The organism is Pseudoalteromonas sp. SG41-2 (assembly GCF_014164535.1).
Lineage (GTDB): Bacteria > Pseudomonadota > Gammaproteobacteria > Enterobacterales > Alteromonadaceae > Pseudoalteromonas > Pseudoalteromonas rhizosphaerae.
This window is the reverse complement of sequence record NZ_JACJFK010000011.1, coordinates 57,672-115,342: the sequence shown is the minus strand read 5'-3', so window position 1 is coordinate 115,342 and position 57,671 is coordinate 57,672. Positions and strand designations below refer to the sequence as shown.

Annotated in this window: 48 protein-coding genes and 2 tRNA genes (1 of these 50 only partly in view); 16 read left to right on the top strand and 34 right to left on the bottom strand. The window is 39.4% G+C overall.

Annotated elements, in window-relative coordinates:
* Positions 1–269: 269 nt before the first annotated feature.
* From H5186_RS10840 to H5186_RS10830, 3 genes are all read left to right on the top strand, one after another.
* The gene (locus tag H5186_RS10840) at positions 270–1,556 is read left to right on the top strand and encodes a citrate synthase (protein WP_149981074.1); all 1,287 of its coding nucleotides are present in this window, start codon (positions 270–272) and stop codon (positions 1,554–1,556) included.
* A gap of 130 nt (positions 1,557–1,686) precedes the next feature.
* Positions 1,687–2,901 (top strand): aminotransferase class V-fold PLP-dependent enzyme, encoded by a 1,215-nt coding sequence (locus H5186_RS10835; RefSeq protein WP_182761322.1) that lies wholly within the window; start codon positions 1,687–1,689, stop codon positions 2,899–2,901.
* Between the two features lie 13 nt (positions 2,902–2,914).
* On the top strand, positions 2,915–3,328 hold the full coding sequence (locus tag H5186_RS10830) for a SufE family protein (RefSeq protein ID WP_182761321.1): 414 nt from the start codon (positions 2,915–2,917) through the stop codon (positions 3,326–3,328).
* Here H5186_RS10830 and tcdA read toward each other — a convergent pair.
* The 7 genes from tcdA to H5186_RS10795 are packed head-to-tail and all read right to left on the bottom strand — an operon-like array spanning position 3,325 to position 10,797.
* Positions 3,325–4,125, bottom strand: a complete 801-nt coding sequence (tcdA, locus tag H5186_RS10825) for a tRNA cyclic N6-threonylcarbamoyladenosine(37) synthase TcdA (RefSeq protein ID WP_182761320.1) — start codon at positions 4,123–4,125, stop codon at positions 3,325–3,327. The two genes, H5186_RS10830 and tcdA, sit on opposite strands and share 4 nt — an antisense overlap.
* Positions 4,126–4,800, bottom strand: coding sequence for a TIGR01621 family pseudouridine synthase (locus tag H5186_RS10820; RefSeq protein ID WP_257325926.1), 675 nt, complete (start codon positions 4,798–4,800; stop codon positions 4,126–4,128).
* Between the two features lie 3 nt (positions 4,801–4,803).
* Positions 4,804–5,562, bottom strand: a complete 759-nt coding sequence (gene kdsB / locus H5186_RS10815; protein WP_149981069.1) for a 3-deoxy-manno-octulosonate cytidylyltransferase — start codon at positions 5,560–5,562, stop codon at positions 4,804–4,806.
* On the bottom strand, positions 5,550–5,747 hold the full coding sequence (locus H5186_RS10810; RefSeq protein WP_145233843.1) for a Trm112 family protein: 198 nt from the start codon (positions 5,745–5,747) through the stop codon (positions 5,550–5,552). Before H5186_RS10810 ends, kdsB begins: the two co-directional genes overlap by 13 nt.
* Positions 5,737–6,717 carry a tetraacyldisaccharide 4'-kinase gene (lpxK, locus tag H5186_RS10805; RefSeq protein WP_182794449.1) on the bottom strand — a complete coding sequence of 327 codons (981 nt, stop codon included), beginning with the start codon at positions 6,715–6,717 and terminating at the stop codon, positions 5,737–5,739. The genes H5186_RS10810 and lpxK overlap by 11 nt, the downstream gene beginning before the upstream one ends.
* A complete protein-coding gene (gene msbA, locus H5186_RS10800) occupies positions 6,714–8,459 on the bottom strand; it encodes a lipid A export permease/ATP-binding protein MsbA (protein WP_182761315.1) in 1,746 nt (581 codons plus the stop codon). The genes lpxK and msbA overlap by 4 nt, the downstream gene beginning before the upstream one ends.
* Positions 8,460–8,517: 58 nt before the next feature.
* Entirely contained in the window at positions 8,518–10,797 is a 2,280-nt protein-coding gene (locus tag H5186_RS10795) for a DNA internalization-related competence protein ComEC/Rec2 (RefSeq protein WP_182794448.1), read from the bottom strand.
* On the opposite strand from H5186_RS10795, the gene H5186_RS10790 reads away from it, so the two are divergent.
* Positions 10,777–11,286: a DUF2062 domain-containing protein gene (locus tag H5186_RS10790; protein WP_149981065.1), complete on the top strand. Its 510-nt coding sequence runs from the start codon at positions 10,777–10,779 to the stop codon at positions 11,284–11,286. The genes H5186_RS10795 and H5186_RS10790 overlap by 21 nt on opposite strands.
* A 111-nt stretch (positions 11,287–11,397) precedes the next feature.
* Here the strand turns inward: H5186_RS10790 and H5186_RS10785 are convergent, their stop codons facing one another.
* The 21 genes from H5186_RS10785 to H5186_RS10685 form a co-directional block, all read right to left on the bottom strand.
* Positions 11,398–13,131 carry a DUF3466 family protein gene (locus tag H5186_RS10785; protein ID WP_182794447.1) on the bottom strand — a complete coding sequence of 578 codons (1,734 nt, stop codon included), beginning with the start codon at positions 13,129–13,131 and terminating at the stop codon, positions 11,398–11,400.
* 11 nt (positions 13,132–13,142) lie between these two features.
* Positions 13,143–15,062, bottom strand: coding sequence for an ABC transporter ATP-binding protein (locus H5186_RS10780; protein WP_182717873.1), 1,920 nt, complete (start codon positions 15,060–15,062; stop codon positions 13,143–13,145).
* Between the two features lie 15 nt (positions 15,063–15,077).
* Positions 15,078–15,314 (bottom strand): glutaredoxin family protein, encoded by a 237-nt coding sequence (locus tag H5186_RS10775; RefSeq protein ID WP_149981062.1) that lies wholly within the window; start codon positions 15,312–15,314, stop codon positions 15,078–15,080.
* Positions 15,307–17,424 (bottom strand): bifunctional 23S rRNA (guanine(2069)-N(7))-methyltransferase RlmK/23S rRNA (guanine(2445)-N(2))-methyltransferase RlmL, encoded by a 2,118-nt coding sequence (gene rlmKL, locus H5186_RS10770; protein WP_145233826.1) that lies wholly within the window; start codon positions 17,422–17,424, stop codon positions 15,307–15,309. Before rlmKL ends, H5186_RS10775 begins: the two co-directional genes overlap by 8 nt.
* A 90-nt stretch (positions 17,425–17,514) precedes the next feature.
* A complete protein-coding gene (locus H5186_RS10765) occupies positions 17,515–18,045 on the bottom strand; it encodes a cell division protein ZapC domain-containing protein (RefSeq protein ID WP_145233823.1) in 531 nt (176 codons plus the stop codon).
* Positions 18,046–18,165: 120 nt separating this feature from the next.
* Positions 18,166–19,176: a quinone-dependent dihydroorotate dehydrogenase gene (gene pyrD, locus H5186_RS10760; RefSeq protein ID WP_182794446.1), complete on the bottom strand. Its 1,011-nt coding sequence runs from the start codon at positions 19,174–19,176 to the stop codon at positions 18,166–18,168.
* Between the two features lie 114 nt (positions 19,177–19,290).
* Entirely contained in the window at positions 19,291–24,132 is a 4,842-nt protein-coding gene (locus tag H5186_RS10755) for an NAD-glutamate dehydrogenase (RefSeq protein ID WP_182794445.1), read from the bottom strand.
* 210 nt (positions 24,133–24,342) lie between these two features.
* On the bottom strand, positions 24,343–26,667 hold the full coding sequence (locus H5186_RS10750) for an RND family transporter (RefSeq protein WP_182717876.1): 2,325 nt from the start codon (positions 26,665–26,667) through the stop codon (positions 24,343–24,345).
* Positions 26,667–27,668 (bottom strand): YCF48-related protein, encoded by a 1,002-nt coding sequence (locus H5186_RS10745; protein WP_149981058.1) that lies wholly within the window; start codon positions 27,666–27,668, stop codon positions 26,667–26,669. Before H5186_RS10745 ends, H5186_RS10750 begins: the two co-directional genes overlap by 1 nt.
* Before the next feature lie 153 nt (positions 27,669–27,821).
* Positions 27,822–29,186: a DUF1329 domain-containing protein gene (locus H5186_RS10740; protein WP_182739277.1), complete on the bottom strand. Its 1,365-nt coding sequence runs from the start codon at positions 29,184–29,186 to the stop codon at positions 27,822–27,824.
* A 10-nt stretch (positions 29,187–29,196) separates the two neighbouring features.
* On the bottom strand, positions 29,197–31,293 hold the full coding sequence (locus H5186_RS10735; RefSeq protein WP_149981057.1) for a DUF1302 domain-containing protein: 2,097 nt from the start codon (positions 31,291–31,293) through the stop codon (positions 29,197–29,199).
* 245 nt (positions 31,294–31,538) lie between these two features.
* Complete coding sequence (locus tag H5186_RS10730; RefSeq protein WP_149981056.1) at positions 31,539–31,760, bottom strand: DUF2835 domain-containing protein; 222 nt, start codon at positions 31,758–31,760, stop codon at positions 31,539–31,541.
* A gap of 3 nt (positions 31,761–31,763) precedes the next feature.
* Complete coding sequence (gene pepN / locus H5186_RS10725; protein ID WP_182783643.1) at positions 31,764–34,358, bottom strand: aminopeptidase N; 2,595 nt, start codon at positions 34,356–34,358, stop codon at positions 31,764–31,766.
* Between the two features lie 49 nt (positions 34,359–34,407).
* Entirely contained in the window at positions 34,408–35,886 is a 1,479-nt protein-coding gene (gene nhaC / locus H5186_RS10720; protein WP_182717879.1) for a Na+/H+ antiporter NhaC, read from the bottom strand.
* 162 nt (positions 35,887–36,048) lie between these two features.
* Positions 36,049–38,088 (bottom strand): carboxy terminal-processing peptidase, encoded by a 2,040-nt coding sequence (prc, locus tag H5186_RS10715; protein ID WP_149981053.1) that lies wholly within the window; start codon positions 38,086–38,088, stop codon positions 36,049–36,051.
* A 26-nt stretch (positions 38,089–38,114) separates the two neighbouring features.
* Positions 38,115–38,765, bottom strand: coding sequence for an RNA chaperone ProQ (gene proQ, locus H5186_RS10710; RefSeq protein WP_149981052.1), 651 nt, complete (start codon positions 38,763–38,765; stop codon positions 38,115–38,117).
* Positions 38,766–38,780: 15 nt separating this feature from the next.
* Complete coding sequence (locus tag H5186_RS10705; RefSeq protein ID WP_064666123.1) at positions 38,781–39,059, bottom strand: hypothetical protein; 279 nt, start codon at positions 39,057–39,059, stop codon at positions 38,781–38,783.
* The gene (locus H5186_RS10700; protein ID WP_149981051.1) at positions 39,056–39,517 is read right to left on the bottom strand and encodes a GAF domain-containing protein; all 462 of its coding nucleotides are present in this window, start codon (positions 39,515–39,517) and stop codon (positions 39,056–39,058) included. Before H5186_RS10700 ends, H5186_RS10705 begins: the two co-directional genes overlap by 4 nt.
* A 125-nt stretch (positions 39,518–39,642) precedes the next feature.
* Positions 39,643–40,038 carry a hypothetical protein gene (locus tag H5186_RS10695; protein ID WP_145233799.1) on the bottom strand — a complete coding sequence of 132 codons (396 nt, stop codon included), beginning with the start codon at positions 40,036–40,038 and terminating at the stop codon, positions 39,643–39,645.
* Positions 40,039–40,181: 143 nt separating this feature from the next.
* Positions 40,182–40,272, bottom strand: a tRNA-Ser gene (locus tag H5186_RS10690).
* A gap of 52 nt (positions 40,273–40,324) precedes the next feature.
* A tRNA-Ser gene (locus H5186_RS10685) sits at positions 40,325–40,415 on the bottom strand.
* 252 nt (positions 40,416–40,667) lie between these two features.
* Between H5186_RS10685 and H5186_RS10680 the strand changes: the two genes are divergently transcribed.
* The 6 genes from H5186_RS10680 to H5186_RS10655 are packed head-to-tail and all read left to right on the top strand — an operon-like array spanning position 40,668 to position 43,371.
* Positions 40,668–41,333 (top strand): Bax inhibitor-1/YccA family protein, encoded by a 666-nt coding sequence (locus H5186_RS10680; RefSeq protein WP_145233793.1) that lies wholly within the window; start codon positions 40,668–40,670, stop codon positions 41,331–41,333.
* Between the two features lie 55 nt (positions 41,334–41,388).
* A complete protein-coding gene (gene tusD / locus H5186_RS10675; RefSeq protein WP_149981050.1) occupies positions 41,389–41,742 on the top strand; it encodes a sulfurtransferase complex subunit TusD in 354 nt (117 codons plus the stop codon).
* Positions 41,739–42,095, top strand: a complete 357-nt coding sequence (gene tusC / locus H5186_RS10670) for a sulfurtransferase complex subunit TusC (protein ID WP_145233789.1) — start codon at positions 41,739–41,741, stop codon at positions 42,093–42,095. Before tusD ends, tusC begins: the two co-directional genes overlap by 4 nt.
* Positions 42,092–42,358 (top strand): DsrH/TusB family sulfur metabolism protein, encoded by a 267-nt coding sequence (locus tag H5186_RS10665; RefSeq protein WP_149981049.1) that lies wholly within the window; start codon positions 42,092–42,094, stop codon positions 42,356–42,358. The genes tusC and H5186_RS10665 overlap by 4 nt, the downstream gene beginning before the upstream one ends.
* Before the next feature lie 3 nt (positions 42,359–42,361).
* On the top strand, positions 42,362–42,691 hold the full coding sequence (locus H5186_RS10660) for a TusE/DsrC/DsvC family sulfur relay protein (RefSeq protein ID WP_145233784.1): 330 nt from the start codon (positions 42,362–42,364) through the stop codon (positions 42,689–42,691).
* A 2-nt stretch (positions 42,692–42,693) separates the two neighbouring features.
* Positions 42,694–43,371: a pseudouridine synthase gene (locus tag H5186_RS10655; RefSeq protein ID WP_182717880.1), complete on the top strand. Its 678-nt coding sequence runs from the start codon at positions 42,694–42,696 to the stop codon at positions 43,369–43,371.
* 58 nt (positions 43,372–43,429) lie between these two features.
* Here H5186_RS10655 and H5186_RS10650 read toward each other — a convergent pair whose 3' ends face one another.
* Entirely contained in the window at positions 43,430–44,713 is a 1,284-nt protein-coding gene (locus H5186_RS10650; protein WP_182717881.1) for a sensor domain-containing diguanylate cyclase, read from the bottom strand.
* A gap of 477 nt (positions 44,714–45,190) precedes the next feature.
* On the opposite strand from H5186_RS10650, the gene H5186_RS10645 reads away from it, so the two are divergent.
* The 3 genes from H5186_RS10645 (at position 45,191) to H5186_RS10635 (ending at position 47,374) form a co-directional block, all read left to right on the top strand.
* Complete coding sequence (locus tag H5186_RS10645) at positions 45,191–45,766, top strand: hypothetical protein (protein ID WP_182717882.1); 576 nt, start codon at positions 45,191–45,193, stop codon at positions 45,764–45,766.
* Positions 45,767–45,858: 92 nt separating this feature from the next.
* Entirely contained in the window at positions 45,859–46,773 is a 915-nt protein-coding gene (locus H5186_RS10640) for a M14 family metallocarboxypeptidase (RefSeq protein ID WP_182739247.1), read from the top strand.
* 175 nt (positions 46,774–46,948) lie between these two features.
* Positions 46,949–47,374, top strand: coding sequence for a hypothetical protein (locus H5186_RS10635; protein ID WP_182739246.1), 426 nt, complete (start codon positions 46,949–46,951; stop codon positions 47,372–47,374).
* Between the two features lies 1 nt (position 47,375).
* Here the strand turns inward: H5186_RS10635 and ccoG are convergent, their stop codons facing one another.
* Both ccoG and H5186_RS10625 read right to left on the bottom strand, forming a co-directional pair.
* Positions 47,376–48,758, bottom strand: a complete 1,383-nt coding sequence (gene ccoG / locus H5186_RS10630) for a cytochrome c oxidase accessory protein CcoG (protein WP_182794444.1) — start codon at positions 48,756–48,758, stop codon at positions 47,376–47,378.
* Positions 48,759–48,899: 141 nt separating this feature from the next.
* A complete protein-coding gene (locus H5186_RS10625) occupies positions 48,900–50,318 on the bottom strand; it encodes a sigma-54-dependent Fis family transcriptional regulator (RefSeq protein ID WP_149981042.1) in 1,419 nt (472 codons plus the stop codon).
* Between the two features lie 389 nt (positions 50,319–50,707).
* On the opposite strand from H5186_RS10625, the gene H5186_RS10620 reads away from it, so the two are divergent.
* Positions 50,708–51,646, top strand: coding sequence for an ABC transporter ATP-binding protein (locus H5186_RS10620; protein WP_182761308.1), 939 nt, complete (start codon positions 50,708–50,710; stop codon positions 51,644–51,646).
* The gene (locus tag H5186_RS10615; protein ID WP_182794443.1) at positions 51,643–52,842 is read left to right on the top strand and encodes an ABC transporter permease; all 1,200 of its coding nucleotides are present in this window, start codon (positions 51,643–51,645) and stop codon (positions 52,840–52,842) included. Before H5186_RS10620 ends, H5186_RS10615 begins: the two co-directional genes overlap by 4 nt.
* A 38-nt stretch (positions 52,843–52,880) precedes the next feature.
* On the opposite strand, the gene H5186_RS10610 is transcribed toward H5186_RS10615, so the two are convergent.
* Positions 52,881–53,429, bottom strand: a complete 549-nt coding sequence (locus H5186_RS10610) for a TIGR00645 family protein (RefSeq protein WP_145233766.1) — start codon at positions 53,427–53,429, stop codon at positions 52,881–52,883.
* Between the two features lie 227 nt (positions 53,430–53,656).
* On the opposite strand from H5186_RS10610, the gene H5186_RS10605 reads away from it, so the two are divergent.
* The gene (locus H5186_RS10605; protein WP_149981038.1) at positions 53,657–53,899 is read left to right on the top strand and encodes a hypothetical protein; all 243 of its coding nucleotides are present in this window, start codon (positions 53,657–53,659) and stop codon (positions 53,897–53,899) included.
* 99 nt (positions 53,900–53,998) lie between these two features.
* Here the strand turns inward: H5186_RS10605 and topA are convergent, their stop codons facing one another.
* Together topA and H5186_RS10595 are read right to left on the bottom strand one after the other, a co-directional pair.
* Positions 53,999–56,719 (bottom strand): type I DNA topoisomerase, encoded by a 2,721-nt coding sequence (gene topA / locus H5186_RS10600; protein WP_182739243.1) that lies wholly within the window; start codon positions 56,717–56,719, stop codon positions 53,999–54,001.
* 250 nt (positions 56,720–56,969) lie between these two features.
* A protein-coding gene (locus H5186_RS10595) for an Ig-like domain-containing protein (protein WP_182794442.1) crosses the window boundary here: on the bottom strand, positions 56,970–57,671 show its final stretch. Its footprint extends 2,973 nt past the window's final position; 702 of the gene's 3,675 nt are visible here — the last part of the coding sequence; its start codon lies off the right edge, out of view; its stop codon occupies positions 56,970–56,972.

The window sequence follows — 57,671 nt, the reverse complement described above, 5'->3', positions numbered from 1 at the left end:
AATAACGTTTACCTACAGACAATACGGTATAAAACCTTCGATAGTATATATAGCCAGAGGTCTTTTTACAATTCTTGTTTAGTTATAGCTATTTGCGAATTAGCCAATGGTATAATATTTAATCCCGTGAGAATATTTATTATACATTTGTGCATAATGTTTATAAAAATTGACTTTAACCCCCTCTTTCACGTTAAAATGAAAAGAATGTGCTTAAACAGATTCAGAACATAACAATCAGAGTTGTTATCTTAATAGGAGATAAATAGATGGCGGATAAGAAAGCCACAGTCCATATTGATGGTCTAGATCCAATCGAACTTCCAATTTACCAAGGTACTGCTGGTCAGGATGTAATCGATGTACGTACGTTAGGTGCTCATGGTCATTTCACATATGATCCAGGTTTCATGTCGACTGGTTCTTGCGAATCTTCAATTACATATATCGACGGTGGCAAAGGGATATTACTTCACCGTGGTTACCCAATTGAACAACTAGCCGAAGACTCAGATTATGTTGAGTTGTGTTATTTACTGCTAAATGGTGAGTTACCAACTAAAGAGCAATATGCTGATTTTGCATCACAAATTACACATAGCACGATGCTTGATGAGAAAATTGCAAACTTCTTCCAAGGTTTCCGTTTTGATGCCCATCCAATGGCTATGCTATGTGGTGTAGTTGGTGCATTATCATCTTTTTATCATGAAGATCTTGATATTACTGATGCAACACAACGTAAAACAAGTGCAGTAAAATTAATTGCTAAGCTACCAACTATCGCAGCGATGGCTTACAAATATAACGTAGGTCAACCATTCGTTTATCCACGTAATGATTTAAGCTATGCAGAAAACTTCTTACATATGATGTTTTCTGTACCAGCTGAAGAATATAAAGTTAATCCAGTGACTGCTAAAGCAATGGATAAAATCTTTATGCTTCACGCTGATCACGAGCAAAATGCATCAACGTCTACAGTACGCTTAGCTGGCTCTTCTGGTGCTAACCCATATGCATGTATTGCAGCGGGTATCGCATCACTATGGGGCCCTGCACATGGCGGTGCTAACGAAGCATGTTTAAACATGTTAGAAGAAATTGGCTCTGTTGATCGCATCGACGAATACGTTGCTAAAGCAAAAGATAAGTCGGACCCATTCCGTCTTATGGGCTTTGGACACCGTGTTTACAAAAACTTCGACCCGCGTGCAACTGTAATGCGTCAAACCTGTCACGAAGTACTTGCTGAGCTTAATATTCAAGATCCATTGCTGGATATTGCAATGAAACTTGAGCAAATTGCCTTAGAAGACCCATACTTTGTTGAGAAGAAACTTTACCCTAACGTAGACTTCTACTCAGGTATTATCTTAAAAGCAATTGGTATCCCAACAAGCATGTTCACTGTGATCTTCGCAATGGCACGTACTGTTGGTTGGATCACACACTGGGACGAGATGTTATCGCAACCTGGTCATAAGATCAGCCGTCCACGTCAGCTATATACTGGTCACACACACCGTGATTACGTAGCGACAGACAAGCGTTAATTTTAGTTAATGCTAAAAAGGGCCGCATTTGCGGCCTTTTTTGTATCTAGTCCTTGAGAAATATCACAAAGCCATTACAATTCCGATTCAGTTTTTAATTCGGCTTTGCTGTGCTTGGTGTTGAAAAGTTATGTTTAATATAGAAAAAATTCGCGCAGACTTTCCTGCCCTAAAACAACTCATCAACGGGCAACCGCTGGTCTATCTTGATTCGGCTGCAACCACACAAAAACCACTGTCAGTTATCAGCGCGACTGAGCAATTTTACGCACGCAATAATGCTAATGTTCATCGTGGCCGCCATACCTTAAGCGAACAAGCAACCCATGCCTATGAACAAGCAAGACAGACCGTTGCCAATTATTTTAATATCGATGCAAATGAATTAGTTTGGACCAAAGGAGCTACTGAGGCAATAAACTTAGTGGCGAATGGCTTAACTGAGCAGCTTGATAATGATTCAACCATCATCATTTCAGCCTTAGAGCATCACGCTAATATTGTGCCATGGCAACAGTTAGCAAAGCGCACGGGAGCAAAGCTACTGGCACTTCCGTTACAAAAAAATGGCTGCTTTGATGTTCAAGCATGTGTTGAATTCATCAGTCAGCATAAGCCATCTGTACTTGCTATCACTCACGCGTCTAATGCGCTTGGTAATATCACAGATCTTGACCCAATATTACATGCCGCAAAACGCCATGATGCAATTACCTTAGTGGATGGTGCGCAAGCTGCGCTGCATTTACAGCCAAATTTACCTCAACTTGGTTGTGATTTTTATGTTTTTTCGGCTCATAAAATGCTCGGGCCGACCGGATTAGGAGGATTATATGGTCGTTATGATCGGTTAAATAGTTTAGCTGTGTATCAAACTGGTGGCGAAATGATTGAAACTGTTACATTAGCAAAAACAATATTTCGTCAGGCACCAGCAAAGTTTGAAGCAGGTACACCAAACATTGCTGCAGTGATCGCTTTTGCAGCTGCAATCGATTATCTAACCAGTTTAAATAAGACTAATGTATATACTCATGAACAAGTAATTTTTAATTATGCGGCAGAAAAACTGCAATCCATCGCAGGAATTACCGTTTATAGCAACCTTGAGAACAATATTGGCACCCTTTGTTTCAATTATAAAGACGAACACCCTTTCGATATAGCAACACTTTTAGATGGTTATGGTATAGCAGTTCGCAGCGGTCATCATTGTGCGCAGCCATTAATGCAACATTTAGGTATTAATGGCAGTGTTCGAGCCAGCTTTGCATTTTATAATAACCATAGCGATGTTGATTTATTTATCGCTGCTTTGCAAAATTGCTTAGAGTTATTAGACTAATTATGGATAAGACATGATTAAAACGTTTAAAGAAATTGCTTTATCGCTTGAAAGATCGCCATCATGGCAACAAAAATACCGTGAAATAATGCTACTAGGTAAACAATTACCAGCTATGCCGGCTGTTTTAAAAACCAGTGATGCCCTTGTGCCTGGCTGTGAGAGTAAAGTTTGGCTGTATTTGGATTTTGATCTTGAAGAAAATTGCCTAGTTATTATTGGTGACTCAGATACCCGCATAGTAAAAGGATTATTAGCGATCATTCTGTCGCTTTATAATGGCTTAACCCCTGAACAAGCTATTAACACTGACGCATTTGCACAGTTTAATCATCTAGGGCTTATCCAGCACCTTAGTCCTTCCAGAGGCAACGGTATTAAAGCCATGGTTGAGCGTATTCAAACCATGGCAGAACAGAAAAACTAACTTTTCACGGTACGTGCGCAGCGATCTAAATATTTACGTATTGATTTTGCTGCGACAAAAAAACCAAAACTTCCGGTTACCATAGTCGCTGAACCAAAACCGTTGTTACAATCCATATTCATGGAGCCATCAGCCCCCTGTTTAGCATGACAAACGCTGCCATCAGTACTTGGATATACCAATTGCTCAGTTGAATAAACACAATCGATGTTGAATTTTCGCTTTGGATTGCTACTAAAGTTGTACTGTTTACGCAAAATATATCGCACTTTTGCCAGTAATGGATCATGGGTGGTCTTTGCTACATCACCAAAAGTGATTTGACTCGGATCAGTTTGACCGCCAGCACCACCGGTGGTGATCACCGGTATTTTGTTACGTTTACAATGTGCTATTAATGCCGCTTTTTCTTTTACTGCATCAATGCAATCTATGACATAGTCAAAACCACTTATATGCTCACGAATATTATCTAAAGTAATAAAATCATCGACAACACTGACCTCACACAGTGGATTGATCAATTCACAGCGGGCCTTCATTGCGACAACCTTTGCTTCACCCACAGTGCCTGTTAATGCATGTATTTGCCGATTTACGTTGGTTGCACAAATATCATCAAGATCAATTAAGGTTATTTTACCAACCCCAGTACGTGCTAGAGCCTCTGCCGCCCACGAGCCCACGCCACCAATACCAATAACACAAAAGTGGGCTTGTTGTAGCCATTCAAATTCAGTGTTGCCATATAATCTTTTGATACCACCAAAACGGATATCGGTTGCTTTTTCACTCATTTACCAATCCAGTTGCCATGGTGTTTGCCAAGGCTGAAAATTTTCATGTTCAATTAATGTTGTAAACTCATCATCGTAATGCGGTAACAAACTAAATTGCTGTAGTTTACCTTGCCACACAAAACTTAGTGCAAAAGCATGTAAATAGGTGCGCTCAGCAGCAGTACCACCGTATATTACATCACCTAAAATCGGCGCAGAAAGGCTTTTTAGCGCGACCCGTAATTGGTGCGTTTTACCCGAGTAAGGCTTTAAGATAAATGCCCTTCTATTGGCTTTAAAATTAATAGAATAAAAGCGAGTTATAGCTGGGTTTTCTTTACTTGTTAGTAGCTTATAGGTACTACGGCGTGATTTAGCCATATCCCCTTTGATCCAACCTTGCTTTTTCTTCGGTTTGCAATCACTTATCGCCAAATAAAACTTATTAACTTGATGAGCAGTAAATAAAACTGTCAGCTTTGCAGCCGCTTCACTACTGCGTGCTAAAATTATTAGCCCCGATGTCACTTTATCAAGGCGGTGCACAGCATATAACTTTTCTGCGAGTTGTTGCTCAGCGAGTACTACAAAACCTGGGCCTTCTTCACTATGGAAATTAAGCCCGGCAGGTTTTTCTATAATATAAAAATCAAGGTGCTTTGCTATAACCTTGAGTAATGTGAACGTGTTCACCACTTAATGACTTTGCAGTATAGCGACTACACGCGCTAAATCATCAGGCGTATCAACCCCTGCTTGCGGTGTTATTTTTGCCTGTTCTATTTTTATTTTATAGCCATGATATAAAACACGTAATTGCTCAAGAGATTCAAGTTGCTCTAATGGGGATGGCGTCAGTGAGATGTATTGTTTAATAAAACCAGCGCGGTATGCATAAATACCCACATGACGTTGAAAATCTTGTATGTCTAATCCGTTATTTTCACCTGTGTACATATGACTTCGATCATAGGGAATGCTGGCACGAGAAAAGTACAGTGCGTTTTTATTTACATCGCTGACGACTTTAACTGCGTTGGGATTAAAGATCTCATCGACACTATCAATGGCAGCACTCAAGGTCGCCATTGGCGCACTTGAATTAGCAAGTAAAGCTGCAACTTGCGAGACATTTTCAGCGGCTAATAAAGGCTCATCACCTTGTACATTCACTACAATAATATCGTTATTGAGAGATAATAAATCAACAACTTCTGCTAGCCGTTCAGTGCCTGACTGATGATCATCTCGAGTCATTAATACATCATTAGTAAAACCTTTGACAACATCAAAAACCTGTTGGTGATCGGTGGCTATCACGACCTTACTTGCCCCTGACGCCATCGCCTTTTCATAAACATGTTGGATCATCGGTTTGCCACAAATATCAGCAAGTGGTTTACCTGGTAGACGACTCGATGCAAAGCGTGCAGGAATAACGACTACGAATTCCACTTTTCAATCTCTTCTAAGCTCAATTCACGCGCTTCATTTTCTAGTAATACAGGAATATCATCTCGAATAGGGTAAGCAAGTTTTGCAGCTGTGCTGATCAATTCACTGTTTTCTTTGTCTAAACGTAATTTGCCTTTACACACTGGGCAAGCAATTATTTCAAGTAATTTTGTATCAAAGGCCATCTAGGATCCCTTTTTCTCTCAGTAATAAGTTAAGTTTAGATACCACCGCAGGGGATGGCTCTGCGTCAACAGGTAAAAAATACCACGTTGGTTTTGCAAATGAGTGACATTTTACCGCATCTTTCTCCGTCATAAACACTATTTCATCATTAAATTTTATGAAATCTTGTGCTGTATAACCATAATGATCTCGAAAATGATGGCAACTTAGCAATGTAATGCCTTGTTGACGTAAGCTATTTTCAAAACGTTGTGGATTACCAATGGCGCTCACTGCGTGACCGGTCAAAAGCGGGACTTTAGTGGCTATATTAGTGGCAACATTTACTAAATCAGCACTTTTTAGCTGATAATTAAACGTGGCATTCCCCCCATTTTCAATAACTAAGTCAACTGATTTTAAACGTTTTTGTGTTTCTCTCAGTGGCCCCGCAGGCATTAACAAGCCATTGCCAAAACGCCGTTCACTATCAACAATACAGCACTCTATTGTTCTGGCCATTTTATAATGTTGCATACCATCATCGGAAATAATCACATCAAGCTGATATTGCGCAATTAATTGTTTTATATTCGCTTGTCGATCTGGGCCTACAACTACAGGGCAGTCAAGCCTGCGTTGAATAAGTACCGGCTCATCACCTGCCTGAGTCGTGTCGGTATGCTCAGTCACAGTAAGTGGATAGCTATCACTATTACCGCCATAGCCTCGACTAATAATGCCAACCCTTAAGCCACGCTGCTGTAAGTAATTCGCAAGCCAGATCACAAAGGGGGTTTTCCCATTACCACCAACGCTAATATTACCTACCACGATAACTGGCACAGGGCTTTGGTATGCCTTCATTAAACCTAGCTTATACGCTAATTTACGCAGATCACTTATAAACCAAAATAACACACTCAGTGGTAAAAGTAATATGGTAATAAAGCTTAGTTCTCGATACCAACTTTGTTCTATTTTACTCACCCGTGATCACCAAATTGCATCTTGCAAAGCGCTGCATACGTGCCATCATTAGCCAGTAAGCTAGTGTGATCACCACTTTCTATCACTTGACCATTATCAATAACATAGATGCGGTCGCTTTGTTCGATTGTTGATAATCGGTGGGCAATCACAATAGAGGTTTTATTTTTCATTAATGCTTCTAAAGCTTGCTGGATCAGTTTTTCAGACTCAGTATCCAATGCAGAGGTTGCTTCATCTAAAATCAAGATTGGTGCATCTTTTAATATCGCCCGCGCAATTGCAATTCGTTGGCGCTGCCCGCCTGATAACATTACACCATTCTCACCGACCATGGTATTTAGACCATCGGGTAAATCTTTAACAAATTCCCACACATGTGCTTGTTTTGCTACATTCAATACCTCGTCATCGCTAAGTGAACGTGCAATCCCATAACTGATGTTATTAGCAATAGTGTCATTAAATAACACCACTTGCTGGGATACTAAAGCAAATTGGCGACGTAAATCAGTTAACTTATAATCCGCCAATGGCACACCATCGAGTAAAATCTCACTGGGCGGTTGTAAGTCATAATAACGCGGTAATAAGTTTGAAATGGTTGATTTACCAGAACCAGAACGCCCAACTAACGCAATACTCTCGCCTGCTTTTATAGTGAGCGATAAGTTTTTTAATACAGCTTCTGCTTTCGTTGGGTAATTGAAGGTGACATTTTTAACTTCAATCATACCTTTTACTTTATCTACACTAACTGTACCGACGTCTTTTTCGACCTCTTCATCAAGCACTAAAAAAATACTTTGCGCTGCAGATATGCCACGCTGTAAATCACTATTTACATTAGCTAATTGCTTTAAAGGGCGTAATAACATCATCATCGATGAAATAAGCACCACAAAATCCCCCGAGCTCACTGTATCAATCATTGATGGCATGGAAACCACCCAGAGAATAACGGCCATTGCACTGGCAGCCAAAATTTGAATCACAGATACACTAAGCGCTTTAGTGGCATCCATTTTGATACGCTGCTGACGGTTATGGTTATTAATTTTTGCAAACTGAGTTATTTCTTGCGCTTGACCGCCAAAGCCATGAATAACTTTATGACCACTGAGCATTTGCTCTGAGCTACGGGTAACTTGTCCCATTGCTGATTGAATGTTTTTAGAGATATGGCGAAAACGTTTTGATACAACAGAGACAATAACGGCCACTAAGGGAATTATAACCAAAAAGATTAACGACAGCTTCCAACTGGTATAAAACATCACAGCTAGCAAAAACACCACAAACGCGCCTTCTCTGACCACAATGAGCATCGCTTTGGTGATCGCTTGCTGTACTTGCTCTGTATCGAACGTTATTTTTGAAATCAAATCACCCGTTGAATTTTGATCATGAAATGCAACCGGTAAATGTAAAATATGCTCAAATAATTGCTGACGTAACGAACGGACAACTTGTGAACCCACATAACTTAAACAATAAGACGAGATATAATTAAAAACGCCTCGGCCAAATACTAACGCGATGACAACAAATGGCGCGTATTTTAATACTTCAGCGTTGCGTTGATTTAAGCCCTGATCTATAAATGGCTTCATTAGTTGGATAAATAAAGCATCCATCGCTGAGTAACCAATCATGCCAATAACAGCAAAAATGGCAACGCTTTTATAATCCCCCACATACGTCAATAAACGCTTATAAATTTGTGATGTAGTCTGGTCCATAATACTCTCTTATTCATAATCTGTGGCTATTGTAGCCTCCAGTTGCACAAAACTAAACTCAATCTTTTAGAAACCAATAACTTTCATCTTCACGAGCTAGGTTTACTGTGTAGTGATGTGGATAAAATTCAATTTTAACCTGCCCTTTATTCGCTGTTGTATATTGTAAAGCATGCTGTGTAGCATAACGTGCTATAACTTCTGTACGTGGAAATTGCCACTGTCCTTTATATGCCGTTGAATGAATAACAATCTCAGGAGCAACCGCAGCAATAAATGCATCACTCGATGAGGTATTACTGCCATGGTGAGGACTCAGTAATACCGTACTTTTAAGCACCCCTTGCTGCTGGATTAGTTGCGCTTCTCTTGTTGCTGAAATATCACCTGGAAGCAAAACACTGAACCTGCCATCGCTAATGCGCACGACACAAGAGTTATCATTATCAGTTATTAAATGCTGTGCTGGCTCGCTCACGGTAATGGTTAAGTCATAAAAACTATATTCGCCCGCTCTGCAAACTTGCTCTGGCCCATTTGGTTGTAGCAATTTAAAAGTATGCTGATAACCTTGCTCTAACCAATGGATAAGCCCTCCAGCATGGTCTTTATCCATGTGGCTGATGAGCGCAACTTCCGCCTCAATGCCGTTTCTTTTTAAATAAGGTATTAAGGTGCTGTTGACCCGCGTAAATGTATTAAAATAAATTGGGCCAAGATCATAGATAAAACCTTTACCTCGATTACTGACTAACACCATGGTGCCATGACCGACATCGAATACATTTAGCTGCCAGCGCGGTTTGGTCAGTAAATAATGATCGAGTACAACCAGTAATAATGGTATGCATGCCAATAAACGCCAGGGCAAAAAACACACAATTATTGCTGTAATGTAGCTACTAATAAGCCATTGCTGGCTAAAATTTGTGGTATCAAACCAACGAAAATCAACCGGGATCAACAATAAGAGTTGATAAATATGTTGTAATAATGAATCAAACACACTAATCAACCCACTAATATCAAAAAACACACTAATTGCAGAAAACATTACTAAGCAAGGCATGATAATTAAACCAAGTAATGGGATAGCCACTAAATTAACAACTAAGCCAATTACACTGACCCCATTAAAATAATAAAGTGATAATGGTAGTAAACCAATAAACAATGCAAGCTGTAGAATAATAAGTGTTTTTATGATGGCTAAAAAGCCGGAGCTGGTTACGGTTATAACACTAAAAACCCAAAAGATAATTGCCACCGCAGTGAATGAAAAATAAAGTCCCGGATTAAGTAAACTAAATGGATCAATAAGTAATACACATACCAATGCAAACAAGATAAATCGCCAGCGTAGTGCCTGCTTAGCAAAGTAATAAATAACTAAATAACACCCTAGCATGATCAGCGCACGCGTTGCAGAGACGATAAAACCACTTAAGTACACATAACTAAAAGCAAGCACAAATCCACCTAAACTATAAATAAGTGACAAATTGATCTGCTGTGTAGTTGGTTTAACCACAAAAATAAAAAGGCTTGTTAAATAGCGAGTTATAAAAAAACCGATACTAAACATCAAGCCAATGTGTAATCCCGAAATAGCCAATAAATGGCTAATACCAAATTGCTGTAATTCTTGCTTTTGTGAAAAACTCATAGCACTGCGGTCGCCAGTCATTAGCGGATAAAACAGCCAATTTAGCGAGTTATGCTGGTAGGTGAGTTTGATAAAATTACGGTATTTTTCAATTAGCTCAAATTCATGGTTGTTCGATATTTCGATAATACTACCAACTTGCTTGCCTTTAAAAAATAGTCGCTCACTAAATGCGTAACGCTCTTTATCAAACACATCATAATTTTTTTGGCTGCGATATTTTTCTAATTCAAGCCACGTTGTAACGTGATCACCTACTTTGAGTCTCTGGTCGTTTTTTAAAGTGAGCAATGCAAAAGGAGGCTTAATATTTGATAGAGGCTGATTATCTATCTCATTGAGCTGAACTTTTAAATAATAGTTATCACGCTGAGAAATAACTTCAACAATCGTAATATTACTTAGATGTGGTTTATTTTCATCCAAAGCCAAGCTGGAAATTGCATAAAAGCTGGAAAAATGTCCCCATACACACAAAATTCCACAAATAAAACCTAACAATACACGGTAAAACGGCTTAAAATAGGCACTCGCAATTAACAGAGATAACGCGAAAACTGTAAATACAAGGGTCTGATAATAATAAACGGTTATAATACAACCAACGACAAACCCAACGCTTAACCAAACAGATGTAAATGGTTGCTTTAAATGGCTAAAAAAACGATCCAACGGTTTTTACCCGATCACAATAAAGTTAAACATCATAAATATTTAAAAATTTTTGGTCGTTTACTCCACGATGCTAATCTATGGCATTTAAATCGTCGCTCAGCTCGTGGGGCATTTTCAGTCGGTTTATTCTTCGCTTTCATCCCTGTTCCTTTTCAGATGGTGCTTGCTGCTGCGTTGGCTATTCCATTACGAGTAAATCTACCTATTTCTGTCGCCGTAGTATGGATCACTAACCCGCTAACCATGCCACCTATTTTTTATTGTTCGTATTTAATTGGTACGTTAGTGTTAGGGCAGCCGGAGCAACATTTTGCATTTGAACCAAGTTGGCAGTGGTTTATGGAAAGCTTAACCACCATTGGTCCTGCTTTTTTAGTTGGCTCGCTTATTTCTGCCTGTGTTGCCTCAATAATAGGCTATTTCGGTGTTGATTTACTATGGCGACGCTCAGTGCGAAAAGCATGGTTAAATCGTCATAAAAAATAACTGTTTCAATTTAAAGTATAGACAAAAAAAACCCTGCTTAGCAAAGCAGGATTTTTTATTTTAATACTAAGTGACCGTTAATGCTGGATCACCTAGCAATAATTTCAATACTTATCGCAATATACGACGCAGACCAACTAACGGTAGTAACAATAACGTATACCAAGGGGAACTAGACGATTGACGTTCATAAGTTTCCGTTTCAGGAGCTGAACAACTATCAATAGTCCCGTTAATAGGAGATAACTTCACTGGCACTACAATACTTTCGTATTCTATTTCACCATTGATATCTCGTACAACACCGCCTAATGAATCAGTTTTCTCGACCGTTTTAGTAGCAACACCAAAAATTTCGTTTTTATTGTTAATTACTTTAGCTCCTGAAACGACATAACCATAACGTGTTTCACCATCTGCTTCGTAGCAAGGCAGTAGATCATTTATATTTGTAATCGCATCTTCACCAATCTTGTACAGGAAACCTTCGCGGCGACGCGCACCAACATTAAATAGGTCAGTTTCACCTTCACCAACAATATAACCATTAACATTAATATCATTGGCAACTGAGCTGGAGCTATTAAAGAAATCCGTTGGGAATACAGTACTATTACTGGCAACATCATGATAAAAGAATTTTTGACGATCTGAGCCATCAATTCTCTTTATTCCATAACCAACAATCGTATTATTATTATTAATTGCTACTGCCTTACCACCTGTCCAATCATCTTCTTGATTGAGCATTTCAACAACGTTTCCGTCTTTGTAATAAACAGGCAACGATCTAATTGTTGACGATCTGTTATTATCACGAATGTCAGAGTAACCGGCAACAATACCATTACTATTAACAGCAAGTGCATTACTTATAAATGCAAACCCATCATCATCTTCTGGTGTAAGACCCAAACCAAGCGGTTCAGTTTTAGTAATGTTTAAATTTGTATCAAGTGTCCACTTAACTGCACGGGTATCGAACAATCGTGATGATGTGCTTCTATACAAATTCTCAATACAAACACTGACAGGTTCATCTTCACCATCACAATTATCATCAATATTTTCTTGTCTATCAACTGGGATCCCTGTTGATACTTGCCCAACGACAATATAACCGGTGTTTGTTTTAACGATATCGTTGGCTGAACTTAAGCCACCAAATTCCGCATACTCTGGCACTAATGGCACATTTAAACCCGATGGCGATACAACAATGCCCCGAGAGATAAAATCACGCACGAATCGTGTTTCTTCTTCACTTTCACCCTCAGGAAGAAAGCTAGTTTTCTCATAAGGTGCACTGCCCCAACCCACAGTAACACCGTCTTCAGCCACTGCATTATAGTTATTGCTAACTGATCGTGTAAGGCCATCATAATCGACTGATGCAACATCAAACAGTACTTGCTCTTGAGCTTCACCATTCAAAACATGGTAACCAACAATATTTGCCAGTTTTTGATATTCTGAGTTATTAGCTTGTGCTGATAAAAATGAAAGCATAAAACTGTGTGCATCTGGGTTAGTTGCCGCCGCATTATTTTTTTCAATATCATCAAGCGTAAAAGTAATTTCTTTATCAATGTTCTTAAAATACTTTTCTCGCTCACGGTAAGCACTTTCAATTACATTATCACCAAAATCGATATAACTAACATCAATAGGTAAATTGTAAATACCGTTAGCAACGCCGATTATATTGCCACTTTCGCTGACATCTTTTACGTAATTATGCTTGGCTTCGTCTAAAGAACTCAGCTCTGTCAACTGATATGTTGCACTGATTGCTGATGTACTCATCGTAGCTAAAATACTAGCCGCGAGTAATTTATATTTCATTTTAGTCCTTACTACTGATTCTTTAAATCTTCAAGTTCTTCCCAGCGCTCCAGAGCGGCTTCAAGGTCAGACTCAAGTTGTGCTAAATGGTTCAATTCTTTGGTTGTCGCACTGGCATCTTGTTTAAAGAAATCAGCGTCATTAACCACAACTTGCTGTGCTTCTAATGCTTGTTCAAGTTGTTCCAGCTTACTGGGTAATTGTTCTAATTCAAGTTTTAATTTGTAAGAGAGTTTATTACTTTTGTTATCTGCTTTAGCCACAGGAGCTGGTGCAACGACTGCTTCTTTTTTAGCAGGTGTAGTTAGCTGTTTTTTTTGTTCCTGTGCTAAATAATTAGCATAGGCTTCATAATCACTGTAACCACCGACAATATCTGTAATTACCCCATTACCTTCAAATGCCCAAACACTGGTACAGGTATTATCAATAAACTCACGGTCATGGCTTACAATTAACACAGTTCCCTGATACTGATTAATAATATCCTCTAACAGCTCAAGGGTTTCTATATCTAAATCATTGGTTGGCTCATCAAGCACAAGAATATTTGATGGTTTTAAAAATAGTTTAGCTAATAATAAGCGATTTTTTTCACCGCCAGAGAGTGCTTTAACTGGTGTACGAGCACGCGCAGGTGGGAATAAAAAGTCTTGTAAATAACCGAGTACATGACGTGAGCGTCCGCCCATCATTACTTCTTGCTTACCTTCGGCAACGTTATCTTGTACGGTGGCTTCTTCATCAAGCTTTTGGCGGTATTGATCAAAGTAAGCAAACTCTAAGTTCACCCCTTGCTTAACAATCCCTGCATCAGCTTCAATATCACCAAATAGCAGTTTTAATAAAGTCGTCTTACCAATACCGTTAGGGCCAACTAAGCCAATACGATCGCCACGCATTACTAATGTAGAGAAGTCATTGGCGATAACTTTATCTTTATTAAATGCATGATTTAGATGTTTAGCTTCAAATACTAATTTACCTGAACGGTCTGCAGTTTCAATATTGAAGTCAGTTTTACCCACTTGATCAACACGCTGTTTGCGTTCATTACGTAGCTGTTTGAGCTCGCGGACACGCCCTTCATTACGCGTTCGACGTGCTTTTACACCTTGGCGGATCCACGTTTCTTCTTCTGCTAAGCGTTTGTCAAATAATGCGTTTTGCGTTTCTTCTACTTTTAAATCATGGGCTTTTTGCTCTAAATAAGTAGCATAATCGCCAGGGTATGAAATTAACTTACCACGATCTAAATCAAGAATACGCGTAGCAACTGCACGAATAAAAGCACGGTCATGAGAAATAAAGACAATACCGCCTTTAAACTCTTTTAAGAATTGTTCAAGCCACATCACACTTTCCATATCTAAATGGTTAGTAGGCTCATCAAGTAATAATAAATCCGGCTCACTGACAAGTGCCCGTGCAAGAGCAACTTTGCGTAACCAGCCACCAGAAAGTGATTCAAGTTTGGCTTCTGGTGCTAATTCTAACTGTGTTAATACAAGTTGAATTCTACTATCAAAACGCCAACCATCTGCGGCTTCGAGTTGATTTGATAAACGTTCAAGTTTATTAAGTAGTTTATCTGTGCAGTCAGTTTGTAACTCAGTGCTGACGTGATGAAAGTCAATTAATAAATTTGCAATCTCAGGCATACCTTGAGCAACATAATCAAACACCGAGCCACTAGCCCCTTTTGGTGGATCTTGCTCTAGACGCGATATTTTAATACTACCTAACTGATTTATTTCACCATCATCTAAAATAACTTGGCCATCAAGGACTTTTAGTAACGTTGATTTACCCGCACCATTACGACCAACCACACACACACGCTCACCAGTTTCGATGACGGCATCAGCGTTGTCTAACAGTGGATGCGTACCATACGCGAGTTGAGCTTTAGAAATTCTAATTAAATCCATACTATCTGTTTACTCTTATTCTGTTTGCGTAAAAAACTGACGCACATCTTGCGCAGTGAAAGGCCAAAATAATTGCGGGCCTTGATCGCTTTTTAAAACGGGTATACTGGTCTGATATTCTGTAATTAATTCTTCATCACTCATAATATCAACAAGCTGTAACAGATCATCACCTAACAACGGCGTGATCAAGCTCTGCGCTTGCTCACATAAATGACAGCCATCGGTATGATACAAAATCCACTTAGCCATGGGTTATCAACCAGCTATTATGTATTTTTTTATTGCGTTTGAAGTCAGGAGAAATCGTCTGCTCTGAAATATTAACAGCTTTTAAGCCTAAGCCAATCAAGCCAACTTCATCCATGGTGAAGCCACGCATATTATTCGAGAAAATCAACGTGCCAGATGGACTGAGGATTTTTTTAACCCATGTCAGTAATTTAATATGATCATTTTGTACATCAAAAGCATCTTTCATGCGTTTTGAATTTGAAAACGTTGGCGGATCTAAAAAGATCAAATCGTATTGGCTTGTGGCATGCTCAAGCCACTTCAAACAATCAGCCTGTTCAAAACGATAACGGGTATTACTGATATTGTTCAGGTCAAAGTTATCTTGGCCCCATTTTAAATAGGTTTTCGATAGATCAACCGTGGTTATCGCTTTAGCGCCACCCAGAGCTGCATGTACAGAGGCTGTCCCTGTGTAGGCAAATAAATTCAAGAAGCGTTTATCTTTGGCATTTTCTTGGATATAACGACGAGCAAGACGGTGGTCTAAAAACAAGCCAGTATCTAAGTAATCAAATAAATTGACTTTAAACTTCGCGCCAAACTCCTCAACTACTTGAGTACGATTTTGCTTAGCCATTGGTGTGTATTGCTCTTCACCTTTTTGCTTTTTACGTACTTTTACAGCAATATTTCCAGGTGCGATATTGAGCTGCTGTGAGGTTAACGAAATCACGTCTTGTAAACGTTTGTGCGCTGTTACATCGTCAATTTCTTTCGGCGCAGCGTACTCAAATATTACCGCTGAATCACCATAAATATCAACGGCTACATTGTATTCAGGAATGTCAGCATCGTAGACACGATAGGCCTGCACATCATTTTGTTTGAGCCAATTTTTCAGGCCTTGCTTATTCTTTTTAACCCGATTAGCAAACGACATTGAACCTTCAAAGTTCAATGCAGGCTTATCTTCAGTTGTTTGGCTGACTTGTTTGTCATCAAGTTGATATAAATTAAGTACCACATCAAGTGGACCATTTTTAAATTTATAACGCTTGAGTTTCACCAGCTTTAATAATTTAAATAAACTCTCATCCATGCCTAGTAGGGCAAGTTTCCAGTTATTAAAATGTTTTTTAAAGCCTGTACCTAAAGCACTGTGTAAACTTACCAACTCAGCCATCGAACCAATACGTTCACCATACGGTAAATTTGAAATAACCACACCTGGTAATTTTGCCACTGAGGTAAGCTTAGTTGCATCGCTTTGTTTAAACTTGATCACATCACCTAGATCAGCTCTACGAGCATTATCTACTGCTTTGCTTAGTACATTAGCGTCATTGTCATGGCCAATAAGCCATAGTTTAGGATCTGTAATTTGTGCTGTAAGCTGCTCTTTTAACTCTTTGTATTTAGCAATACGGAAACTTGGTAAGCGCTCAAATGCAAATCCCTCACGGAATAAACCCGGCGCTTCATTACGCGCCATGCCAGCAGCTTCAATCAAAATAGTACCTGCACCACAGCAGGGATCAAATAGCGGCTGTTGAACATTGTCAAGCCAACCACTGCGTTTGATCAGTGCTGCCGCTAAATGCTCTTTAATAGGTGCCTTACCTTGACCTTCTCGATAACCACGTTCAGATAAACGCGGTCCTGAATAATCGATATACATGGCCACACCTTGACGCGATAAACGCGCAACAACGCGTACATTGGCATCTTGTTTATCAACGTTTGGCCGCTGTTCAAATAAATCATTAAAATAATCAACAATCGCATCTTTGATCACTAAACCTGAGAACTGGGTATTTTTAAGTGAGTCGTTGGTACCATTAAAGTCGACTGCAAAAGTTTGCGTTGGACCAAACCATTCCTGCCAAGGCTGTGAGCGAGCAAAATTGTAAAGGCTTTCTTTATTATTTACGCCCTCTTTCTCTTCGATCAACATCAGCACTCGTGTCGCGAAGCGGCTCATTAAACAGACCTTTTGTGCTAATGTAGTGTCGGCGTCAAAACGCACAGAACCGACTGTTTGTTTGGTCACCGTAGCGCCAATGTCAGTAAGTTCATCAACCAATAAATTTTCGATTCCGATAGAAGTAAGTGCGATAAAATGCAAAGTAATAACCCTTAATAGCTAATTGCGCGGGATTATAACATAGGTTGGGCGACAAACACGCGATAAACAAAGGAACTACAAAAAATATGCTTAGGCTGTTTTACTGTTTTGTGCGTGGTTATAAATTGGATGGACACGATTGTTAAGTATACGAATAGCTTCAAATTGATTAAGGCTTAAGTTTTCATCAAGCTTAAAATGCTCAGATAGACAAATGCATAAAGAGGCTTCTTTACAGTGGTCAACAATCAAAAACTCACCACTTTGTTCGCTAGTTTGCAATTTTATAACGGCTTCTATACTGGGCTCATTGCCTTTGTAGGGTTCGAAAAACCAACTTTTTGCCAGCATTGGCTTTAAATAAAATTTAGCTGCTGTCGCATTGAGCGCAATTTGACATAGCTGCGCGCCATTCCAAAGATTAAATCCAGCAAGATATTGGTAAACCTGCTGATAAAAGGCGGCATCTTCTAAACTAAAGTTAGGTTGGGTTAAAATAGCATCGGTGAGTTGACGTAGTTTATAAGGCGTGCACAGCTGCATATCTTGATCTAAATCGATCAATAAACGATTTCTTACTGGACAAGCAATCCATTTCCACTGCTTTGATGCTTGTAACATGCGTTCCCTACGCCCCTACTAATTAATCTTATGAATATTGTAGTATAGCGGCTTTTGACCAATTAATATATATTTCTTTAGAACATTTATTGAACGATCAAAAGCTTAAATAACGGATCCTTATAAGCCTTGCAGGATCGTTTTTACCAATTGCGGTCCTTTATATATAAATCCAGTGTATACCTGTACAAGATCCGCTCCTGCTGATAATTTTTCTTTCGCACTGGCTGCATCATCAATTCCGCCCACTCCAATGATTGGCAGTTTTCCTGCGGTTAAACGTTTTAATTCTTGCACTACATGAGTGGAGCGCTCACGTACTGGCTGACCTGACAGGCCTCCGGCTTCATCAGCATATTGTTGTCCATGCACCGCAGCACGCTCTAAGGTAGTATTCGTCGCTATTACACCATCGATGTTGTTATTTAATAATGATTCACTAACTTGAGCTATTTGCACAGCATCAAGATCTGGGGCAATTTTTACTAGCATTGGCACTTGTTTATTATGTTTGGCGATCAAATCAAGCTGCTCATTTTTAAGGCTTTGCAATAGATCATCCAGTGCAGCACCATATTGCAGATCGCGAAGTCCAGGCGTATTTGGTGATGAGATATTGACAGTAATATATGAGGCATGTTCAAACACTTTGCGCATACAGTGGATGTAATCGTCTTTACCTTGTTCATTTGGGGTATCTTTATTCTTACCAATATTGATACCTAGAATGCCGTCGTATTTAGCAGCCTTAACGTTATTAATTAGGTTATCAACACCTTTATTATTAAAGCCCATACGATTGATAATTGCATTTGACTCCGGCAGACGGAAAATACGCGGCTTGTCATTACCGACTTGTGGACGAGGTGTCACAGTACCTACCTCAATAAAGCCAAAACCCATCTTTGCAAACGCATCAATGCATTCTGCATTTTTATCAAGGCCAGCTGCTAATCCTACTGGGTTTTTAAACTGTAAACCTAAAAATTCGACTGGACGATCTGCCACTGATTGCGACCATGCAGCACTGAACGGGGTATAGTTAAAACGGCGCAAGTTATGAAGTGCAAATTCATGGGCCCATTCCGCATCACGGGTGAACATAAAACGGCGAGCAAGATCGTAAAACATGAAATAATCCTCTTAATAAAAAAATACCCCAGACTAGGCTGGGGTATTGTATAACAATTTTAACGATTAACTCATTATTTTCATGTGGGAAAATAATCAGTCAGTATCAATTGCTTATTTTGCAGATGTATCACAGTTATGACTAAGTAGCATAAGTTCACGTAATGCAACTGAGAACTTAGCAAAATCATGACTTTGTGAAGTCTTAAATTCAGCTAACATTTGCTTCCAGCGTTGTAGTAACAAATCTTGGCTGTCCATCCACTGATCAATTTGACCGTCAACATCTTTGTTATCACCAGCAAAGTTATTTAAAACAACTTCAGATAGTGTACGTTGTTGCCAATCAAGCTCTTCACGGTATGAAGCGCGGGCCAATGCTTGCCAATGATTCGCCACCGGCTGATGAGTAATTTGGTCAAGGAACCAATGCAGTCCCATCCGTGCACCTAGTTTGAAGTAGGTATTAGATACCATATCAATACTACGCCCTGAATTTGCAGCAACTTCTGCTAAGTCCATTACTGAGAACAAGCTAGAGAGCGATACAATACGTGTTGCAAGCTCAGCTGGCACTGCACTTTCAATAAGCTTGTCTGCGGCAGCAGATAAACGTTCACTTTCTTTTTCAACCATGTAGTTAGTTAAGTTTGCACTTAAATCAGCGAAGGTCGGTGCAAAGAAGGCAATTGTTTGCTCAATATTTTGCGCTTTATTGCGATGACGTAAGAACCAACGCGTTGCACGGCGTACTGTACGACGTAATTGATACAACATTTCAGTTTGCACTGCGGCTGGGATCTTGTTATCAAGATCAACAATTGCAGACCACGTATCACGCATTTGGAATACTTCACTGGCAACAGAGTAACATAACGCAATTTCAGCTTCGTTTGCGCCAGTTTCTTCATGCATACGTACCATGAAGTTCAGACCCATATCGTTAACGATATTATTAGCTAATTTAGTAGCAATAATCTCTTTACGCAGTGGGTGATTATCCATCGCAGTATTGAACTTTTCACGTAGTGGTAAAGGGAAAGACTTCACTAATAGCTGACGATAATATGGATTTTCTGTGATGTCGTCAGTCACGAGTGACTCTTTAAGTACCATTTTAGCGTAAGACACAAGCACCGATAACTCTGGACGAGTTAAATCTTTACCCGCTGCAGCGCGTTCTGCCAACTCTTCATCGCTTGGAATAAATTCAATTGCACGATTTAACTTGCCATCTTTTTCAAGGGCATGAATAAAGCGTACTTTTTCTTTAAGCGTTGATGAGCCTTTTGATTGCGTAATTGACAGTGTATGCGTTTGGCGATAACAGTCTTTCAGTACCAGTTGTGCAACTTCATCGGTCATTGAATACAGTAGTTCATCACGTTGTTTACGCGTTAAATCACCGGCTGTAACTAAACCATTAAGTAAAATTTTGATATTTACTTCGTTATCAGAACACGCAACACCACCTACGTTATCGATGAAGTCAGTATTAACGCGACCGCCTTTAGCAGCAAATTCAATACGTCCTAATTGGGTTGCACCTAAGTTGCCACCCTCACCGAGTACTTTTGCACCAAGCTCACTACCATTGATACGTAGGGCGTCATTTGCACGGTCGCCTACATCTGCATCGCTTTCTTTACTGCTCTTAATGTAAGTACCAATGCCGCCATTCCATAATAGATCGAATTCCATCATTAAGAATGCTTTGATCAGCTCGTTTGGTGTCATGCTGGCTTTTTTAGTGCCCAACATTTTTTTCATTTCTGGCGTTAAAGTGATTGATTTAGCCGCACGTGAGAACACCCCGCCGCCCGCTGAAATCAAGTCTTTGTTGTAGTCTTCCCACGATGAACGAGGTAAGTTAAATAGGCGCTCGCGCTCTGGGTAAGACGTCGCTGAATCTGGGTTTGGATCAACAAAGATATGCATGTGGTTAAATGCCACTTGTAAACGGATATGCTTGGATAACAACATACCATTACCAAATACATCCCCAGCCATATCACCAATTGCAACTACCGTAAAATCTGTTGTTTGTGTATCAATGTCCATTTCGCGGAAATGACGTTTAACCGATTCCCATGCACCTTTGGCTGTAATACCCATTTTCTTATGGTCATAACCTACTGAACCACCTGATGCGAATGCATCACCTAGCCAGAAGTTATATTCATTGGCAATGCCATTGGCAATATCAGAGAAAGTGGCTGTACCTTTATCAGCTGCTACAACCAAATATGCATCATCTTCATCATGACGAGTTACATCAACCGGCGGCACAATTTCACCTTGGATAATGTTATCTGTGATATCTAATAAACCACGAATGAAGATTTTGTAACACTCTTGGCCTTCTTTGAAGAATGCGTCACGATCCGTTGGCAGTTGTTTACAAACAAAGCCGCCTTTTGAGCCTACAGGTACAATAACTGTATTCTTTACTTGTTGTGCTTTAACTAGACCAAGTACTTCCGTACGGAAATCTTCACGACGATCTGACCAACGCAGGCCACCACGCGCAACTTTACCACCACGTAAATGCACACCTTCTACACGTGGAGAATAAACAAATATTTCAAATGCCGGTAATGGCAATGGCATATCTGGAATTAAGCTTGGATTTACTTTGAACGACACATAAGACTTAAACTGACCTATGCCATCTTTTTGGAAGTAGTTAGTACGCAGCGTAGCAATGATCATATCGACGTATAAACGAATAATACGGTCATCATCTAAGTTAGCAACGTTTTCAAGTTCTACATAAATTTGTGCAATTAGCTTATCAAGCGTTTTAACACTGGCAGGGCTTTTAACAGAGAACTTTTTAGCAAATAAATTAACAATTTGCGAACCAATGTGCGGGTAATTAGCTAATGTGCTCTCGATGTAGGTTTGCGAAAAAGTAACCCCAACTTGGCGCATGTATTTTGCATAAGCGCGTAATATTGACGCTTCGCGACCAGTTAAGCCACCCATTAGCACTAAACGGTTAAAGCCGTCATTTTCTAAACGGTTACTCCACACACTAGTAAGTGCGGCACGAAAACGTGCTGATACTTTATCGAAATCTGCAATACCTTTGCTATCAAGTAGCATTGAGAAATCCATGATCCAGTTGATACGGCCATCGCTGGTTTTAACCGAATAAGGCGTTTCACCAATGACGCGCAAGCCAAAGTTTTCAAGCATTGGCATAACGTCTGATAAATGGATTGGCTCATCTTTGTGGAATAAGCTCAAACGTACAATGTTGCTGTTCGCTTCTTCTTGCGGACGGTAAAACAACATTTCAAGCTTGTTATCGTCATTCAATAGTTCAAGCTTTTCAATATCAACAACAGCGGCACTTGGCAGTACTTCATCTTTGTAAGAACGAGCAAACGCATTACAATATTTGCGGTTTAATTCGTTACCACGTGCTTCACCAGCAGACTCTAACAGTGCTGATTGTAATTTATCTTCCCAAGTACGAGCGGCTTCTACTAAATTATTTTCGATGTCTTTCACGTTATATTCTATATTGTTGTCAGTCACACGCACGGTATAATGAGTACGCGCCAGTGTAGACTCAGAGAAGAAGGTAGTAAATTCGACTTTATCGTCTGAATTAAATGCATTGCCTAAAATATCTTGTGTTTCACGGCGCAGCGCTGTGTTATAACGCTCACGCGGTACATAGACCATGCAAGAGAAAAAACGACCATAGGCATCTTTACGCACAAATAAGCGACACATATCGCGCTCTTGTACTTGTAAAACACCCATTGCAACTTCAAGTAACTCGCTTTCACGGGCCTGAACAAGTTCATCACGCGGATAGGTTTCAAGAATATTTAATACCGCTTTATAAGCATGAGTGCCTTTGGCAAAATCACACATTTCCATGATGCGATTTATTTTACTTTTTAAAACTGGCACATCAGCGGCGCTGTTGTTATAAAAACTTGATGAAAACAACCCGATGAAACGGTCTTCGCCAATCACATTCCCCTCATCATCAAAACGTTTAATCCCTACATAATCTATGTATGCTGGGCGGTGTACGCGTGATAACGAATTGGTTTTTGTAAGGATCAACAGGTTATTGCTACGGGCTTCTTGACGGGCAACTTCTGGTAATTCAGATAACAGGCGAGAATGCTCTTCGGTTGAATTCTTCATTAAACCTAAGCTGCTCTCGATTTTACCTTTGAGCTGGTAATCGCCTTGTACTGGCGACAAATCGTATTGGCGATAGCCCATTAATGTGAAATTATCTTTTACTAACCAATCTAAGAATTCAACAGTCTCTGCGACTTCACTTGCATTGTTGTTATGGTTACGTTTTGGTAATTCTTTACTGACCGCAATTAACTTTTTGCGGATCGGTTGCCAATCTTCTACCGCAGTAGACACATCGTTCAACACTGACTCAAGCTCTTTTTTGAACGAGTCAATCACTGAAGAATCTGTTTGGCGATCAATTTCGATAAAAAACACTGTTTTTGTAGAGCTAGACTCTTGTTCGGCTTTTAAATTTGATAAAGCCGAAATTTTAGCGTTTTTATCGCGTTGAATCTTAAGTGGGCTGTGTAATAGCAAATGAGATGCGATATTTTCGCGGGTCATCGCCATACGAACAGAATCAACTAAAAATGGCATATCTTTAGCGATAATTTCGACGATTGTGTGTGATGACTGCCAGCCATCTTTTGCTACTTCAGGATTGAAAACGCGGATCACCGCATCATCAGAGGTATTTTTTTCTAGCGAGTTCCATAGGCTAAGTGCAGCGCCATATAAGTCACTATCATTGCGATGTGCCAAATCTTCTTTAGACATATTGCTGTACAAGGATTTGGCGAATTTCTCAACGAGTAACACATTATCAGCGTGAACTTTTTTCTGGATCAGCTTACAGACATTATCTAAGATAACCGAGGCTTGCCCTTCATTTCGTGTCATTACATGTTCCTTAAATCTATACCACCTACTTAGATGGAAAATTTGTACAGCAATTTATTGTGTGGAGTCAGGCAAATTCTAACCCTTTTAAAATTAATAAACAGCCCTTTCGATGAAAACATTTTAAGCATTTCAGTTATTTGGTCATCTATTCACAAATTATAGATATAAATGGCCTTTACAGGCCATTTAGGAGCAAAATTATTCACATTATTTTTTCTGGTCAGTCCAGATCAAACTACCAATTGCTGGTAAAAGTAATACTGCGCCAAGCATATTGACTAAAAACATGAAGGTTAACAATATTCCCATGTCCACTTGGAACTTAAGATCAGAGAAAATCCAGGTACTCACACCAATAGCTAACGTGATACCGGTAAATAACACCGCACTACCACGCTCAACGAGTGCATTACGATACGCCACTGGTAAGGCAACACCTTGCTTTAATTGCCCCATCATCGATGACAAAATATAAATCCCATAATCCACCCCAATACCTACACCTAGTGCAATCACTGGCAACGTTGAAACCGTCAGACCGATTTCAAGTTGTACCATTAAAGCTTGCGCAAGAGTCGATACAATATACAAGGGTAACACTACCGCTATGGTCGCTTTTACACTCTTAAAGCTAATCAAGCATAAAATAATAACTGCACCATAAACGTATAACATCATAGGTAATTGTGCAGCAGCAACTGATTCATTCGTCGCAGCCATGACGCCGACAGGCCCTGAGGCCAACTTAAACTGCAGCATATCGGTTTGTTCTTCAATGGCAAATTGCTTAACACTGGCAATGATATGTTCAATGGTCTGCGCTTTATGATCATCTAAAAAGATGATCACAGGCATAACTGAACAATCACCATTGAGTAAACCGGTACTGGTTTCGACTCGTGAGGTAGATTGCACCAAACTTGCCGTATTACGAGGCAAACTTTGCCATTTTAAATTACCTTCGTTATACCCGGCATTAACCGACTGCGCTACTGAGCTTAGGGATACTGCTGATTGAACACCTGCTAAGTTTTCAACTTTATATTGAAAACGACTAATGCGATCCATTACGTCGTGCTCTGTACATGCTGCAGGGTAAGCTTCGACAATCACTTTTAGAATATCGGATGAAATTGTATATTTGTCCGATATTAAAAAGGTATCTTGGTTATAACGGGCATCTTGATGCAATGACGGTGCACCTGCATGTAAATCGCCGATATGCATTTTCCCTGCTTGCCAATAACCTACAGCAAACAATACTAAGGTGCAGCCAATAATGATTTTCGCGCATTTTGGATCCGTGGCTTTGACTAACAGATCACGAATTGAATCAAGTAAGTTTGGTTTTTCGCTGTTGCCTGATTGAATATGAACTGTGTTTTCAAAGCGCATATACGATGCCCATACTGGCAATAAAATCAAATTAGTAAAAATAATAACAGCCACACCTAAACTTGCTGTGATAGCCAGTTCACGAATTATACCTATATCTATGGTTAGTAACGTCAAAAAGCCGACCGTGTCTGACAGCAATGCAATACCACCGGGTATTAACAGCGATCTAAAACTAGCCTGACAGCAAAGACGCGTATTACTGCTTCCTTCGGCGACTTTTTTACCTATTGCATTGATCATCTGTACGCCATGACTTACGCCGATTGCGAACACTAAGAATGGTACTAGAATCGACATTGGATCTAGACCAAAGCCTAAGCTCGACAATATCCCTAACTGCCAAACCACGGCAATAATTGAACAGGCTATAGGTAAAATAGTGAGCTTGATGCTGCCGCAAAATAACCACACCATGATGAAAGTAAACGCGATAGCAATAGCAAAAAATAACACAACCCCTTTCGCACCTTCGGCAATATCACCGGCCATTTTGGCAAAACCAATAATGTGGATACTTACTTTATCAGTGCTCAATGGCTCTCGAATTTCGCTTTCTAGCTTTTGTGCAAACGCTAACGTATCTAATTTTTCTTGCGTTTGCGGATCAGTTTCCATCAACTGCGCGGTCACCATCGCACACGAATAGTCAGAGGCAATCATCCTACCTACGACTTTCGCTTTTTCGATATTCTCTTTAACAACCGCTAAACCTCGTTGATCAGCAGTAAAATTGGCGGGAATAATTGGCCCACCCGCAAAGCCGTCTTCAACAACTTCAACAAAACGTGCACTGGGTGAAAAAATTGAATTCACTAACGGACGATTCACCCCAGGAATAAAATATAACTGATCATGAACGGCTTTTAATTGGGTGAAAAACTCAGGATTAAAAATATCACCGCTATCATCACACACTGAGATCAAAATACTATTTGCGCCACCAAATTGCTTTTCATGCTTTAAATACACTTTCATATAATCATGATTAAGTGGAATATTTTTATTAAATGAAGCATCAAGTTGGATTTGTGTGGCTTTAAAACCTAAAAAACATGTTATTAAAATAAAACTTATCACCATCATTAATCGATGACGAAAAACTGCTTTCTCTAAAAAATTGACGATTGTGTGCATTATGGAGCCATCCCCTTCACTTTAATGCCATTTTCTGATGCCATAACCAATTGATTTTCAAAAATAACGGCATCAAGAATTGCTTTACCATCCGCTAACTGCTCAATAGTAAGTTGATTATTTTTATAGTGGAAAATCACACCGCTGTTGGCAAGTAACAACCATTGATTATCACCGCTAGCGATAATACTATTGATTGTGGCGGTTTTATTATTACTTATTGGTTGCCATTGCTCACCTACCTGACGGCTAAAAATATTGCCTCTTAAACCCGCGACTATTTCTTGCCCTTGTTCATCGCTGGCATAAGCAAAAAAAGAACCCCGGTAGATTTCTTCATCGCGTTGCCATGTTTTTCCGTTGTCTGTACTGTGCGCTAACAAACCCATTTCGCCCACTAACATAAGTTTATCTTTTGTTGTGACAATACGATTAAAGTGCGGCAATATTGATGCAGTTTCGGCTTCATAGCCTTGAGGATCGGATTCTTTTAAATCATTTAAGTAATCTCTATCATCTGCAAATAATAAAGAATCCAGAAAACGCTTTTGCCAATGTTTGCCACCATCACTGGTTTCATAAAACATACCATAGGCACCCACAGCAAAGCCGTGAAGTTCACTGGTAAATAAAATATCTAAGCAAGGTTTATCTAATTGCGTATTCACTTGTTGCAACTGCCAGTTTGCACCACCATCATTGGTATGAACAATAGTCGCATCATGCCCGCAAGCCCAACCGAGTTCACTGCCACTGAAGGCAACCGCCGTTAATAACACTTGCGTTGGAACGCTCGCTTGTTGCCAATTTTTTGCATTACTGCTTGTAATAATAGTGCCATGTTTTCCGACAGCGACCAGTTGCTTTCCTGTGTATTCAATATCAGTCAACAGGGTTTTATCTGCTTTAGTTGCGACAATTGCAGCAAGTGGTTCAGCTGCAATAGAAAGAGTTGAAAGGCTCGCCACAGCGGCAAGACCTGCATAAAGCATGTACTTCATAAATTAAAATCGCCTTGAAAAGAATGTGTTTGTCGGTATATAACGTGCAGTCGGGGGACTCGGTTAGTGTCATGACCCAGTGCGTGTCAGAGTGACAAACGCGATTTGAAATAATAAAAAAGCACCTAGATATTTCCAGGTGCTTAGAGTGTATTAACGACCTTCGCGGCGCAGTGCACTTGAGGTAAATTCATTATCATTAAACGATTGTGAGAAATCATACATTTTCTCTTGGTTATCTAAACCAATCGCTAGATAACGGCGCGAATTCAAATCGTAGTAAACGTCTAACGTACTCCAGTTAGTGAGCGCATCGTAATAGTTAATTGTATGAGCCATCGCTACACGGTACATTTGGTCACGGTTATCATAGATATCCGTCACTTGAACTTGCCAGCTATCTTCATCAATATAAAATACCCGCTTCTTATAAATATGACGAGTGTCGCCTTTCAAATCTGCCTCTACAACCCAAACACGGTGTTTTTCATAACGCACATGTTCCGGATTGATGTGACCGGCCATCAGAATATCGTCATACTGTAACTTATCACTGTGTAACTTATAACTATTGTATGGTACATAAAGCTCTTGCTTACCTTTGAGCGTCCATGTATAGCGGTTTGGCGAACCGTTAAACATATCGAAATCATCGGTTGTACGCAAGCTATCAGCTGCTGTCCCTGGTGCATCATAAGCAACATTAGGCGCGCGACGAACACGACGCTGGCCAGAATTGTAAGTCCACGCTTGTCGCGGAGTTAAAATTTGGTCCATGGTTTCATGAACTAATAGGGCCGTGCCAGCTAAACGCGCAGGCTCGGTGACTTTTTGTTTAAATTTAAACAAAATATTAGATTCTTGTAACTCTGCTGGTGTTGCTTTTGGATCTGAGTACTTAACTAACAGTTGCTCATCAAAGCCAACTAAATTATACGAACCTGAGGCTATAGGAGCTGCTTGACCGCCAAAACGCTCAATTGACAGACCACGGTAGCGTAATAAATGGTTCCAAATTGCCTCTAAGCCAGTTTTTGGAATAGGAAAAGGAATACCAATTGCGGTATTTTTTATCCCATTACCTTCTTCTATCAACTCTGCAGTTGGTGCGTATTTTTTTGTCGCATCATAGACAAACTGTGGGTTTGAAGCACTGCGATGAGTAGTATAGATATTCATTTTAAACGTATCTGGATACGCTTCAAAAAGAGCTACTTGACCAGGACTTAAATTTGCTTTGTATTTATCAACATTCGATTTATCAATGGTGAAAAGTACTTTGTCGTCAGCGTACGGATCTGGATGATGCATTCCCGGCGTATAACCTGCCGGTGCTTTAGTAATACCACCTGTCCACGCAGGAATCGAACCATCAGCATTACCTGCTTTTTCTGCACCTAAAGGAGTTAGATCTGCACCTAAACGTGCTACTTCTTCACTGGTCATTTTGGCAACGACCGCTTTTGTAGAAAACAAACTACATAGCGTTAGTGCAATGAGGGTAGGTTTTTTTATCATCATGATACCCCTAAATTGAATATTTAATATTGAAAGAAACAAAATCACGGTCTGAGAAAGTATTTATATCACCGCCACCCCAGAAAGAGTTGTAGCTAAAGTCAAATGACCATGCATTTTGATAATTAAAGTTCGCTGTAACACCAAGTGACTTACGATCTTCTATAAATAAGAACATCGGATCGGGTGTGTTACCATTTACATCGTGCGAAAATACAATACGAGGTGAAAAGTTAACTCCTTTGAAGAAGTTATAGTAATCGCCTTTGGCAATTAAGCGATATCCCCACGATGATGCTGATGCAAACTCTTTTTGCTCTGGCCCATTTGATAAAGCCATATGAAGTGTTGAGTAATCATCGGTACCTGGTCCAGTCATAATACCGCTTCGACCAGTGCCTGATACATTTAAACGCATTTCATCATATTCAGGCATATTATTAATGTGCACACCACCAATTTCACCCACAACAGCCCAACTATCAGCCCAAAGTGATGGGCCAAATAAATGTGTTGCTGTAAACTGCAATTGGCTAGTATTACGCTCAATATAACCTTTTGCTAATTCGCCAGGTCCTACAACGCTAATCGCGTCACCTGGACTCATTTGTGAAATACCTGCAAACTCAGGACGAAGCCCCGCTACCGCTAACTGCTCAGGCATAGCAGCATAAAGCAATTCTACGTCATCGATTTGTAATGGTTCGTCTTCACGGAAAGTGAACTCACCAGCAAACGCTGTTTCACCAATTGATGTATTAAAGCTTAACCCATACAGTTTAATATCTTCTGGATACTCATTGGTTGCTTTAGCAAATGCTTTTAAATCAGAGACATTGTCAGAAGTGATTTTAGTCGTTGCTAACATGGCTAAATCTTGAGCCATAGAGGCTTGTGTAAAGTTAGATACGCGACCAGAGATAAGCGGGCGACGACTATGGTAGTTCACATGATAAAGTGCAACCTCAGTGTCATTAAACTCTGGTAAAAACATACCTAAACGTAAACCATATTGGCCACCATCATCAGGCTCAGTTTTACCATCTCCCCCTTTGCCTTTAAGCGCGACTTTAGTAGGGTACGCTAGATAAGTTTGTGCTAATAACGCTTTACCTTCAGGGCTTGCAGGATCGATCCCTTTAGCGGCAGCAGCTTGACCAAAGGTGGTCATCAAGTTATTTAAGCTATCAGTTAAAAATGCTAAATCGATATCAGGGTTGGAGGTAAAACCAAGCTGTACATTTTGCTGATAACCATTTTCTGCGGCAAAGTCATTGGTTGAAAAATACGTACCAGCTGCAGGTAAGCGTGTTTCATGCCATTGGTACTGATAAAAGCCTTCCAAAGTCACATTTTCAGTGATCCCTAAAGATGCCCATAACATACCAACTGGAATAAAGGCTTCTTTAAGCTCTGCACCAGGCGCTTTTAATCGGTCAATATCGACCGGATTTACGTTAATACCGTGAGAAATTAATGTGCTCTCACCCCAGTTTATAACTTGTTGGCCAAGGCGAATAGAAAGTGGATTATTACCCTCATTCAAATCAAAGTTGGCCCATACGTAAGCATCTAATAGACGAATATCTGCGCAGCTTTGTTTTTTAGTGTCTTTATCATCACAAGGATCAACTCCTTGGCCTGAAGTTGGATTAACATAGGCGCGATCGCCATCCATCAATTCAAAATCATAAAAATACATAAAACGGGTGAAAAGGCCGTAGTTATCTTTGTTGATAGATAAATCGTGTGTCCCTTTCAACAGCTTTGAAAAAGACTCACCACTATCAAAGTTCAAATCCCCAGCGTCACCGTTATTAGAGTAAGAGCCAGGTTGGGCCCAGACATCTTGCGCTGAATAAATAGGATTTAAAACGGAGTTGTAGCCTGTCCAATCAAAAGACGGGTTATTACTTTTCCCTATTAAGTTAAAGTTTCGGTCTTCAACACGAATACTTTGCCCATAAGAGAAAGTCGAGTCGAAGGTTATATCAAACCCTCCGGCCTCAAATGTTGCAGCCTGTGTTGGTGCTGCTGATAACCCTAAAGTAGCGGCTGCGATGCCTAGTACTAGTTTATTTTTAACAAAAAGCGATCTTCTTATCATTGTGTGTCCCCCTGTCGCGGGTAATTTTGTGATCAAGTTATTGTTTTTAGTGTAGTCGTAACGATAGAAGCGAAATAAAGAAATTACAAATAGAACGCGTTCAATCGGTCATAATTTTTCTGTTTAGTTGACGTTCACCTAATGGTAAGACGTCCTACCAGATAATTTATACACGTAAATTAACAATAGGACAAATCGAATTAACAAAAAAATAATATTATAAGTGATTATTTTAAAATATTGTTTTAGGCAACACGTTCCAAACGTAAAAATTTATGCTCTGGGGTAAGCAAAAGTCGAAAGCGCCCTCTTACTCCTAAAGAAGAAATAAAAGGACGCAAATGGCTGGCCGCAAAACGTACTTTTTTGCCACCATCTTCAATTACTTGAACTGATGTATACTTACCTTCATAGTAATCCATGCACTGTTTGTAAGTTAAGTTCAGTAAAAAATAATATTCGACCATAATTTATTGTAGTGCTTTATCAACTTTTTCATACAAGTCGTCACTTAAATTATCAAGCAAAGCAAGACGTTGCAGCTGAGCTTTGATAGCAACCGAACGTACTTCATCGTATCTACGCCATGACATAAATGGCGTTAACATACGTGATGCATTTTGAGGGTTGATTGCATTAAGCTTAACTAATAAGTCACCTAGCAATTGATAACCTGTGCCGTCTTCACGGTGAAACTGTGCGGTATTAAAATGGCTAAAACTGCCTACTAACGCCCTGACGCGGTTTGGGTTTGAAAAATCAAAACAAGGGTGATCATATAATTTTTTGATATTAATAATGGCGTCATCGCCACCTTGCATTGCTTGCAATGCAAACCACTTATCCATCACTAGTACATCATGGCGCCACTGACTGTCAAATTGGTTTAACAACTCTTTTGCTAAGGGGTTGTCAGCTTTTACCACCGCACTGAGCGCGGCGAGTACATTGGTCATATTGTGTGAATTAGCAGTACTAACAAGGAGTTGATTAATATCAAGCTCATTAATTTTTGCCAAATAATGTAAGCACATACCTTTTAAAGCACGTATAGCGACAGCTGTTGCACTTACAGAGCCGTCATCTATTAAACTTTGATAACAGTCTAAGAGCTCACTACGCAATTGCTGAGCAATTTGTAACTCAAACTGATTTGTCACTGCAACCAATTGATCCACTGGGATCACATTAAACTCAGCTGCGAGGGTATCAAAACTAGGCAGCTTTAATAATTCCGCAATTAAAGCTAAATCTCCCTCCTGCTCAACTAATAAACTACGTAATGCAGAAATAATTGCTGGATCCAATTGATTATTTTCAGGTGTTGTAATGGCCCCTTTAACTGCCCCAATGAATAATTGTTGTTGAGCATCCCAACGCGAAAAATCACTGCGCGCAAAGCGCATAATGTGTAATAATTCAGTGGCTGTATTTTGTTGCTCAACAATACACGGCGCAGAGAAATCCTCTAGTAGCACCGCTACAGGCTTCGCGGTTAAACCATCAAAGCTAAACGTTTGCTGCGCTGTTGTGACATCTAAGACATGATCAAGTGGCTGTCCTTCAAACTGTAAAGGGACAGACTCGCCCTGTTGATCAAGTAGCTCGATAGCAAATGGGATATGTAATGGCGCATTTTCTGGCTGATTAAGCGGTGCCAGCTGCTCTATATGCAGTGAAAAAGTACCATTGAGCTTATCAAACTCTTGTTTTACGATTAGCCGTGGTGTGCCAGCTTGGCTATACCAACGTTTAAACTGAGTTAAATCGATACCTGAGGCATCACTCATAGCCGCAACAAAATCATCACAGGTGACGGCTTGCCCATCATGACGCTGAAAATAAAGTGCCATGCCCTGCTGGAACTTTTCTTCTCCCAATAACGTGTGCATCATGCGAATAACTTCAGCGCCTTTGTCATACACAGTTACTGTATAGAAGTTATTCATCTCAATCACTTGTTCAGGACGGATCGGATGTGCCATAGGACCGGCATCTTCACTGAATTGATGAGTACGCATTACTTTAACCGCATCAATACGATTCAGTGCCCGCGAGCCTAAATCACTGCTAAACTCTTGATCACGAAAAACTGTTAAGCCTTCTTTTAACGACAGTTGAAACCAATCACGACAAGTCACTCGGTTTCCTGTCCAATTATGAAAATACTCATGGCCAACGATTGACTCTATGGTGTGATAATCTTTATCAGTGGCGGTTTCTTGATTCGCCAACACACATTTAGAGTTGAAAATATTAAGACCTTTATTTTCCATCGCGCCCATATTGAAAAAATCCACAGCAACGATCATGTAAATATCTAAATCATACTCAAGATTAAAACGCTGCTCATCCCACCGCATTGATTTTTTAAGTGATGCCATCGCATGAGGGGTTTTCGGTAAATTCCCTTTATCAACAAACAAGGCTAAATCTATTGTACGACCACTTTGCGTAACAAAGGTATCTTCAAGTACATCAAAGTCCCCTGCAACAAGTGCGAACAAGTAACTTGGCTTTTTGAATGGGTCTTGCCATTTTGCAAAGTGACGGCCATTGTCTAATTTACCTTCCGCTAATTTATTACCATTTGATAATAAATGAGTAAACTGCTCGTCAGCAATAATCGTCACGTCAAAGCTTGCAAGTACGTCTGGGCGGTCAAGATAATAGGTTATTTTTCTAAAACCTTGCGCTTCACATTGTGTACAATACGCACCGCCAGATAGATATAAACCTTCTAAAGATGTGTTAGTTTTTGGCGCTATTTCATTAACGATTGTAAGCTGACATTGCGCTGGTAAATTATGGATCACAAGCTGCTCATCACGTAGGTCATAATCTGTATATGCGTTGTTATCTACAGTAATTGAGATCAGCGTCAAATCAATGCCATCAAGCACTAAATCTGCCACACCAGCTATTTTTTTCGTGATCGTCATTACACTCGTAACACGGGTGTTTAAAGGCAATAAATCGAAGGTCAAATCAATGTGATCAATTAAAAATGGTGGAGCTTGGTAATCTTTAAGATACTGTGCTTGAGGTTTTTTTAATGCAGTCATGTGAAACTCCAAAGTGGCTCCTCTTAACAGAGGAGCATATAATTTATGGCTATTGTTTTGGCTTAATACGTAAAATTTTAATGCCTAGGTAAGCATAAATAACAGCTAGTAATGGATTAATAAGATTAAAAAATGCATATAGCGCATAATCAAATGGGTTGATCAGTAATACACTTTGCATATATGCACCACAGGTATTCCAGGGGATCAGAGGACTGGTTATCGTCCCGCCATCTTCTAATGTTCTTGATAAATTAACAGGTTTCAAACCACGCTTTGCATATTCTTCTTTAAACATCCGACCAGGGACCACAATAGCGATATACTGATCTGCAGCAATTACATTGGTACCAATACAGGTCGCAATAGTAGCAGTAATTAAAGAGCCAGTGCTTTTGGCAATTTTAAGAATACTTTTTACAAAAATATCTAATAAACCTGTTTTTTCCATAATGGCGCCAAACATCAATGCCGTCATGATCAGCCACGTTGTGGTTAACATGCCAGACATCCCACCACCACTGAGTAATGAATCCATTTTTTCATCGCCTGTCAGGATACTAAAGCCATCAAAAAATGTACTCCAAACCAATTTAAAATAACCGACAATTTGCCCCTGAGAGCCATCAATTTGTGTTGCAATTAGGTCTGATTGAAAAATCATTGCCCATACTGCACCAAGTACCGCACCGATTGAAATTGCCGGAAATGCAGGCATTTTTTTAATTGCTAACACCAGTAAAACAATCAGTGGCACCAGCATCTCTAAACCTATATTAAAGTTTTGTTGTAGAATAGCGGTTATTTCATCAATACGCCCAGCCTCACTTGACGCTGTGGCATTAAAGCCCATAAAAATAAAGATGATTAGTGCAATCACAAAACTTGGTACAGTCGTCCATAGCATATGATGAATATGCTCGAATAAATCAGCTCCCACAACCGCAGGAGCTAAATTTGTTGTTTCAGACAGTGGACTGAGTTTATCGCCAAAGTAAGCCCCAGATATTACGGCACCGGCCGTCACTGTCTGCTCTAATCCAAGGCCAGTAGCAACACCGAGTAGCGCTACACCTATTGTCGCCGCCGTGGTCCAAGAGCTACCAATACTCATTGCTACAATGCCACAAATTAAACAGCTTGCTGCGTAAAACCAACTAGGATTAATTACCTGTAAACCATAATAAATAAGTGTAGGTACAGTGCCTGACAGCAGCCAAGTGCCGATCAGCGCGCCAACCATTAACAAAATTAATATAGCGCCCAAAGATAGAGTGATCCCCTCTATCATCGCTTGTTCAAGTTTTTTCCAAGTATAGCCATTTTTAAGGCCAATAAGTGCAGCTGTAAATGTAGCAAACAGTAGCGCAATTTGATTCGGCCCTGATGACGAACTATCGCCAAATAAATAGACCGCAGCACCTAATAAACAAATCAGTACAGAAATTGGGATCAAGGCATCGAAAAAGCTGGCCTGTAGGATGGGTTTTTCTTTTTGTGAATTCAAAATTAAGACTCCTACGCGCATTTTTATGCGCGTTTAATTATTATTTTTTAGCACAGACGCGACGCTTAGCCTAACTAAGTTACTTACTTTTGTCAGCGTTTAATCAGTAATTATAGCAATATCAAGAGTTTTAGGCAGCAAAAAAGGCGCCAAAGCGCCTTTTTTATTAACCTGTAAAACAAGTTATTTCTTAGCTACACGACCAAACTTGATATAATCTTGGGTAATTAATGCAGCTTCTTCTAAGAATGGATCTAAGTCGTCTAAGACATCAGGCGCATCATCCAAGCTCTCGATTGGTTTTTCACCTAAACGAGTAAGCCTTTCATTAGTACGAGCTAATGCACGCGCTTCACCATCGTCTTTTTCTTTAATACGCTGCGCTTCTACAAGAGAAATAGTTTTCCGGTCTTTCTCTTCTTTATAACGCGTAATATCTTGAAAAACATAGTTAAACTCAGGTTCTGATTTAATGCGTTCAGCATGCGCTTTGCTTAAGTAAGCAATAGCTGGGTGTAAGTCATCAACCGAGTTATATTTGGCGCGTACGATACTGTCCCACGGTAATGCATTATCCTCTTGGCTTTCGCCCCATTCCGCTGGATCAATTGCTGATGGGAATGAAATATCTGGGATCACACCTTTATGCTGTGTACTACCACCATTGATACGATAGAACTTTGCAATCGTATATTGCACACTGCCAAGTGGATTATCGTATAAATCGTAAGCACGGCCTAAGCCCTTATGCTGTTGCACAGTGCCTTTACCAAACGTTTGCTCACCAATTATTACTGCTCGACCATAGTCTTGCATCGCTGCAGCAAAAATCTCAGAGGCAGATGCGCTGTACCGATCAACAAGTACTGTTAGGGGGCCGTCGTAAAACGTAACACCATCGCGGTCTTTTTGCTCTTCAATGCGATTATTTAGAGTATGAATTTGTACCACTGGACCTTGGTCAAAAAACAAACCAGATAGTTGTGTTGCTTCATATAATGAACCACCACCATTTTGGCGTAGGTCAATTATAATGCCATCTACTTTGGCTTCTTTTAATTTCGCCAATTCTACTTTAACGTCTTTAGACAAGTTGTTATAGAAACCAGGGATCTCAATAACACCTATTTTGCTGGTTAAATCAGAATATTTTGCTTTGAATACTTCTGATTTTGCCGCTCTATCTTCGAGGCGAATTTTATCGCGAATAATTTCAACTACTTTAGGCGCGCCATGATCATCAGCACCTTTTAAGTATTGTAACCGCACCTTAGTGCCTTTTGGTCCTTTGATTAAATCAACTACGTCATCTAAACGCCAGCCAATGACATCAACAAATTCTTCTTTGTCTTGAGCAACGCCGATAATACGGTCGTCAGCTTTAATTTGCTCCGATTTATCAGCAGGTCCGCCTGGAACTAAGCTGCGAATAACCGTGTAGTCTTCGTCGTAGCTAAGTACTGCACCAATACCTTCTAGTTCAAGATCCATGTCCATTTTGAACTGTTCAGCTCTGCGTGGCGATAAATAGGAGGTATGTGCTTCAATACTTCGCGCAAAAGAGTTCATTACGATCTGAAATACATCTTCACTATTGGTTTGCACTAAACGTTTTTGTGCATTGTGATAACGCTTAGTTAATAATTCTTTTATACCAGGCCAATCTTTGCCGGTCATTTTTAATCGTAGTGCATCATATTTTACACGTTCACGCCAAAGCTCATCTAACTCAGCTTGCGTTTTTGCCCAATCAGCATCTTCACGATCAAAGTAATATTCATCAGCCTTATCAAAGGTCATTGGTGTTTCAAGTAACTTTAAAGAATACTCATAACGCTCAAACCGACGCTGCATGCTTAGGTTGAAAATATCAAAGGTAAAATCAAGTTTACCGGTCGTTAATGCATTATCAAATTGGTTGCGGTATTGCTCAAATGAGGCAATATCCGCAGCCAAAAAGACGCTTTTATTAAAATCAAGGGATTCGATATAACGGTCAAACACTTTACTTGAAAGTGCGTCATCAAAACGAATTGGTTTATAATGTGCACGAGTAAATAAGTTTGTCACCCGTTTGCTAGCCGTACTATGCTGACTCTCTTGCGTAAGTACTGGCAAGTCTTTTGCTGTAACTACATCATTAACATCAGCAATATCTGATGCAAATAATAAACCTGAATACAGGGCGGCAACTAACGGAATGAGCTTAAACTTCTGACTCATACACAACTCCTTAATTTATATACAGCTTAAATAATGTACAGGCTGTCTGCTTTAGTTTTAACTTGCATGCCAGTTACCAACTCTACATGAACGTCTTCTTTGTTCACTTCAGTGATTACTGCATTAACAAGGGCTTGGCCAAGTTTAACTTTAACTTTGTTATTAACCTTGACCTCACTTGCTGGTAAAGGTTCAATTTTACCTGAACGTTTAACCGGCGCAGCTTTTGCTGGTGTGGCATTAACTTTAGCGTTTTTATCGCCTGGTTTAGCGAATTGGCCTGGTTTCTTTTTGTAAGATTTTGTGTCTGAATCATTACGTGGACGTTGTGACTTTTTACGTTTAGCCATTTTCGCACGACTTTCTTCAAGTGCTTTTTGAGCATGATCAATGTGCTCTTGTTCCACTTTAGCATCTTGATTTCCATCAAGATCAATACGAAATTCAGACTTAGTCACGGCTTCTAAATAACGCCAGTTAGACGTATATTTTCTCAGTGCTTGACGTACTTGCGTCTTACTAACTTTTTCAGAACCTTCAATTCGCTCAGCGATATCTTTAAAGATACCTACTTTCAGCGGCTTGATGCCGTCTTTTTGTTTAAAACATTGCGGAAATTCTTGATATAAAAATTCCAACACTTCATTAATATCTTTTAGCTTGTTTGTGGTTTCCATTTTAGAACCTATTTTTCACATCTTTTCATCAAGGGACGAATCGACGTAGTGTGTTACCCAGTCGACCAGCTCTTCAAAGTCGGCTTCAATTACAGCCATATCACCTCGAAGGTGTTCCCAAATACCATTTATAATTTCATCAATTAATTCACATTCAGTATCATCAGGAAGACGATCCCATGCAATGTGGATTAAATCGTTGAGCGTTTCCGCTACATGCTCTTCATCCCCTTCCCAATCACCTACATCAGTGATGGCAAACAGATAATCCTGTACATTTACTAAGTCTTTCATGCAATAGTTGCCTCAAAGCACGCGATGAGTGCTTCTAAACCTTGCTTATCATCAGCATCAAACCTAGCAATACTTGGGCTGTCGATATCTAATACAGCAAATACCTCACCATTTTTGTGGATAGGTATTACTATTTCAGAGTTTGACGCCGCATCACAGGCAATGTGGCCTGCAAATGCATGTACATCTTCAACAAGTTGAGTTTGCGCAGTTGCAGCGGCAGTTCCACAGACCCCCTTTCCGACAGGAATTCGGATACATGCAGGATTACCTTGAAACGGACCAAGTACTAATTCAGTTGGTGAATCCATCAAATAAAAACCAGCCCAATTTACATCATCGAGTGACGTAAATAACAGCGCGCTAATATTCGCCATATTGGCAATAATGTTAGGTTCACCAGTAATTAGCGATTCAGTTTGTTTAACTAATGACTGGTAAAATTCTTGCTTTTGCATACCAAACTACTTCTTATCAAACATACAGTAGCTAAAGGTACTCTTTGTCGCCAATAATTGAAACCTTTTCAGGGCAAAAAAAAGCAATTTGCCCTAATTTTCAGCAAGCTTGGTTAATAATTCTGCTATTGAGGAGGCTGTTGTTTTATCGCACCTAACCTTAATCCATATAAAAACAGTCCCGCCGCTAAAGCTGACATCGCGGTATTAATTAAAAAGACCATACCACCTGTTGCACTGAGTAAGTAACTAAAAATTGCACCACCGAGTAAACCTAATGTCAGTACTCCCGAATAATTAACTTTCGCGTACTTGTACATCAATAAATATCCGGGTACTACAAAAGCAGCCATGGTTAAACCGACAATATGCGCGTTAGCTATCGCACTCATAAGTAACTGGAAAAAGGTAGTCAGCGGATCGGTATTGAGCGTTAATGCATAATAAACTCCTAACACACTACCAATGATCACAGGTGAAAGTAATGATAACCCAACACTTTTTGCAAGCCGATGTTTCATAATGCGTCCTTAAAATCATACCTGAATAAATACTAAGAATGCATGATGTTTTACAACATCGAAATAGAGACTATGGTCGTAATTAAATAACTACATAAAACTTAGGCACAAAAAAGCCCGCTAATTTAGCGGGCTATTTTATATGGTGGAGAGATAGGGATTTGAACCCTAGAGGGGCTATAAACCCCTGCCGGTTTTCAAGACCGGTGCATTCGACCACTCTGCCATCTCTCCGAAACATTTATAAATCACGAATAAGAGTGTACTCGCAATTATTTTAATTAGGTGGTGGAGAGATAGGGATTTGAACCCTAGAGGGGCTATAAACCCCTGCCGGTTTTCAAGACCGGTGCATTCGACCACTCTGCCATCTCTCCGCACGGCCTGCATAATAGAGAAGGCAGTGCTCTTTGTGAAGCTTTTTTTTCAAAAAAGTGTTCAAGTGCTTAAAAAACCATTGATTTGTATATTCTTAACTCACCACTGAGTAAAATTCACACTAAATTGAACTTTTCTTTTTAATTATCGGTCTATTGAACTACAAAGGTTTGCCCAAATATAGAAGTCTTGGTAATCTAACTTCAGTTTAATTATCGGAACTTACAATAGGTTTCTAAAGGAGCTCTAAAATGGCATTTAATCATTCGTACAATACCGCTAGACCGGTTATGTCGACCATTGAAACAAACAAGGTACTTAAAAACACCTATTTCTTATTGGCCATGACATTAGCATTTAGTGCTGTGACGGCTGGTATCTCAATGGCATTACAACTACCTTATTTTATGGGGTTAGTTTTTACTCTTATTTCATTTGGCCTTTTATTTGTTGTAAATAAAAAAGCCGAAAGCGCGTCAGGCGTTGCATGGGTATTCGCTTTTACGGGTTTAATGGGTGCGGGACTTGGTCCGTTACTTAACCATTATGCAGCGATGCCAAATGGCCCAATGCTTATCATGCAAGCGTTAGGTTCAACTGCACTGATTTTCTTTGGTTTGTCTGCGTATGCACTAAATACTAAAAAAGACTTCTCTTTTATGGGCGGTTTTTTAACGGTAGGCCTTATTGTTGTGATTGTGGCCAGCATTGTTAATATCTTCATCGGCAGCTCGCTAATGTTTATGGTATTAAATGCAGCGGTTGTATTGATCATGTCTGGCTTAATCTTGTTTGATACAAGCCGCATCATCAACGGTGGCGAAACAAACTATATTCGCGCTACAGTCTCTTTATATTTAAGTGTATATAACTTGTTTACTTCATTGCTTGCACTGCTTGGCGCAAATAATGACTAATTAAATAGTTCTGTTAAAATAGCCCCTCTTTAGGGGCTTTTTTATTGGAATAGTTTTGGCACGATTTGTACTTTCTCTGCACAGCGCACCATCGGATCATGATACCACGCAACGTTTGGTTAAATTTGCACAAGCATGTTTAACACAAGGGCATAACATTGATGCCATTTTTTTGTATCAAAACGGCGTTTTTCATGCCAGCGAGCAACTAGATTTGGCAGCTGATGAATTAGCGATTAATGCTTTATGGCAACAATTACATGAGCAAGGGATTCATCTTATGTTGTGTGTTACTGCTGCCGAAAAGCGTGGCCTTGATATAAATAATACCGGTGTTTTTGCAGTCGCAGGGTTAGCTGAGTTTGCAATGCTTGCCAGTGATGCGGATAAATGGGTGCAATTTAAATGATCAATGTATTAGTTTTAAGCCACCATAGTCCTTTCGATGATTTACATATTCGTGATGCATTAGATATGACATTAATATTCGCTGCTGTTGAGCAAAATATTAGTTGGTTATTTAGCGGCCCTGCGGTACTAGCCCTAAAAAAACATCAACAACCTGAGCATATAGGTTTAAAGAACTACTTTAAGACCATCAGAACGCTAGAAATTTACGATGTTGAAAACATTTATGTATGTGAAAAGTCTCTGCTCGAGTATGGCCTTGATAAACATAACTTGTTAGTAGAAGTAAAAGCGCTTAATTATCAGCAGCAAACTCAACTTATAGCCCAGCAACAACACATAGTGAACTTATGAGCACTTTACACATATTTTCCAAGCCACTTGGCTATTACAACACGGATCAATTAGTTAACCTGATCCAGTCAGCAGACAAAGTATTATTATTAAGTGACGCATGCTTTGCGATTGCCCAATTTAGACAGCTTGCAACGCACTTATTAATACTTGCTGATGACGCCAAGGTACGAGATATCACAATCAATCAGCCCGATCACTCGCTTAGTTATGACGACTTTGTCGCACTAACATTAGCAACATCTCACTCTATTACGTGGTAATACATGCTTGAATTTAATAATCAAATTATCGACACGGATAAACAAGGTTACTTACTTGATCACTCGTTATGGAGTGAACAATTAGCCTGCGTTATTGCCGAGCAAGAAAACATTGAATTAACCTCCCAACACTGGGAAGTGATTCATTTTGTGCGTAATTTTTATTTGGAGTACAACACCAGCCCAGCAATAAGAATGTTAGTTAAAGCAATGGCAAAAGCACTGGGTGAAGATAAAGGCAATAGTATTTATCTGTATACTCTTTTTCCTAAAGGCCCAGCTAAGCAAGCAACTAAAATTGCTGGCTTACCAAAACCCGCACGGTGCATCTAGCAATGACAATAGCTAAACCAAATAATACAGCAAAACGCCGAAATAGCGGCCGTAGCTATAATCGCGGTGCAATTACAACCAAAAAAGTGAATAACTCAATAAAGCGCGAGATAAAACCAGCCATTGCCGCCAGTGAGCGAAAAATTGTCTTATTTAATAAACCATTTGATGTGCTGTGCCAGTTTACTGATGAAGCAAACAGACAAACCTTAGCTGACTTTATTACCATTAAAGATGTATATGCTGCAGGACGATTAGATAGAGACAGTGAGGGCCTGCTATTGCTCACTAATTGTGGGAAATTACAAAACACTTTAACAGCGCCAAACAAAAAAACCAGTAAAACTTACTGGGCACAAGTTGAAGGTGAACCAACTGATGCAGCAATTAAACAACTGTGCCAAGGCGTCGAGCTCAAAGACGGATTAACATTACCAGCCGTTGTTAAACGCATAGATGAGCCAACTTTATGGCCACGTAATCCTCCCGTTAGAGAGCGAAAAAACATTCCAACCAGTTGGCTCAGTATTACCCTTACCGAAGGACGTAATCGCCAAGTAAGAAGAATGACAGCACATATTGGCCACCCTACTTTACGTTTAATCCGCTATCGTATTGGTGACTATACGTTAAAAGGAATTGATAATGGCCATTTTAAAATAATCGCAGATGAACTATAGCTGTGCTTGAGCGCAGCTATTTCAAATATGCCTAGTAGCGCTCAGCTGATTTTTTGTATCAATCTTCACTAACAACGATACAATTACGCCCTTGTCTTTTTGCTTGGTACAAAGCTTTATCTGCCGCATCAGCAAAATAGATATAATCGCCAGTTTGGGGATTATGCAAAGTTTTAATGCCCATGCTTAGTGTTATATAGCCAATATCTGTATATTCATGCTTAATAGCTAATTGATTAACTGCTTGCTGGATTTGTAATGCACTATGTAAAGCCTTTTTCGGATCAGCCTCTGGCAGTAACACCACAAATTCCTCACCGCCAAAACGGGCAACAAAGTCCTTTTCGTGATTCATCGTGGCCACTGCAATACATTGTGCAATTTGATACAAGCATTCATCGCCTTTAATATGACCGTAGTTATCGTTGTATTGCTTAAAATAATCAATATCGATTAAGATCATTGATAACGGCTTTATTTTTTTATTCATTAATTCAAGTTCATTGGCCAACTTCTCATCAAAACAACGTCGATTGGCAATTTGTGTTAATGAGTCTAAAAATGCCATGTCTCGAAGTGTATCTTCAGCAGCTAAATGCTGTGTTACATCCTTAAATATAGCTAAAAATTCGTGCCTAAAATATCTTCCCGAAATTTCCATCATTATATGGGAGCCATCTTTACAAGTAACACAATAAACTTGTGGTTCAATATCAGTATCATTTTCTAACGCAAAGCTAAGAGCTTGTTGCCACGTTTGTCGCACCCACATCAGATAATGTGGATCTGGGTAAGCATTAAGCCACCAATCATTAAGTGTTGGAATATCCTCAATAGTGTAACCGAACACATCTACAAAACGTTGGTTTATACGGATTATATTCTCGGTGAGCATACATACATTACACAACGGTATTGGCACTTGCGTAAATAAATTAACGTACTCACTCAAATCATGCTGGCGGGTTAGTGGTTTATTATCTTGCGTTGAGTAATCACTATTTTGCACGATAACAGCATTATTTTGACTCGTTTTTACGCGCATCGATAGCGCGAAATGCCATTCTTGCCACCAGGTTGCTAACTGTGAAACGAGAAAATACTCAGACTCACTTGAAGTTTTCAAATTCACGGCAACACTTTTAAGTAGGCAATCTACTTTACTATATTCAATTACTCCCAATTGTTGATAATTTAAAAGAATATTTTCAAAAAGCCTATACGCATCAACTCTTAAAATACTGCGCGTGTCATCAACCATCGCTGTTAATTGTGATTTAGAATTACCAGCATATTGTGCAATGAAGTTAATTATTGATTGTTGATAGAAAATATAGTCCATATACATTGCCCATTAATTACGTGTGCATAAAAACATGCACTTGGAAGTACACCAGAATAATTTAAAGGAATGTAAGCAGATGCAAATATTCGGCGTGAGAAAATTCGTAAAGAGTAGTTGATTAATGTAAACAATATAAAAGTGAAATCGCAATTTAAAAATACCCTTAATAACTTTATCAGGTCCAGTAATTTACGTTATTTTAGCAATAAAACTTAGCCACTGTTTATTAAACAAACAAAAAACTATCATGTAAGAATAAATAGGGGTAGATTTATCATCTGACAGTGTATAAAAGTGCTAGCTCTTATATATTTTAACAATCCAAAAAGACGACTTTGTGGCGCACAATATGCTTATTTTCTTAAATAACTCAAGTATGTTATTACACTGCCGTTATACATTATTGTATGAATAAACTCTCGACTTAAAATACGGTATTAACTACATTATCGCCCGCATGGGATTAGATGCTAAATGGATATGACCAATGAAGAACTAAATTTTATATCAGATCTTTTCCAAGTGACGGTTCCTTCAAAATTGAGGGACAATCATACACTGACATTACAAAGCTCTATCCCTGCCAATATTGCTGAATTACTAAATAATACAAAATTAACACTACTGGCTGAAGTTGGCGATTATCAATTATGGTTTCCACTTGAAATAAGAATTGATAAAACAGGCGTTGTAACCCCTGTATTAAGCGCACCAGAGGTCATCGACACACAAGGAATAAAGCGCTGTTGGCGTGGCGGGAACCTCAATATTCAGAGCCAAGACTTTGAAGTTGAATCAATCTCAAGTACTGGACTTTTTCTAAAATCAACGACTCAAAAAGCTCCTTTAGCGATTGAGCAACAGATAAAATTAACCCTTCCAAACAAAAAAAATATTACTATCGACATCAAACCGGTACGCTTTAGTAAGCGAGGCATGGCTGCCAAGATCACTCATATTCATCAAGGGAAAGAACATCTAAGGGCTTATTTATTTGAAGCCCATAAGCGCCAAAATGCCAATTTATATGAGTCCTCAAACAGCTTATAAATATAATTCACAGTTGTGTATTAGTCGCAGCTAGTTGCAGTGAGGTTAGTACAGCGATAAGCTAAACCTTTATTGTAATAAATGAAGGTTCTATGAGCGAAAATAACTATCCAATAGGTACTCAAGGCACGCCTTGGAATGATAAAGATAAACAGTGCTGGTTTAACCTACAAACGATTAAACGTAGCTATCAATCTGAAGTTGTAACTTTAATCAACGAACTGGATAATGATTTCGAGGTTGAGCAATATGGTGCGCTCAGTTTTGATCCTACTCGCTACCCTCTTTTTATTATTAAATCAAAACAGTGGGCATCGAATAAACCGAGCATATTGATCACCGGTGGCGTACATGGCTATGAAACAAGCGGTGTTCATGGCGCATTACATTTTATGAAAACGCTAGGTATGAAATACGCTAAAGAGTTTAACTTACTGGTTGCTCCTTGTATTAGCCCGTGGGGATATGAAACCATTAATCGCTGGAACCCAGCAGCCATAGATCCAAACCGTTCGTTTTATTCATCAAGCCCAGCACCAGAGTCAGCAGCACTAATAAATTATATTAAAGCACAAAATATACCTTTATTAGCGCATATTGATCTGCATGAAACAACTGACACTGACAACAGTGAGTTTCGCCCTGCACTTGCGGCTCGTGATGGCAAAGTGAACACTAATTGGAATATTCCTGATGGTTTTTATCTTGTCGCTGATAGCAATAAACCTGAACCGCAATTCCAAAAAGCGATTATTGACACTGTTGCTAATGTGACTCAAATTGCCCCCAGTGATGAAAACAATCAACTCATTGGAGTGCCATTAGAACAACATGGTGTGATCAATTATGCAGCACGAGAACTCGGTTTATGCATGGGCTTTACAGATGCACAGTATGTCACCACAACAGAAGTGTACCCAGATAGTCCGACGGCAACAGATGAGCTATGTATTACAGCACAGGTGGCTGCAATTAAAGGTGCATTAGATCACCTGCTTACAAAATAATTATTGCGAGGGTCTATTGGTAATTATATTTAGGCCCTATTCTGACATTTTTAATCTGGTTATATATTATTCACTGATTAATTAATGCAAATTTATAAAAAATTAAAAAATACCTAGACTCCGCGTTTTAATTGTATAAAATTCGCGCTCTTAAATTTTCTTACAAGGAAGCACGTTGAAATTTAGCAATAAACATGGACAGGTTAGTTTACACCGCGAGCAAAATATAATCATTGCTAATTTTTGCGGGAATCTTAACGCCAGTTTAGTAACCTCATTTAGCAATGGCTTATTTGAGCAGGTTAGTCAGCTTGCCAATAAACCATGGGGATATATCAGTGATTCTCAAAATTTGTTGGCTGCAACTCCTCAGGCAGAGCAACAACTTACAGTGTTGGCCTCTGCCATGGTTCGTAATGGATGTATTGCTAGCGCTTATATTTTTGATTCAGCTATCGTAATCAATCAAATGCAACGCATTATTCAAAATGCAGGCCTTAGCGTGGATGTTCGCCATCGTCTGTTTAAATGTTTAGTGCAAGCTAAAACCTTTGTTCACCAAACAATGAACGATAATGCAGCTCAATTTCACTCTGCATAACTTAGTTACGATAAAACACACTGCTTATTGATGTATTAATACTGCTATCTTCTTCGGCTGTGATCACAAAATCAAGTTCATTGAGCTTACTTGGTAAATCATAGCCATCGGCAACCACAGTGACCGGGATGCGCTTCATTTGACCAGGCTCGACAGCTGTAAGTTGAGGGCTCTGTAACTTAGCCACATCAAGACCGGTAATCGCTACTCGGTAATGCAGTAACTGTTGTGTTTTATTAATTATTGTCAAGGTGTAAGGGTTTTCAACTAAGCCCTCATAATTTACTCGATATAATGCATTACGATCACGCAGTACTGACACTTCGATTGGCGTGCGTTGAACTAACCACGCTAACATACTGACCATTAATAAAACCGTGAGTGCGCCATAACCAACCAGTTTCAACCGGTATGGATTAGTTTGCTCGCCAGCCATCTGTTTTTCGCTTGCGTACTTGATCAAGCCTTTTTGATAGCCAAACTTATCCATTGTATCGTCACATGCATCGATACATAAACCACAGTTAATACATTCATATTGTAAGCCGTTACGAATATCAATCCCTGCCGGGCACACTTCCACACATAAATTGCAATCTACGCAATCACCTAAATCTAACGCTTTAGGATCGGCCTTACGTTTACGTGGACCACGACTTTCCCCACGCGCACTATCGTAAGTGACAAGTAATGTATCTTTATCAAACATTACAGCCTGAAACCGTGAGTATGGACAAGCAATAGTGCACATTTTTTCTCTTAAGAAACCGGCATTTCCATAAGTACAAAAGGCAAACAAAAATACCCAAAAACTAGTGATGCCCGACCATTGCAGAGTAAACATATCCCCATACAAGCTTTTAGCCGGAATAAAGTAAGCCATAAATGACGTTGCTGTAAACAATGATATGATTACCCAAGCGCTATGCTTGATTGTTTTTTTCTGCCATTTTGATAACGTCCACGCGGATTTATCTAACTTTATACGTTGATTACGTGTTCCCTCTATACGTTGCTCCACCCATGAAAACATCAGCATCCAAATTGTTTGTGGGCATGTATATCCACACCATACCCGGCCAAGCCAATTGGTAACAAAAAACAACGCAAAAGCACCTAACATAAATAACAACGCCAAGATCATAAAATCTTGGGGCAGTAAGGTCAGCCCAAAAATAGCAAACTTTTGACTCGCAACATCTAGCAATACCGCTTGCTGGCCTTTGTATGGGATCCAAGGAATAAGAATGAATGTAAGCATGAGTAACCAACCAAGGTTACGGCGAATACGCTGGAAAAATCCTTTTTGCTCACGGATATAAATAGGCCCTTCATGCTTATAGGGCTTGATGATCATATCTTCTTCTTTAATATCAAATTTCATAATAACTACTTACTGTGACGGTTAGGCCCGTAAGTTTGCAAGTTTCAGACCAAACAGAAATTAAATTAAGTAGTTGAATATTAATGAATTTTTATTTAATAAACTCGCTAAAATCGCGACATTTAGCGAGTGCCGTGATATTTAACGATTTTTACGGATCATCAACTTGCGCATTTTTGATCGTAACGTACTCTCCGGCATGCCTAATTTAACTGCCGCGCCTTGACTGCCAGAAATTTGCCAATTTGATAATTCTAATACTGCGATGATATGCTGTCTCTGCGCTTCGTCAAGGCTCAGATCCGTGTTTAGGTTAGCGCTAGCATTGGCATCAAGTGGTTGCGATAACTGCAATACAGACTGCTTTGATAAAATAGCCTCTCGCTCTAGTACATTCTGTAATTCACGAATATTACCCGGCCAATCATAAGCTTGTAGCTGTGTTATGGCTTTTTCACTGAGTCCTTTGAGCTGTTTACCAAGACGTTTATTTAATTGCGCAATTAAATTACTACACAAATATGGAATATCTTCTTTACGCGCTTTCAGTGGTGGAACTGTGATTGGAAATACATTTAGTCGATAATATAAATCTATTCTAAAGCATCCTGACTGCACCATGGCCCATAGGTCACGATTAGTCGCAGCAATTACACGAATATTAACTTTACGTGTTTGACTACTGCCAACACGTTCAAATTCATGCTCTTGCAATACCCGTAACAACTTACTTTGCGCTTCAAGAGCAAGCTCTCCAATTTCGTCTAAAAAAATGGTACCATTATTAGCCAACTCAAAACGTCCTTTACGATGCTCCTTAGCCCCCGTAAAAGCCCCCTTTTCATGACCAAATAACTCAGATTCAAGTAAGCTTGGCGTAAATGCGGCGCAATTAACCTTAATAAAGGATTGCCCACTGCGCCCACTTAAGCGATGTAAGTTACGAGCAACTAATTCTTTTCCTGTGCCGTTTTCACCTAAAATCAATACCGTGCTATCGGTCGGGCTAACAAGTTTTATTTGCTCAAGCATGGTTTGAAATACGTGGCTTTTGCCTACCAAACCAGACTCTTGCCAATCTTCATTAAGTTCTGCTATCAAATAGCTATTTTGCTCTTTTAATTGCTCACTTAAGTGATTCACTTGCGCTAAAGCATCACGCAGTGCGTGCTCTGTCTGGTGTTGTTTTGATACATCGCGAAATATCGCGACAGCGCCGATCAACTGATTATTTTTATAAACGGGTGTAGATGTATATTCTACCGCGAAACAGCTGCCGTCTTTACGCCAAAATACCTCATCTTTAACATGGCGATGCTTGCCGTCAAACATAGTGCAATAAATCTGGCATTCATCTGCTGGATATGGCCGTCCGTCAGCGTGACTATGATGATGGTACTGATGAATTTTTTTACCCAGCAACTCATCTGCATGCCATCCAGTCATGCGTTCAGCAGCGGGATTTACAAATACCGCATTACCACTTAAATCAAAGCCATATATTCCCTCACCAACGGCGTTGAGTAATAAAGTTGGATCGTCTAAAAACTGTTTTATCATTGCTTACACCAATCTCGCGAAATATCGCGTTCATTATGCCTATAATGGCGAAGATTTGCACCCTAAGTGACTAACTCATACCGTTCATTAAAGCGAAACTATCCGTCGTTTTGCTTCATCATGAACCGCATCTAAAGTAACTGTAAGACTACAGCGCTCATCGTTAAGTATTTGAAAAATAAATTAATAAATACCTAACTATCATCAAGACAAAGTTAATCTGCTTGTGATTGTAATGCATTAGCTTTGCAAATATGTATTAACTGCAGTGTCTGCACACTTCTTATTTAATTATTGCATAATCTTTGCTTACAATTTCATCTCTGGTAGTAGTTACATTCTTGGTTGTAACCGATTAAACTCAAAAAAAACAATATTGTAGGGATCACATGTCGTTAATTATTAACAACCTTGAAAAACACTATAAAACGGTTACTGCGGTGAATAAGCTGTCATTTGATGTGCAACCAGGAGAGATTTTTGCTTTACTTGGCCCCAATGGTGCGGGGAAATCATCATTAGTAAAAATGATCGTTGGTTTTTCCTCTCCAGATAGTGGCTCTATTCAACTCAATGATGCAAGACAAGCGTATTCATCTATTCCGGCACATTTACTGGGCTATCTACCAGAAGACCGAGGCCTCTATCCAGAAAAAACAATAAAACAAAATCTACAATTTTTTGCAGCATTACACGGCGTAAAAGATAGCGAATTTACGCAGCGCTGTGACTATTGGTTAGCTAAATTTAATTTAACCGCACGCTTGAATGACCCCTTAAAATCACTTTCTAAAGGGAACCAACAAAAAATCCAATTGATCACTGCAATTTTACATAAGCCCAAATGGGTAATTTTAGATGAGCCATTTTCTGGCTTAGATCCTATTAATCAGGAATTAGTTGTTGAATTTTTAGCGCAATTAAAACAGCAAGGCATGACCGTTATTTTAAGTGCACATCAGATGGCGATGGTAGAAAAACTTGCTGATCGGGTATTGCTATTAAATCAAGGTGAAAGTGTTTTATACGGCAAACTCAGTAATATACTTCAAAGCGCGCAAAATAATAGTATTCAAGTCGTATTCAACGATCCAATTAATCAAACTTACTTTGAGCAACTATGTGAACATTATTGTGTTGAGCAAATAAAAGCACAGCAACTAACTATCACCCTAAAGCAACACCAATCACTTAACCAGTTACTTCCTCAGTTAATCAGCATCGGGGAAATATGTGAACTCAAAAATAAAGCTCAGTCACTGCATGCAATTTATTTACACGCAGTAGCTGAGCATAACGCTAAACTGGATCAAGGAACGACGCTATGAATAAATCATCGCTTACACAGCAACAGCTCTGGATTGTTGCAAAATGGGAGTTCTTGCATTTTTTTAAATTAAAACAAGAAATTATTTCGAAGTTGATCATGCTCGCTATTGCTGGAGTTATTTATTTTTTTGCCACTGCAAACAGTCAACTTGAACAAGGTTATCATTTAGTAAGCAACCTCGAGTTTAGCGTCAAAACAGAGCCTACATCGACACAATTTAAGTTTACCAAACATGATGATTTAACTGCCATCATTGCAAATTTAGCTGAGGATACTGGCTATGATGGCGTACTTAAGTTTGACCAAGCGACTCACTCATATACGTTAATAACGGCTGTAAAATCAGCATGGCAAACAACATTGCAATCGCTCCTTAGAGCGCAATTGCAACAAGCTCAATTTGATAGCTTAGGCTTAAGCGAGCAACAACGACTAGGATTGACGAAAAATATTTCAATTGAACATAGGGTACTTGACGAGCTTTTGAAAAATCAAGCTGATCGTAGTCAAACATACACAGCAGTTGGGGTACTGATATTATTATTTGTTGCGATGTTTGGGATCTTTAGCCAACTCTTTGTCAGTATTACCGGTGAAAAGCAAAACCGCGTAACGGAGCAATTGCTAGCCACCATGACACCACAAACATGGATAGATGGTAAGCTACTTGGGCAAATATTACTTGCAGTAAAAACCATGATTGGCACCTTGCTATCGATTATTTTATCGATGCTATTTTTTACCGTTATCATTAAACAACAAGCCCTCAATTTAGACTTTATTAATTGGTCATTACTGCCTTGGTTGTTAGCCTATGCGATTGTAGGTCTTGGCATCTGCGCTGCATTTATGGCTGCGATCGCAGCGGGTATTGATGATCCTAATCACAGTAGTAAAAGTGCCTTAATGATGCTGCCATTGGCACCTATCGTGATTGCATTTTTTGTTATCGATGCACCAAACAGTGTTTTAACAATCGTGCTTAGTTACTTGCCGATCACGGCATTTGCGGTTATGCCGGTGCGCATGTCATTAGTTGAAATACCAATTTGGCAAGCACTCTTATCCCTGCTTCTCAGTATTGGCTGTTTTTATTACTTACGTATATTTGCCGCTCGTATTTTTAAAATGGGTATGAATATGTACGCAAAAGAACCGAGTTTAAAGGCTATGTGGTTGAGTATCTTTAAATAACAAAACATATAGGCAGATAGCGTTGCGTTATCTGCTATTTAATGATTGTGAGTTTTGCTATTTATAAAATCAGTGAGAGCAAATAGCACACCTGATATCACAAAAGTAACATGAATTATTACTTTCCACATCAATTCATCACTTGAGTGACTAGTAGAGCTTATAAACACCTTTAACAGTTCGACTGCAGAAATGGCAACAATTGCGCTGATCAATTTCATTTTAAGACCAGAAAAACCTACTTTACCCATCCATGCAGGGCGATCTTCATGATTACCAATATTTAATTTAGAAACAAAATTTTCATAGCCACTAAAAATAATTATTAATAATAATCCTGCCAGTAATGCGGTATCAACCAAGGTCAAAATACCCACCAGTAGTTGCTCATTAGTAGCGCTAAATGTATTTATCGCCATTTGATACAGGTATTTAAAAAACTTCAAAAGTAACAGTACAATTGCAACGAGTAAGCCTATAAAAAAGGGAGCTAGTAGCCAGCGGGCTCGAAAAATAAAGCTTTCAACAAACTGTTCTAGTTTAGATGCAACACGAGGTGTGGTGTCAGGTAGTTGGCTTTGAGACATAATTATTCCTAAATTGATAGCTGGCGTAAGATAGCATTGATTAACATAAGTTTCTCATTATTTTACCGTCTCTTATTACATTATATTTGTCTTTACGATAAAAATATTTCGTTATCTTTTATTATCATTTCGTTTAAGAATCACTTACCAACAGCATGTTGCTTGATTGGATCACTGTTGTTTTTGAATATAAAACAGCAGTCACTACATTTTTTAGGAATACACGAATGAAAAAAGCATTGCTAGCGCTTATCGTAGCGCCATTATTTGCAGTTTATGCAACTTTTGCTGTTGCTGACGATGCTGTTGAAGCTTCCGCCGAAACAATTAAAGAATACACTGAGATGTGTTTAAACTGGGCTAAAGACGACGACATCAGCAATGAAGAGCTTAAACCATACGTACTAAAGTGCGTAAATGATGAACTTGAATCAGAAGGCTATAAAAAAGTCACTGACGTAAAAATCTAACGTCAAAAATGCCTCTAAAGGCATAATTTTTGATATAAAAAAACCGGAATTGACACAAGGGTGTGCATTCCGGTTTTTTTGTTTTCAGAGCTTAGTATTCTACTCAGCGTCCTTTTTTGTTTTTGCAGCGGCTTTTTTAGGTGCGGCTTTCTTGACTGTTGCCTTTTTAGCGGCTGGTTTTTTCTTAGGTGCGGCTTTCTTCTTTGCCTCTTCAACCCACTTTCCTGCATTGAAATGTGCAGTCCAGCCTGTTGCTTTACCGTCAACCTCAGTCATTACATATTGTTCTTTATTCTTACGGCTATAACGAACAATTGCTAAGTTACCATCAGGATCTTTTACTGGTGCATCAGCTAGATAATAAAACTTAGGTGAAATACGATCTCTAAAACGCTGTAACTCTTCCACTTTAGGGGCACGAGTTTCACGTGATTTAGGGAAGGTATTCGCTGCTAAGAAAATACCTGCAGCGCCGTCACGTAGCACAAAGTATGCATCAGATTTTTCACACTCTAACTCTGGTAACTGAACAGGGTCTTCTTTTGGTGGCGCTGCTTCGCCGTTACGCAGTAATTTACGGGTGTTTTTACACTCATCATTACTACAGCCAAAGTATTTACCAAAGCGCCCTGATTTAAGCTGCATATCTGATGAGCATTTATCACATTCAATGATAGGGCCATCATAGCCTTTAATTTTAAACGTGCCCTGCTCAACGACATAACCCTTACAAGCAGGGTTATTACCACAAACATGTAATTTACGAGTTTCATCTATCAGGTATGAATCCATTGCCGTTTCACAAATTGGGCAACGCTTCATTTGCATCAATGTTTCGGTTTCGACATCTTCAACGTCAGCGGCAACCGCTTCATCACCTGACACTAAGTTCATAGTGGTAGTACAACGTTCTTTTGGCGGTAAATTATAGCCTGTACAGCCTAAGAAAACGCCAGTAGAGGCTGTTCGAATACCCATTTTTCTGCCACATGTTGGACAGTCAATATCAGTTTCGACCATTTCATTTTTACGCATCCCACCTTCATCTTCTTCACCACTGGCTAAAGTCAGTTGTGTAGAAAAATCAGCGTAAAACTTGTCAAGTACCTGTGTCCAGACACGCTCACCTTCAGCGATATCATCTAACCGGCCTTCCATTTTTGCAGTAAAGTCAAAGTTCATCAGATCAGTAAAGTTCTCAACTAAACGATCGGTGACAATTTCACCCATTTTTTCTGCAAAGAAACGACGGTTTTCAACACGGACATATCCACGATCTTGTATCGTTGAAATAATTGATGCATAGGTAGATGGACGACCAATACCACGTTTTTCAAGTTCTTTTACTAAACTCGCTTCACTAAAGCGTGCTGGCGGCTTAGTAAAATGCTGTTTTGGATCAAGTTCAACAAGGCTTAATATCTCGCCTTCTTTAATAGCTGGTAGTGATTGATCTTCTTCGTTCTTTTTTCGAACTGCTGGTTGTACTTTAGTCCAACCATCAAAACGTAACACCCGTCCTTTGGCTCTTAATTGGAAATCGGCGGCAGTAACAGTTAATGTTGTTAAGTCATATTCAGCAGGGACCATTTGACACGCAACAAATTGACGCCAAATTAATTCATAAAGCTTTTTAGCATCCGGGTCTACGCCATCTAGGTGACCAGATAATACAGTAACACTTGAAGGACGGATCGCCTCATGCGCCTCTTGTGCATTGCCTTTTGAACTATAACTAATAGCTTCTTTTGGTAAATACTTATCACCAAACTGCTGCGAAACATACTCGCGACACATTGCAACTGCATCTTTCGACAAGTTGGTTGAGTCAGTTCGCATATAGGTGATATAACCTGCTTCATACAAACGTTGCGCTAACATCATGGTCTTTTTAACGCCATAGCCTAAACGCGTACTCGCAGCTTGTTGCATTGTTGAAGTAATTAGTGGCGCACTAGGACGACTTTTACTTGGCTTTTCCTCAACACTAACAACTTTATATTCAGCTTGCTCTAAAGATGCAGTAGCTGCCATAGCTTGCGCTTCATTGACTGGCTTAAAGGCTTTATCACCTTGTTTGAACACCTCTAAACGAAGTGCCGACTCGGTATTTTTCACATCGGCATGAATATCCCAGAACTCTTCAGGAATAAACGCTTTAATTTCACGCTCGCGCTCAACTAACAAACGTACTGCGACAGACTGTACTCGTCCAGCGGATAAACCACGGGCAACTTTTTGCCACAATAATGGCGATACCATAAAGCCTACAACACGATCTAAAAAGCGACGAGTCTGCTGGGCATAGACCATGTCGGTATTTAGCTCACCAGGGGCCTCAAAGGCGGCCTGAATGGCATTTTTAGTTATCTCATTGAATACGACACGCTTATACTTTTCTGGCTCTCCACCGATAATTTCTTGCAGGTGCCAAGCAATCGCTTCTCCTTCCCTATCCAAATCCGTTGCGAGATAGATTTGGTCAGCGTTTTCAGCGAGCTTTTGTAATTCTTGAACAACTTTTTCTTTACCTGGTAATACTTCGTAATGTGGCTCCCAGCCTTTATCTGGATCAATCCCCATTCGAGCTACTAAATTTGTATAATCACGCTGTTTTTTGTACGCGGCCTTTTCTTCTGGTGCCATTTTACGTACTTCTGCAGGTGTTTTTACAGCAGCCGTTTTGGTTTTGCCTGAACCGGAGGTAGGAAGATCTCGTACATGTCCAATAGAGGACTTGACGATAAAATCGTTTCCTAAATATTTATTAATTGTTTTAGCCTTAGCAGGAGACTCTACAATTACTAGCGATTTGCCCATAGTTGCCTATTTCTAACCAAGTATTTTAAATGTGTTTTGCCCATTTACGGGCGCGAATATTTATAGGTATATCTACAAACACCAATTGTTACAAGCTTTTAATACAAACTTTTCTGCTTTTAATGAATAATTAAACAATTATTGTCGTTAATTTAGACAAAACGGTGTTTTAAGGTATTTGCAGTGGAATATATAGAATAGCAACAAAAATGCCAACCTTATGGTTGGCATTTTTTAAAACTAAACAATCTTAAGGTACTTTTGGATCATCTCTAACTGATACTGATAAAGATGAAACTAATCCTGATGGTGCTGTTGTTTTAATTTCTAAAAAGCCACTTGTGATATCATTGCGATTATCTGCAGGCTCACGACCAAGCGCAAATGATAAGCTAACCGGAACTCGACTCGTTGTATTCGGGAAGGCATAATTTTCTGGCTCGCCACTGAGTACACCATTATCTGTTAATATCGTTACTCCTGTACCTACAGGCAATGGATTATTAAATATATCAGCAATAAACACGGTCAAATTAATACTCTCTTGGCCGGTAGCTGACGTTAAATCCACTTCAGTTATTTGACACATTTTTTGGCTAGTTAAATCATTTTGTACCTTATGTACTAAGTTACTATTTATGTCACTATTAACATGTACTTCTGTAGCAGTTACGCCTTGTATATCAGTACATTCGTCGGCATATGTTACCAATCTAAAGTGAGCGTTATCACTCGACATTACGATCTCTTGATTTTGAAATACATTTATCATTTCTCGTGTACATATACCTGCTGCATCATCTTCTGGGCGACACAATAAGCCATTGTATAAACCATTTTGTTGAGTCCACTGGGCATTGCCATCAAAATCTATAAATTCCTCAAATTCATCCCCTGCAGAATTAGCCGCAGAGCACAGTTCAGCTGCGGTTTCACAATTTTTTCCACCAAA

What these genes read in the sequence shown, in the direction of transcription:
- H5186_RS10830 (WP_182761321.1), top strand. Translation starts at nt 2,915, where the DNA reads ATGATTAAAACGTTTAAAGAAATTGCTTTATCGCTTGAAAGATCGCCA.
- msbA (WP_182761315.1), bottom strand. Translation starts at nt 8,459, where the DNA reads ATGGACCAGACTACATCACAAATTTATAAGCGTTTATTGACGTATGTG.
- H5186_RS10605 (WP_149981038.1), top strand. Translation starts at nt 53,657, where the DNA reads ATGAAAAAAGCATTGCTAGCGCTTATCGTAGCGCCATTATTTGCAGTT.
- H5186_RS10610 (WP_145233766.1), bottom strand. Translation starts at nt 53,429, where the DNA reads ATGTCTCAAAGCCAACTACCTGACACCACACCTCGTGTTGCATCTAAA.
- H5186_RS10780 (WP_182717873.1), bottom strand. Translation starts at nt 15,062, where the DNA reads ATGGATTTAATTAGAATTTCTAAAGCTCAACTCGCGTATGGTACGCAT.
- H5186_RS10835 (WP_182761322.1), top strand. Translation starts at nt 1,687, where the DNA reads ATGTTTAATATAGAAAAAATTCGCGCAGACTTTCCTGCCCTAAAACAA.
- H5186_RS10650 (WP_182717881.1), bottom strand. Translation starts at nt 44,713, where the DNA reads ATGGACTATATTTTCTATCAACAATCAATAATTAACTTCATTGCACAA.
- H5186_RS10735 (WP_149981057.1), bottom strand. Translation starts at nt 31,293, where the DNA reads ATGATAAGAAGATCGCTTTTTGTTAAAAATAAACTAGTACTAGGCATC.
- H5186_RS10785 (WP_182794447.1), bottom strand. Translation starts at nt 13,131, where the DNA reads ATGAAATATAAATTACTCGCGGCTAGTATTTTAGCTACGATGAGTACA.
- H5186_RS10755 (WP_182794445.1), bottom strand. Translation starts at nt 24,132, where the DNA reads ATGACACGAAATGAAGGGCAAGCCTCGGTTATCTTAGATAATGTCTGT.
- H5186_RS10810 (WP_145233843.1), bottom strand. Translation starts at nt 5,747, where the DNA reads ATGGCCTTTGATACAAAATTACTTGAAATAATTGCTTGCCCAGTGTGT.
- H5186_RS10695 (WP_145233799.1), bottom strand. Translation starts at nt 40,038, where the DNA reads ATGAAACATCGGCTTGCAAAAAGTGTTGGGTTATCATTACTTTCACCT.
- H5186_RS10775 (WP_149981062.1), bottom strand. Translation starts at nt 15,314, where the DNA reads ATGGCTAAGTGGATTTTGTATCATACCGATGGCTGTCATTTATGTGAG.
- H5186_RS10620 (WP_182761308.1), top strand. Translation starts at nt 50,708, where the DNA reads ATGTCGTTAATTATTAACAACCTTGAAAAACACTATAAAACGGTTACT.
- tusC (WP_145233789.1), top strand. Translation starts at nt 41,739, where the DNA reads ATGATCAATGTATTAGTTTTAAGCCACCATAGTCCTTTCGATGATTTA.
- H5186_RS10730 (WP_149981056.1), bottom strand. Translation starts at nt 31,760, where the DNA reads ATGGTCGAATATTATTTTTTACTGAACTTAACTTACAAACAGTGCATG.
- nhaC (WP_182717879.1), bottom strand. Translation starts at nt 35,886, where the DNA reads ATGCGCGTAGGAGTCTTAATTTTGAATTCACAAAAAGAAAAACCCATC.
- H5186_RS10645 (WP_182717882.1), top strand. Translation starts at nt 45,191, where the DNA reads ATGGATATGACCAATGAAGAACTAAATTTTATATCAGATCTTTTCCAA.
- ccoG (WP_182794444.1), bottom strand. Translation starts at nt 48,758, where the DNA reads ATGAAATTTGATATTAAAGAAGAAGATATGATCATCAAGCCCTATAAG.
- H5186_RS10640 (WP_182739247.1), top strand. Translation starts at nt 45,859, where the DNA reads ATGAGCGAAAATAACTATCCAATAGGTACTCAAGGCACGCCTTGGAAT.
- pyrD (WP_182794446.1), bottom strand. Translation starts at nt 19,176, where the DNA reads ATGTTTTACGATCTTGCTCGCCGTTTTATGTTCACCCGTGATGCGGAA.
- pepN (WP_182783643.1), bottom strand. Translation starts at nt 34,358, where the DNA reads ATGACTGCATTAAAAAAACCTCAAGCACAGTATCTTAAAGATTACCAA.
- H5186_RS10655 (WP_182717880.1), top strand. Translation starts at nt 42,694, where the DNA reads ATGACAATAGCTAAACCAAATAATACAGCAAAACGCCGAAATAGCGGC.
- H5186_RS10745 (WP_149981058.1), bottom strand. Translation starts at nt 27,668, where the DNA reads ATGAAGTACATGCTTTATGCAGGTCTTGCCGCTGTGGCGAGCCTTTCA.
- H5186_RS10680 (WP_145233793.1), top strand. Translation starts at nt 40,668, where the DNA reads ATGGCATTTAATCATTCGTACAATACCGCTAGACCGGTTATGTCGACC.
- H5186_RS10750 (WP_182717876.1), bottom strand. Translation starts at nt 26,667, where the DNA reads ATGCACACAATCGTCAATTTTTTAGAGAAAGCAGTTTTTCGTCATCGA.
- H5186_RS10625 (WP_149981042.1), bottom strand. Translation starts at nt 50,318, where the DNA reads ATGATAAAACAGTTTTTAGACGATCCAACTTTATTACTCAACGCCGTT.
- proQ (WP_149981052.1), bottom strand. Translation starts at nt 38,765, where the DNA reads ATGGAAACCACAAACAAGCTAAAAGATATTAATGAAGTGTTGGAATTT.
- H5186_RS10665 (WP_149981049.1), top strand. Translation starts at nt 42,092, where the DNA reads ATGAGCACTTTACACATATTTTCCAAGCCACTTGGCTATTACAACACG.
- H5186_RS10660 (WP_145233784.1), top strand. Translation starts at nt 42,362, where the DNA reads ATGCTTGAATTTAATAATCAAATTATCGACACGGATAAACAAGGTTAC.
- H5186_RS10765 (WP_145233823.1), bottom strand. Translation starts at nt 18,045, where the DNA reads ATGTTACAAGCATCAAAGCAGTGGAAATGGATTGCTTGTCCAGTAAGA.
- H5186_RS10740 (WP_182739277.1), bottom strand. Translation starts at nt 29,186, where the DNA reads ATGATAAAAAAACCTACCCTCATTGCACTAACGCTATGTAGTTTGTTT.
- topA (WP_182739243.1), bottom strand. Translation starts at nt 56,719, where the DNA reads ATGGGCAAATCGCTAGTAATTGTAGAGTCTCCTGCTAAGGCTAAAACA.
- H5186_RS10700 (WP_149981051.1), bottom strand. Translation starts at nt 39,517, where the DNA reads ATGCAAAAGCAAGAATTTTACCAGTCATTAGTTAAACAAACTGAATCG.
- prc (WP_149981053.1), bottom strand. Translation starts at nt 38,088, where the DNA reads ATGAGTCAGAAGTTTAAGCTCATTCCGTTAGTTGCCGCCCTGTATTCA.
- H5186_RS10615 (WP_182794443.1), top strand. Translation starts at nt 51,643, where the DNA reads ATGAATAAATCATCGCTTACACAGCAACAGCTCTGGATTGTTGCAAAA.
- H5186_RS10705 (WP_064666123.1), bottom strand. Translation starts at nt 39,059, where the DNA reads ATGAAAGACTTAGTAAATGTACAGGATTATCTGTTTGCCATCACTGAT.
- tcdA (WP_182761320.1), bottom strand. Translation starts at nt 4,125, where the DNA reads ATGAGTGAAAAAGCAACCGATATCCGTTTTGGTGGTATCAAAAGATTA.
- H5186_RS10840 (WP_149981074.1), top strand. Translation starts at nt 270, where the DNA reads ATGGCGGATAAGAAAGCCACAGTCCATATTGATGGTCTAGATCCAATC.
- H5186_RS10790 (WP_149981065.1), top strand. Translation starts at nt 10,777, where the DNA reads ATGGCTAAAAAAACGATCCAACGGTTTTTACCCGATCACAATAAAGTT.